The sequence below is a fragment of the Akkermansia sp. UBA7090 genome, from assembly GCF_002493465.1.
Lineage (GTDB): Bacteria > Verrucomicrobiota > Verrucomicrobiia > Verrucomicrobiales > Akkermansiaceae > Akkermansia > Akkermansia muciniphila_A.
This window is the reverse complement of record NZ_DKYW01000007.1, coordinates 54,361-112,031: the sequence shown is the minus strand read 5'-3', so window position 1 is coordinate 112,031 and position 57,671 is coordinate 54,361. Positions and strand designations below refer to the sequence as shown.

Here is a 57,671-nt window from a genome sequence, read left to right as displayed (position 1 = left end):
CCGCCCATATTGAATCCATACCGTGGCTGAATAAGAAGGACCTGCCGGTCTTTGACTGCGCCGCCACCAACGGCAACGGCATCCGTGCCATTTCCCCCGCCGGCCATGTGCTGATGCTGGGCGCCCTCCAGCCCTTCATCTCCGGCGCGTGCTCCAAGACGGTCAACATGCCCGTCTCCGCCGGCGTGCAGGATATTTACGATTCCCTCATCATGTCCCACGAACTGGGCGTGAAGTGCATCGCCATCTTCCGCGCCGGCTCCAAGGCGAATGCCGTTTACGTGGTGGATACCCCGGAAACGCGCATGTTCAAGGCCAACCACGTCTGGGAACAGCTGGTGAATGCCGGCTCAGACGCCATTGACGAAATCATCGCGGAGGCATCCAAGCCGCGCCAGCGCAAGCTGCCCGGCCGCCGCCTGGGCCAGACCGTCAAATTCTCCGTAGGCGGCCAGCTGACGGGCTACCTGACGGTAGGCGTCTATGCGGACGGCACCTGCGGGGAAGTTTTCGGACGCCTGGGACAAGTCGGCTCCTTCGCCTCCGGCATGTTTGAAGCTTACTGCAAGCTCCTCTCCACCGCCCTTCAGTTCGGCGTGCCTCTCAAGGAAGTGGTCAAGGGTTTCCGCAATTACTCCTTCGAGCCCTCCGGGTTCTGCCGCGTGGGGGACGATACGGAGGCGGACACCTGCACAGAAATCCGCTCCTGCGCTTCCGTGGTGGATTTGATTGCCAAGATTCTTGCGTGGCTTTTCCCGGAAAGCAACGGCTACCGCCTGCGGGACGTATTCTCCATCCCCATCGTCAGCCTTCCGGGCCAGGCTCCAGATACGACGGTAAGCGTGCTGCCCCCCCGCATCATCACCGCTCCGGCGCATCCCGCTACTCCGGCCCTGCCGGAAATTCCCGCCGGAAAGGTTCCGGAAGGAACGATGCTCAACGGCGCCTCCCTCTGCCCGCAGTGCCACTCCCTGGCCTATGTCCAGGACGGCAAATGCAAATCCTGCCGCTCCTGCGGATACAAGGACGGCGGCTGCGGGGAATAAACGGTAACCAGATCATTCCAGACTTGCTCTTTCCGGGCGGAATCCGGCTGCTGCCGGGTTCCGCCTGGTGAATTTACGGAAAAGGTATTTTTTCCGGGAGAGACGATTTTCCGGCCTTCCCGGCCCCCGTCCAGCATGAACTTTCCGGAAAAAGCGAACGGAAACCTCCGCGCGGGGAAAAGGAATGATAGGCGTTTGCCTTGAAATCCGGCAGCATTTCATTCATAGTCCGCCGCATGCGCCTGAAGCCACACCTTTATTTTCCATGAAACCCTACTATACTCTGGCTGACCTTCTGGATGAAGGACATCCGTTTGACGCCGGGGAAACCGTTCCCGCCAGACTGGCCGTAATCGGTTTCCCCATTGCCCATTCCAAATCCCCCGCCATGCAGCAGGCCGCGCTGGACGCGGCGGGCATTCGCGCCCGGTATATCCGCATCCAGGCCGCTCCGGAAGAATTCGGAGAAGTGGTGCGGCTTCTCAGGGAAAGGGGATTCACGGGGGCCAACGTGACGGTGCCCCACAAGCAGGCGGCCTGTTCCCTGTGCAACGACACGGACGCCCTTTCCCGCGCCACCGGATCCGTCAATACGCTCGTCTTTCAAAAGGACGGTTCCGTCTCCGGCTTCAATACGGACGGCCCGGGTTTCGCCCGCGCCATCCGGGAAGAATTTTCCGTGGATTTGCGCGATTTGAAAGTGGCCCTTCTGGGCTCCTGCGGCGGAGCCGGGCTTGCCCTGGCCTACACCTGCGCCATGCAGCGCTGTGAACGGCTGACGCTGGCCGGAAGATCGGAAGAAAAGCTTCAGGAGCTTAAAAACAGGCTGAGTTCCTTTTTCATTGACGAACACAGGCTGGAAGGAGCCTCCGACCGACTGGCGGCCCACCAGAACAATACGCCCCGTTTCAATGCCGCCGTGGAGGATGCGGATCTGATCGTCAACGCCACCTCCCTCGGCCTGAAGCCTACGGACCCTTCCCCCGTCCCCCCTGCACTGCTTTCCGCCCACCATCTGGTTTACGATTTACAGACGCATGACGATGCCTTCCAGATGGAAGCCCGCTTTCAGGGCGCCAGAGTTTCCAACGGCCTTTCCATGCTGGTTCACCAGGGGGCCCTCTCCTTTGAACGCTGGTTCGGCATCAAGCCGGATATTTCCGCCATGCGCCGGGCTCTTGAACAAAAGCATGACTGACGCCACCCCCCATTTTAACGTCCATGCTTTCCGGAACGCGCTGGTAGAATGGTTCAGGCGCGAAGGGAAAGACTACCCGTGGAGGCGGACAACGGATCCGTGGCACATCCTGGTTTCCGAGCTGATGCTGCAGCAGACGACCATTCCCACCGTTCTGGGAAGATATGACAGATGGATGCGCCAGTTCCCCACTCCGGCGCATCTGGCCGCCGTGGACGAACAGACGGCCCTGCGCTCCTGGGAAGGACTGGGCTATTACCGCCGCGTGCGTTCCCTCCAGGCCATCGCCAGGGAAATCGTCAACAAGTTCGGAGGACGGTTCCCGGACAACGCGGAAGGGTTGAAACGCCTGCCGGGCATCGGCCCCTATACGTCGGGAGCCCTCCTCTCCTTCGCCTTCAACAAGGCGGCTCCCATTGTAGACGCCAATGTCGCGCGCGTCCTGGCCCGCATTGACAATTATTCCGTTCCCGTGGATTCCACGGAAGGCCAAAAATACCTGTGGAGCCGCGCGGAAAGCCTGGTGGACCCGGAACATGCCCGTGAATTCAATTCAGCCATCATGGAACTGGGGCAAACCTGCTGCAGCATCAGTTCTCCGGACTGCCTGCTGTGCCCCGTGCGCCCCTTCTGCTCCGCGGAACGGCCGGAAACGCTTCCCGTCAAAAATCCCAAGCCGCAAGTCACCCGGGTGGAGCACCACGACATTCTTTACATCCGCGGCAAATCCGTCCTGCTGGCCAAATGCCCGGAAGGCAAGCGCCATGCCGGCATGTACCGCTTCCCCCAGAGGGAGGACGACCACACCCTTTCCCTGCCCCATGTCCTGAAACAGACCTACAGCATTACCCGCTACAGGGTGACCCGCTACATCCACCATGTGACGGATACGCCTCTCCTCAGGGAAGGAGAGGAATTCGTGCCGCTGGACAAAATCCACGGGCTGCCCATGGCATCTCCGGACCGCAAGGCGCTGAACTCCCCCGCCCTGGGCAAACTGCTGGACCATATCAGATGAATGACAGATTAACGCCGGAACTTGTCCTCTCCGCCTACTGCCAGGGGTGTTTTCCCATGGCGGACCCGGAAACGGGAGAAATCTCCTTTTACGAACCGGACCCGCGCGCCCTGATTCCGCTGGACAACCGCTTCCACATCCCTCACGGCCTCAAACGGGCTTTGAATAAAAAACCTTTTGAACTCCGGATGGATACCGCTTTTCCGGAGGTGGTGCATGCCTGCGCCCGGACGGAGCAGCCGGAAGAACAATGGATAGACGGGCAAATTGAAGAAGCATACGGCAAGCTTCACGAGATGGGCTTCGCCCACAGTGTGGAATGTTGGGACGAGGAAGGGCTGCAGGGAGGCCTGTACGGAGTAGCCCTGGGAAAAGCTTTTTTCGGGGAAAGCATGTTCCACCGGAAAACGGACGCCAGCAAGATTGCCCTGGTGGCCCTGGTGCAATACCTGCGGGCGCACCAGTTCCTTTTTCTGGATACCCAGTGGACTACGCCGCATCTGCTGAAATTCGGAACCTATGAAGTGCCGGCGGAAGAATACCGGAAAATGCTGAAGCGAGCGCTGGCAGGATAATAAACCATGTTTTCATTGTCCGGAATAAACAGCCGGAATGGATTCTATGGCGTTTATTCCCAACTATGGAATATCCGGCAGCGCACCGGATTGCAAGAACTGTTGGTAATTTTTCTTCAGCCTTTACCATCAATACTTGAACCATCAAGCCGAACCCTATGCTCGAATATCCAGAAAGCATGGTTCCGGCATAAAAAACGCCGGAATTGAAATTGGCGGCCTCCGGGAAAGGCGAGAACTGTGAAGGTATGTCCACCCGCGCGCATGGAACAATCGGCCCGCAGGTTCAAGCCATATCCGCCAAGGCTATTCCATCCGCTAAAAAGCCCGTGGTTCCGAAGAACCACGGGCTGTCTATTAACCCTTAACAAAAAGGTTTATTCCTGTTCCAGAGCTGCCTGGGCCGCGGCCAGACGGGCGGTCGGGACACGGTAGGGAGAGCAGCTCACGTAAGTCAGGCCCAGCGTGTTGCAGAACTTGACGGAAGCGGGGTCGCCGCCGTGTTCGCCGCAGATGCCCAACTTGATGTCCGGGCGGGTGGAGCGGCCGAGTTCCACGGCAATCTTCATCAGCTTGCCGACGCCGTTCTGGTCAATGGAAGCGAAGACGTTCTTCTTGATGATTTCCAGTTCCTGGTACTGCGGCAGGAAGGAGCCGGAGTCGTCGCGGCTCATGCCCAGGCCCGTCTGGGTCAGGTCATTGGTGCCGAAGGAGAAGAATTGGGCGGTTTCCGCGATTTCGTCAGCCGTAACGGCGGCGCGCGGGATTTCAATCATGGTGCCGACGAGGTAGTCCACTTTGGCGCCTTTTTCCTCAAATACCTGCTGGGCCACCTTGTCAATGATGGCTTTCTGGATGTCCAGCTCCTTCTTGAAGGCCACCAGGGGAACCATGATTTCAGGCACCACGGCAAAGCCTTCTTCCTGGGAGACTTCCACAGCGGCTTCAAAGATGGCGCGGGCCTGCATTTCCGTGATTTCCGGATAGGCGATGCCGAGACGGCAGCCGCGGTGGCCGAGCATCGGGTTGAACTCATGGAGTTCGGACACGCGGCGCATGATGACTTCCACAGGCATGCCGATTTTCTGGGCCAGGTCAAGCTGCTGTTCTTTCGTCTGGGGAAGGAATTCGTGCAGGGGCGGGTCCAGAAGGCGGATGGTGCCCGGCAGACCCTTGAGCGCCTTGAAGATGCCCTTGAAGTCCCCCTTCTGGTAGGGAAGGAGCTTGGAAACGGCGGCTACGCGGTCGCTCTTCTTGGTGGAAAGGATCATTTCACGGACGAAGTCGATCCGGTCCCCTTCAAAGAACATGTGTTCCGTGCGGCAGAGGCCGATGCCGGTGGCACCGAAGGCGATAGCGGTTTCCGTCTGCTTGGGAGAGTCCGCATTGGTGCGCACTTTCATTTTGGTGCAGTCGTCGCACCACTGCATGAGCTTGGCGAAGTTCTGGTAGGTGCGGCTGTCTTCCGGCTTCATGGTCTTGGAGATCAGAACCTGGATGATTTCAGAGGGGGAAGTTTCCACCTTGCCGGCGTATACCAGGCCGCTCGTTCCGTCAATGGAGAGGTAGTCACCTTCGCTGACGGTTACGTCGCCAACGGAAACGGTGCGGTTGTTGTAGTCCACAATGATTTCATCTGCGCCGCAAACGCAGACTTTGCCCATCTGGCGGGCAACGAGGGCGGCATGGGAGGAAACGCCGCCGCGGGCGGTCAGGATGCCTTCAGCGGCAATCATGCCGCGCAGGTCTTCCGGAGAGGTTTCCAGACGGACCAGCAGAACCTTTTCACCTCTGTCCGCGGCTTCCACGCAGCGTTCCGCGTTCAGGTAGATGCGTCCGGTGGCGGCGCCGGGCCCGGCGGGAAGACCGCGGGTCAGCACCTTGGCGCTCTTGATGGCTTCACGGTCAAAGATGGGGGTCAGCAGCTGGTCCACCTGGTCCGCAGGAATGCGGCGCACGGCGGTTTTCCAGTCAATCAGGCCCTGTTCCACCATTTCGCAGGCAATGCGGAAAGCGGCCACGCCGGTGCGCTTCCCGTTGCGGGTCTGGAGCATGTAGACGGTGCGGTCCTGGATGGTGAATTCAAAGTCCTGCATGTCATGGAAGTGGTTTTCCAGCACTTCGCGAATGCGCACCAGTTCATTGAAGGCGGCGGGCATCACTTCATGAAGGGCAGCAACGGGGGCGGGCGTACGCACACCGGCCACGACGTCTTCACCCTGGGCGTTCATCAGGAATTCGCCATAGAATTCGTTTTCGCCGGAGGCGGGGTTGCGGGTGAACGCCACGCCGGAACCGGATTCCTCACCCGTGTTGCCGAAGACCATGGCCTGCACGTTGACGGCGGTGCCCCATTCGGACGGAATGCCGTATTTCTGGCGGTACACGATGGCGCGGTCATTGTTCCAGGAACCGAACACGGCGCCAATGGCTCCCTGAAGCTGTTCCCAGGGGCATTCCGGGAATTCATGGCCGGTGCGTTCCAGCACCAGAGCCTTGAAGCGGGAGACAAGTTCCTTCAGGTCATCGGCGGAAAGCTTGGTGTCTTCCACATCCTCGCTGCCGAAGCGTTCTTTCTTGATGGCGGCGATGGCGGTTTCAAAGGGTTCGTGGTCTTCATCCGGGGTTTTCTGCACACCCAGCACCACGTCGCCGTACATCTGCACGAAGCGGCGGTAGCAGTCCCAGGCGAAGCGGGGATTGTTCGTAGCCTTCACCATGGCTTCCACGGATTTTTCATTCAGGCCGAGGTTCAAAATCGTGTCCATCATGCCGGGCATGGATTCACGGGCGCCGGAACGCACGGCCACCAGCAGGGGCATAGCTTCCGTATCGCCGAACTTGCGTCCCAGGATCTGTTCCATTTTGGCAATGCCTTCCTTGACCTGCGCGTCAAGCTGGGCGGGATAAGTGCAGCCGTGATCGTAGTAGTAAGTGCAAACCTCCGTAGTGATGGTGAATCCGGGAGGGACAGGAAGGCCGATGCGGGCCATTTCCGCAAGGTTGGCGCCCTTGCCGCCCAAAAGATTTTTCATGCTGCCATTGCCGTCGGCGGACCCTCCGCCGAAAGAATAGACGAATTTGTCAGTAGATGCGCTGCACGCGCAGGAGTTGGTGGACATATCGATTATTGTAGTCGAATTAATGATTCTGCCCAAACATCGACCAAAGGAGCCAACAAAAGACCCAATAGCGAGTTAGGGTCGAGTAAGGATGCCTTCGGCCCCTTGCTTTGTCAATCCGAAATTGTACGGAAAACAAAAATATTTTTCAGAGTTTTTGGGGAAAAGAATGCATGCCAAAACCCTGTTTTTCCAACCTGTCCCGTCCGGAACCGCTCTTCCTCCGGGCAACGCCGCTTCCTGTTTTCCGGCGGTCCCGGAATTACCTGGGAATAAAAGCGCAGCGAGTTTCTTTTCATGGTTGCCCGGAAAAGAAAAACGGCCGCTTATCAACCGGATAAGCGGCCGCCGGAAATAATATGCCCTGTTTTTTATGCCTTGCAGAAGGTGTCTTCATCCGCACAGTCAGCCTGAACCCACATGACGGAGGAATCACCGGAAGCTATATGCACGAGGCAATGGTACACGGCTTCCTGGTCCGCATCCAGCCGGGCTGCCATCTGGGCGGCGGTTTCCGGGGCGGTTCCCAGAGCCCCCCTTACCCTGCCCAGCAGAGCCAGGAAGGAACCCGCCGCTTTTTTGCCGGCTTCCACGCCGGGCTGGTGGTAGGCGTTGATGTTGACCAGAGAAGCATAGAAGGAGACGGCGCGCTCAAACAGGGCAATCAGCATGCCGAGCGTTTTGGCGTTCACCTCCGGGATGGAAATGGTGATGGAGGAACGGCCGGATTCCGCCAGCGCCTGGCGGGTGCCGCGCAGGAAGCCCTGGAGGAAGTCTCCGCACGTGGCGCCCGCCTCCACTTCCACCGCATCCGCGGAACATTCGCGCACTTCAATGAAGGTGGCGAAGAAGTTGTTCACGCCATCACGGAGCTGCTGCACATAGGCATGCTGGTCCGTGGACCCCTTGTTGCCGTACACGGAAATTCCCTGGCAGACTTCGTTGCCCTCCAGATCCAGCCGCTTGCCGAGGGATTCCATAATGAGCTGCTGGAGGTATTTGGAGAAGAGCACCAGGGCATCCTTATAAGGGAGAACCACCATATCCTTTTCCCCCTTGCCGCCGGTAGCCTTGTACCAGGCCAGCGCCAGTTTCATGGAGGCGTTGCATTTCACGCAGTCCCGGCGGGTCTTTTCGTCCATCAGGCGCGCGCCTTCCAGCAGGTCATCCACGTTCACGCCCTGAAGCACGGCGGGAACCAGCCCCACCACGGACATGACGGAGGTACGGCCGCCCACCCAGTCTTCCATCGGGAAACGCTTGAGCCAGCCTTCCGCCTCAGCCGTTTTGTCCAGCCGGGAACCCGCTCCCGTGACGGCGACCGCCTGGGGTGCGAATTCCAGCCCGTTCTTCCTGAAGAAATCCTGGGCCACCAGCATGCCGTTGCGGGTTTCCGGCGTGCCGCCGGATTTGGAAATGACGATGACAAGCGTTTCTTCCAGAGGGAGGGATTCCAGCACCCGGTACATGCCGTCCGGGTCCGTGTTGTCCAGAAAGAACATGTCCAGCCCTGCCGCCGGGATGGCATCCGCCACCAGCTCCGGGCCAAGAGCGGAACCGCCGATGCCGATGACGAGGGCGGCGGAATATTGTTCCGCGCGGGGAGGCGTTATTTTGCCGTCCAGAACGTCCCGTCCAAAGGCTTTGACGTCCGCCAGGGGACCATCAATGGCCGCCTTCAATTCCGGCGTGGGAGCCAGGGAGGAGTTGCGCAGCCAGTAGTGCCCCACCATGCGTTTTTCATCAGGATTGGCAATGGCGCCGGATTCCAGCGCCTTCATGTCGGCAAACGCCTTGTCTATCCGCCCCTGCATGGAAGACAGGAACGCGTCGTCCAGCGGAAGTTTGGAAAAATCAAGGGAGATGCCCAGTTCAGGGTAGCGAACGAGTTGTTGTGCGTATAAGCTCATGATGGTCATGGGTTGGAAAAAGAATTACCGGAGTTTTTTCAGGACGCTTTTGGCCTGCACGTCTCCCTGGTCCGCCGCTTTCTGGAACCATTCCCGGGCTTTGGCCATGTCCTTGGGCAGGCCGAAACCGGTCTGATACATCACGCCCAGGTTATATTGCTCCGAGGCATAGCCTTCCGCAGCCGCCCGGCGGCGCGTGCGGGACTGTTCCCTGGCTTCCGCAGCGGTAAGGCCCAGAACCCTTGCCGCGTCCGGCCACGCAACTCCGAATCTGGAAGCGGAAGGGGCATAGCCGGCGGCTCCGGCCTTGCGGTGCATTTCCTCCGCTTTTTTCTTATCCCTCTTCACGCCGTATTTGCCCTGGTCATACAGGAACGCCATGCCCCAGTAGCCACGGGGGCAGCCCAGTTCCGCCGCCTGCTGGAAGCATTCAAAGGCATCTTTATACTTTTTGGAACCCATGGCGAGCACGGCGTCGGAAATGTGGAGTTCCGCCTCCTTCAAGCCGGGAAATTCCGGAATGGCCGCCCATTCCCTTTTCAGTTCCTCCCTGTCCCTTTTGGACTTGGGAGGCATGCCGGACGGACCGGAAAAACGGAAAAGAGGGAAGTAGCCCTCCATGGCGCCCATGTTGCCCAGTCCGGACATGAGGAAAACGCCGGGAGATACCTTCCACATGTGCATGTACTGGATGCGGCCTTCCTGAAGAGATTCCCTGGCCACCCATTCCGGCATGTTCACCGGTTCCCCGAACTGCTCCGTCAGGCCCACCAGAAGGGCCTTATAGGCGGATTTCAGTTTGGTTTCATATTCGGAACCGCGGTGCTTGCTCCGGGAATAGAAGACAACGGCCCTCAAGCCGCCGGAGGGGTCATAGTCAAAGTTCAGGGCAAAGGTCTGGCCGCCTATGGCCTGCCTGGTTTTAAACACGCCGTTGAGTCCGGTGCGTGCGAGAAGGGCATCCGTGGGCGGACCTTCAAGCTGCTTGCTCCGCCTCAGGGTTTTCAGCACCTGATCCTTGTCCATTCCCACCTCCAGCCCCTCATAGAGAGCGGCAAGGAGAGGGGCACACGTGAGAGCGAAGAGTCCAGCAACATAGGCTAGTTTTTTCATAGAAAAAAGTAATTGGACGGCTTTCTATCAAAGCGGAAGCATTTTCAAAAGGATAAAATGCGTCAGCCACAGAGAGGAAAATTTTTCATAAAATATTTATTTCCAATCTATCCACAATCTTTTCAAATAATCCTCCCCGGAGAAATCCGGAGGCATGGGGTCACGGGTCAGGCGGAAACCGGGAACGGCCTGGGCCACCATCCTGCGGAAGTCCTCGTGGCCCAGCTTGCGGCAGTTGCTGGTGCACAGCATCCAGCCGCCCGGTTCCAGACATTCGCGCGCCAGGGCCACCAGCTCCCCGTAGTGGGATTCCACCCGGAACACCTTCCCGCGGTCATCCCGGGAAAATGTGGGAGGGTCCAGGATAATGCCGTGAAAGGTTCGGCCCTGCCTGGCGAACCGTTCCAGCCAGCGGCGCGCGTCCCCCTTGCAAAAATATTGAGCGGAAGGGTCAATGCCGTTCAGGATGAAATTTTCCCTGGCCCAGTCCAGACACGGCTGCGCCAGGTCCAGCGTGGTTGTCTGCGCCCCCCCCAGGGCGGCGTAAACGGAAAAGGCTCCCGTATAGGCAAAGGTATTCAGCACCCTCATGCCCGAAGCGCTTCTTTCCCTTACCCGGCGGCGGTGGTCGCGCTGATCCAGAAAAATTCCCTGGGAATACCCGGCGGCCATGTCTATTTTGAAACGCACTCCCTGCTCCATGACCGTAAATTGCAGGGGAAGGACCGGGCCGGCAATTTGGAAAGGCGCTTCTTTCTGGTTTTGTTCCAGCTTCTTGTGGAATACAGGCATGCCCGTACCCCGAAGTTCGCTTTCCAAGTCCACAGGAATGGAACAGCCGCGCGTGGAAACGAGAATACGGTCCGCCATCTGATCCACAAAGACACCTGGGATTCCATCCCCTGCCCCGTCCATGACCCGGAATATATCCGTATCCGGCGGAATCAATTCCCTGTTGCGTTCCACGCAATGATGATAATTTCTTTCCACGGCAGAGCAAAGAGTAACGGATGAAAAACGTTCCCGCAATGTCAAAGAAGCTGGAACCTCATTTACGCAGGAACAAGAATCTACCAGAGAAAAACGGTCTTCCGGCCGGCCCGGCTTTCTCAAACAGGACGATTATAAAAAATTGCCTGCAAGATAAATCCTGCAGGCAACAATATTTTTAACTGCTGGAAAAACGGTCCTCAAGCTCTTCGGCGGCGAGCCATCAGAGCCATCAGCCCCAGCAGGCTCAGGGATGCCGTAGCCGATTCCGGCACGCTGGCCGTTTCTCCGGAAATAGCCAGAGCATTAAACGTAGGCGTATGGGCTGAACCCGGCGTATTTACCGTCAGAGTGATTTCCCCATTTTCATTGGCGATAACGTTGCTGAGGGTGTATCCCGTAGGAGTCCGGGCCTGAATTGTCTGAGAGTTCGCACCTATGGAAGGAGTCGCGCTGGCGTAGGTATTGGAAGTTACCAGGGAATTCCAAGCGCCGGCGCCTTCAAACGGACACCCGGTAACAAGGGCAATCTGGTAGGAGGCGCCAGCCACCAGACCGGAAATAGTCAGAGAGAGCGCAGATCCTTTAGGGCCGGAGATGAAGGTCTGCCAAGAGTCCCCGAAAGAGACCTTGTTTTCCATGAAAGAATCCAATCCCTGCGTATCAAAAGAAGTTCCTGAGGAAACCCAGTCTCCGGAGGCCGCGGAAGAGGTAGAACTCAGATTCGCGGAAGAGGACGCCGTAGCCAAGGTTGCAACAAAACCGGAACCGGAATCCGTTACAGAAACAGTCTTGGCAGGAGGTTCCGAAAGCAGGGAACTGTTAAAATCAAACAATACAGTAGCGGCGCTCGCGGAAAGAGCGGATACCACAGCCAACATGGAAATAGAGGCGATTTTTCTCATAAGTACAGATAAACAGCAACTGATTTCAGTCAGTAACGGATTGACTATCCGATGAAGAAATTCTGGCATTGAAAATATATTGGAGCATCAACGTATAAATATTTTAAATTGTTTATAATAAATGATTTATTATTTTCGAAACAGATTGCGGAAGTCAAATTCGATGAAATATATTTGAAATATTTTTAATTCATTTTGTTTTTTCAATCCATCTTTTCATCTGTGCCATCTGCGTAAATTCCTTGTTTTTAAAAAAATAATTTGACATCGGATAGTCAATCCGCTCGCAAAAAAAAGAGGCCGGATTTTTCATCCGGCCTCTCACATGTTATTAACTGATCAACAGAAACTTACGTTTAGTCAGCGTACTGTTCGTTAAGAGCTTCCATGATCTCCCTGGAAGCTTCCGGAATGTTGGTGCCCGGGCCGAAGATGGCCACAGCGCCGTGTTCCTTCAGGAAATCATAGTCCTGGGCGGGAATAACGCCGCCGCAGAAGACCAGGATATCCGGACGGCCCTGCTTGGCAAGTTCCTCCACCAGGGCGGGAAGCAGCACCTTGTGGCCGGCGGCCAGAGAGCTCATGCCGATCATGTGCACGTCGTTTTCAATCGCCATTTTGGCAGTTTCCTCCGGCGTCTGGAAGAGCGGACCCACGTCCACGTCAAAGCCGAGGTCGGCATAGGCGGAGGAGACCACCTTGGCGCCGCGATCATGGCCGTCCTGGCCCATTTTAGCGACGAGGATGCGGGGACGACGCCCCGTGCGTTCGGCGAAGTCATCCGTCATCTTGCGGACTTCCTCCACCAGCGGATCTTGACCATAGGATTGAGCGTACACGCCGGTAATGAGTTTGATTGGTGCTTTATGACGCCCGAAGTGTTTTTCCAGGGCGGAGGAGATTTCACCCAGGGAGGCGCGGGCCTTGGCCGCCTTAATGGCAAGGTCAAGGAGATTGCCTTCCCCCGTGCGGGCACATTCGGACAGGGCTTCCAGCGCGGCTTCGCACGCGGCGGAGTCCCGTTCCGCGCGCAGTTTTTGCAGACGGGCGATCTGGGCTTCCCGGACGGTGGTGTTGTCCACTTCCAGAATGTCGATCTGGGCTTCCTGCTCCAGGCGGTATTTGTTGACGCCGATGATGGGTTCCTTTCCGGAGTCAATGGCGGCCTGGCGGCGCGCCGCGGCTTCTTCAATTCGCATCTTGGGCAGCCCGGTTTCAATGGCTTTGGCCATGCCGCCGAGTTTTTCCACTTCCTGAAGGTGGGCCCAGCCCTTTCGGATGAGCTCATTGGTCAGGTATTCCACGTAGTAGGAGCCGCCCCACGGGTCGATCACCTTGCAGATGGAGGTTTCATCCTGAAGCTGGAGCTGGGTGTTGCGGGCGATGCGGGCGGAGAAGTCCGTCGGCAGGGCGATCGCTTCATCCAGGGAGTTCGTGTGGAGGGACTGCGTGTGGCCGCAGGCGGCGGCCAGAGCCTCAATGCAGGTGCGGGTAACGTTGTTGAACGGGTCCTGTTCCGTGAGGGACCAGCCGGAAGTCTGGGAGTGCGTGCGCAGAGCCAGGGACTTCGGATTCTTGGGATTGAACTGCTTGATGAGCTTGGCCCACAGCACGCGGGCAGCGCGCATTTTGGCCACTTCCATGAAGTAGTTCTTGCCCTGGGCCCAGAAGAAGGAGAGGCGCGGAGCAAAGGCGTCAATGTCAATGCCGGCCTTGATACCTGTGCGGACATATTCCAGGCCGTCCGCAAGCGTGTAGGCCATTTCCAGGTCCGCCGTGGCGCCGGCTTCCTGCATGTGGTAGCCGGAGATGGAAATGGAGTTGAACTTGGGCATGTACTTGGAGGTGAACTCAAAGATGTCCGCAATAATCCTCATAGAGGGATCAGGCGGGTAAATGTAGGTGTTGCGCACCATGTATTCCTTGAGAATGTCGTTCTGGATCGTGCCGGAAAGCTGGTCCAGCGTGCAGCCCTGTTCCTGGGCGGCGACGATGTAGAAAGCCAGCACGGGGAGCACGGCGCCGTTCATGGTCATGGAAACGGACATCTTGTCCAGAGGAATGCCCTTGAAGAGGATTTCCATGTCCAGAATGGAGTCCACGGCCACGCCGGCCTTGCCCACGTCACCTACCACGCGGGGGTGGTCGGAGTCATAGCCGCGGTGCGTCGCCAGGTCAAAGGCAATGGAAAGGCCCTTCTGGCCCGCCGCCAGGTTGCGGCGGTAAAAGGCGTTGGATTCCTCAGCCGTGGAGAAGCCGGCATACTGGCGCACCGTCCAGGGGCGAGCCACGTACATGGTGGCATACGGCCCGCGGAGGTTGGGAGCCACACCGGCCGTAAAGTCCAGGTGCAGGCAGTCGTCGTACACGCTTTCCGAATAGGTGGGCGGTACGGGAATTTGTTCATTGGTCATCCAGGTTTCCGTTTCGGAAGCCGGGGTTGCGGCACCAGCCTTGATTTCAGGATAGGAGGCGGATGCAAAATCAGGAATATTGCTCATTGGATGAAATAGGTTGGTGGTTGTTAGAGGCCGATCTTGTTCTGAATAGCTTCAACGGTGTTGTAGCAGTTGGCCTTGACGTGGATGAAGATGTCCACGCCGGCTTCCTTGAACGCTTCCACATGGTCGGCCGGATAACCGGCGAGGGCCACCATCATGTCCGGCCTGATTTCCTTGAGCGCCTTGCAGAAGGCGGGGACGATTTCCGGATAAGTGTCATCCGTGGAGCAGATGACGCATACGGCGCAGCCGCTTTCCGCAGCTGCCCTGGCCGCGTCTTCCGGAGTTTGGAAGCCGGACGGATAAACCACATCCAGACCGCCGGCGCGCAGGAAGTCGCGGGAGAAGTCCGCACGGGCCTTGTGCTGACGAAGCGGCCCCATGTTGGCAAAGAAGACCATCGGCCGGGAACCCTTTTCCTCCACCCAGGCGTCAGCCTTGGCGAGCAGGGATTCAAAACGTTCCGCCAGGCGGCGCTTCGGCAGGGCTTCCATTTCCAGAGGTTCGCCGCACTTGCAGTCAACCCCGGCCACCAGGGCCTTGTTGATGAGACAGGTGGAAAAGCCTTCTCCGGCGGCCTTGCAGGCGGAGTCCACGCTCATTTCCACTTCCGGGAGCTGGATATCCGCATTCTTGCAGCAGCCGTGCCCCTTGTGGGCGGAGCAGCAGGAGCCTTCCGGCGCCTCCAGCTTCTTCTCTGCCAGGTTGACATACTGGTTGACGCCCACGATGGACTGCCGGCGCTGGTCCGCCAGTTCGTAACGTTTGGCGGCGGTGGCGTTCACCTTCTTCTGAATGGTGCCGGCTTTGAGAGCCTTGACGATGCCGCCTTCCTTTTCGATGCTCTGGAAGAACTCCCATATCTTCCGGGAGGTTTCATCCGTCAGGTTTTCCAGGTACCAGGAACCGCCGGCGGGGTCAACAACCTTGTCCAGATTGCATTCGCCCAGCAGAATCAGCGGGCAGTTGCGGGCAATGCGGCGGGAGAATTCGTCCGGCATGCGCACGGCAGCGTCAAAGGGCAGAACGTCAATACTGTCCACGCCGCCCATGATGGCGGAGAACGCCTGGGCGGAACCGCGCAGCAGGTTGACCCAGGGATCCACCTTGGAGAGGGTCCAGAAGGAGGTGCGGGCATGGAGCCTGATCTTGGCAGCTTCCTCGCTTCCTCCACATTCTTTGACGATAATGGCCCAGAGTTCGCGCAAGGCGCGGATTTTGGCGATTTCCAGGAACAGGTTGGCGCCGATGGAGACCGTAAAGCGCATGTGCGCCGCAGTTTCATCCACGGAGAGGCCGCGTTCCTCCATGGCGCGCAGATAGGCCACGGCAGTGGACAGCATGGCGCCCACTTCTTCAAAGGCGGAAGCGCCGGAATCCGCGTAAGGCAGCCCGCTGACGCCGATAGTCTGGAAGCCGGGAGCGTTGGCGACGGCCCATTTGGTCATTACGGCCATCTGGTCATAGTAGGCGCAGATGCCTTTTCCCCCGCAGAGAGATCCCTTCATCACGGCTTTCCCCACCGGGTCATACAGAACGCCGCCCCTGAGATCCGCCGTCTTGACGCCGGCGGCCTTGCAGGTGTTCAGGAACATGGAGAGGGTTCCCAGGCCGCAGGAACCGGGAGTGACATATACGGGAAGCCCGTCCAGCCGGACGCCCTTGAGAGCCGTATCCCAGTCAGCCTGCTTGCGCAGTTTCAGGCCGCATTTGCAGTTGAGCTGGATGTTTACGGCGGTCAGGCCGCGGTCCAGGTCATGCAGAAGCTTGGCGTTGAAGTCCTCCGGAGAGGAAGCGGGAATGCTCTGGGCGATTTCGCAGGGCTTTTCCATATAGCCCAGGGCGCGCGTTCCGCGGCGGTACGGAAATTGCCCGGCAGGCATCACCGGGGAATGTTCATCCCACTTATTATAGATAGGATGCAGGGTAATTCCCTCCACAAGCTTGGTAAAAAGCTTCTTGTCAAAATCAGCCCCTTTCAGGGCAGCGACTGCTGCCTCGCGCCATTCGGCGTATGTGGCTGGTGCGAATTCTCCGAAATCAATTTCCGGAGCCGTTGTTTTATTTCCCTGTTGCATGGCGAAGTCAATGGGTAAGGCCTAATATGTTGGTTTTTAACTACGCGCAAACCAGGCCAAGTTTAAAGCGCAACATTATTTTAGAAAATCAAACTGTAAAGTCCAGCGAGAAAAATACTCCCGCCCGCCCGAGAATGCGAATTTGTTTCATCACGCGAGGCAAACTTGCAAAAACAATGTCAATGGAGTAAATACGGGCATAAGCATGCCCCCTTCCACTACCGTTAAACTTCCTGCCCAGCTGGTCAGGCAGCTTCGAACTTTCCGCCGCCGCCTCAGAACGGTGAAGATGCTGGAAGCCATATGCCTTGCAGGCATTGCCGTCATTCTTTCCTACGCGCTCCTGTACCTTTCCGACAGGTTGTGGGAGACGCCCCCCGCCGTCGGCTGGTTCCTGTTCTTCATTGCCGTGGCCGGTCTGGCGGTGTTTATCCCCTGGTGGAGTTTCCGGTGGGTGTGGCAGAGGCGCACGGAAGCCCAGCTGGCGCGGTTGATTTCCCGGACGGACGCGGCCCTGGGAGACCGCCTCCTGGGCGTCATTGAACTGGATGCCGAAAAGGGCGGCCTCCAATACAGTTCCGAAAAGCTGAAAGAAGCTGCCATGGAGCAGGTAGCCCGCGAAGTGTCCGCCCGGGACCTGGCGGTGAACATCCCCCGGCCCAGCCACAGGAAGCTGTTCGTCCTGCTGGCGGTTCTCGCCGCAGGCACGGCGGCCGTATGCGCGGTAAGCCCGGAAGCGGCAGGGAATGCCCTGAAACGCTGGGTCCACCCGTTCAACCCTCCGGAACGCTACACGTTCACCCAGCTGGACTCCACCCCGGATTCCCTGGTTATTCCCCTGGGAGAGAGCTTCCTGTATGAGATCCGGCTTGCGGAGGGCACCAAAGCCAGTCCGCAGACGGCAGAGTATTTTTTCCGCAACAGGGTAAGCCAGCAAGCGCCTCTTACGGACGGCGCATACAAAATCCATATTCCCCCCATGCAGCAGGCGGACTGCCTGGAGTTTTTTGCAGGGGATGCCGTGCGACGGCTGAAAATCATCCCGAAGAGCCGCCCCTCCCTGCTGGGCGCCGAAGCCGTCGTGGCCTATCCTGCCTATATGGCGCGCGCCAAGGGCCGGGAAGCCATGCGAGCAGGAGTCATTTCCGCCCCGGAAGGCTCTACGCTGACGCTGAAGGTGTCCGCCTCCCAACGCCTGCAGTCTGCGGAGAACGCGCAGGGGCAACCGCTCCGTGTGGAAGGAAACAGCGTTATCATTCCAAATATTCTCTTGGAGAAAGAGCCCAGGGAAATAGAGTTTGGCTGGATGGACAGCGATGGGCTGACGGCTGCCCGGCCCGTGAAGATACGCCTGGAACCCGTTGAGGACAAGCAGCCTTCCATTTACCTGAGAGGCGGAGAAAACGACCGCTATGTGCTGGAGGATAGCAGCATAGAGCTGGAGGTAGAGGCGGCGGACGATTTCGGCCTCCGGGAAATGGGGGTGGAATGGCAGGGTGAGAAATCTTTTTACGACGACGGGAATAAGGATGGGAACGGAGCTTCTGCGCCACAACCGGACGGCGCGGACAAACCGGCGCCCGGACTTCGCGGGGAGAAAATTCTGGCGGCCGGCCAGCCCACGCAGACCGGCCTGAAAGGAACATTCCTGTTCCAGGCCAGAGCGCTGAAGTTATCTCCCCAGCGCGTCGTCGTCCGCGGGTTTACGCAGGATTACAAACCGGGAGGCAAGCGCGTTTATTCGGAACCCATGATTATCTTCGTCCTTTCCAAGTCCGAGCACGCCCAGATGATCCGCAATGAACTGGAACGCATCACCAGCGAGCTGGAAGGCATGATCCGGCGCATGGACGCCATGGCGGACGAGGCAAAACGGCTGAAAGGAATGGAAAGCGGCAAATTGAAAGATGCGGAGTCCCTGGAACGCCTGCACGCCCTGGCCGATGAAGAACAGGCAGGCAGGCGTGAGTTGGGCGACTTGCTTAACCGCTCGGAAAACCTGTTTAAGGAAGCCTCCCGCAATTCCCAGATAGACCCGGCCGGCATGAAGGAATTCATGAAAGGAATTTCCATGCTCAAACCCATTCCTGGAGGGCCCATGAAGAAGGCCCAGAAACAGTTCCGGGATTCCGCCTCCGAGGGCCGCTCCGAGCAGGAAAGCAGGAAAGACCTGAACGACGGGGAGAATTCCCATTCCGAAGCCACGCAGGCGCTGAAAGACGCCATGAACCAGCTCTCCAAGTCCGCGCAGGACATGGAGGCCAGCACCTTCGTGGCACGGCTCAGGCAAGCCGCATCCAAGGAGGATTCCATCGCCCATGCGCTGGCCGGTCAGATCAACGCTATTGCGGGCATGACCATGGAGGAGCTTGACCCGTCCAGCAGGCGGGAAATGGAAACCATCGCCACCCTTCAAAACGCCTCCACACAAGACATAGGCTGGATTCTGGAAGATCTCAGCTATTACAAGTCACGCACCGGGGAACGGATTTACAGCGACCTGTACAACCAGATGAACGCTTTCTCCCTCCGCGAGAAGCTGGACCTGGTGCACGGCAACATTCTGAATGCAATCACGGCCCGCTCCATTGACGAGTCTCGCCTGTACGCCTCCACCCTGCGCCATTGGGCCAAATTGATAGACGACTATAAGAAGAGCCGCCGCGGCAGCGGGGGAGGAGGCGGAGGCGGGGGAGAAGGCCAATCCTCCATTTCCGACGCCGAGTTTGAATTCATGCTGAAAGTCATCCGCATGATCCAGCAGGAACAGGATATCCGCATGCGCACCCGCGCCGCCGAACAGGAATACCGAAAACAACTTACTCCCCCTGCCCCATGAATACCGCCCATTTTTCAGCCATGGTTCTGGCGCTTTCCCTGCCCTGCGCCGCCGATCCAAAACCCGCTCCGGAATATTCCGCCAGGCACAAGGAAACGGCATCCAAACTGGCGGTACAGCAGGACGAGCTCCAGGCGGACACTTCCGACCTCATCTTGGGAGAAACCAATGAGGAGGTAGTGGACCTGCTGAAAAAATGCCGCCATGCCATGAATGACGCCGTGGACCTGCTGGAGGTTTACAATACCGGCGGCCAGACGCTGGCCGCGCAGTCGGATGTGATTGAATTGATTTACCAGGCAGCCAAAGCCAAGATGACCGGAGCCGACGGCCAGCCCAAACCGGGAGGGAGGGCTCTTATGGACATGCTGCGCCAGCTGCTCGGCATGGATAGTGATGCCCAGTCCGCAGAACAGCAGGAAGGTAATGAAAAGGGACAGGGAGGTTCCCAGAGCGGCAGCGGCAACAATCCCGGAAGCAAAGCGGATGGGAAATCCAATATGGCCTCCGCCCAGGATAAAGGCGTTTCCAATCCGGACATGACAGCGGAAACGCGTTCCGTTCCCAAATCCACCGGCATATCCGCAGACGACATGCCTTCCGAATTCCGCAAGGCGCTGGACGCCTATAACAAGACCCTGCAAAAATAAGACGCGCCTTCCCGGACACCCCCGTCACGCATGAACAACAGCTTCCCGTTTCCATGAAAAATTTCCGCCGCCTCCTGACCGTTTTTTTAGCCTGCTGCATGACGGCCGCGCCGCAAAACGCAGCGGCCCAATCCCCCCTGAAAACGTCTTCTTCCGTTCCTCCCCAGGTGGAGCTGATGTACGTGAAGGGGCTGCGCTATCTTCAGAATGCCCAGAAACCGGATGGCACCTATGATGGGACTTACGGGAGGGAACCCGGCATTATCGGCTTTTGCCTCATGTCCGTGCTGGCCCACGGAGACGATCCGAACGCGGGGCCGTACGCCACCATGGTGCGCCGCTGCGTAGATTACATCCTGTCCAAACAGAACAAGGGGTCCGGCTATATTGGGGATTCCATGTACAACCACGGCTTCGCCACTCTCGCCCTGGCGGAAGCGTACGGCATGGTGCGGGACGACCGCATAGGCCCCGCCCTCCGCAAGGCCGTGGCCCTGACACTGACCGCCCAGAAAAAAAACAAATCGGGAGGCTGGCGCTATTCTCCGGATGCCACGGACGCGGACAGCACGGTGACCGGCTGCCAGCTCGTCTCCCTGTTCGCGGCGCGCAACGCGGGTATTCCCGTGCCGGACGCGGCCTTTGAACGCGGCCTCAAGTACATGGCCTCCTGCCGCAACAAGAAAGGCGCCTACGGCTATACCGGCCCGGAGGGCCCCCGCGTTACCCTCACGGCCATCGGTTCCCTGACGCTGTCCCTGGCGCGCCTTAAAACGGACCCGTCCTTCAGGGATTCCCTGGCCTACCTGAAAAAGCACCTGAATTACCGGGATTCCACTCACCCGTTTTATTTTGAATATTACATGTCACAGGCCCTGTTCCATGCGGATCCGGAAGCGTGGAAGGAATGGAATTACAAAAATATGCGCTACCTGGGAGCCTCCCAGGCGCCCAACGGGTCCTGGCTTTCCGACCATTCCGCAGCATATTCCACTTCCGCCGCCCTGCTCTCCCTTGCGCTTAATTATAGATTTTTACCCATCTATGAACAATAGAATCCGCCTTTCCCTGATGCTGGCCCCGGCCTGTCTGCTGGGCGCCTGGGCCAATTCCGTCATCGACGTGGTTACGGACAACAATTACCGCCTCCGCGGGGAAATCGTTTCTTACGGAAAACAGGGAATCGCCATCAAGCACCCGGCCATGCGCCAAAATGCCGTCATTATTCCGTCGGAAATCCGCGCTCTTTACTTTACGGGAACCGCATCTCCGGATCTTCGCGCCAGAGACAAAATTTTCATGGCTACGGGGCACCGGGATATTATCCCGTGCAACATCATTTCCGTCACGCAGGATAAAGTGCAGTACCGGGATATGCTCGGCCATGAACGCTCCGTGCCGCGCAGCCAGGTGGCCGGGTTCCGTCTGAATACTTTGCAGGAAAAGGGTTTCTGGCAGGAACCGCTGGTTTTTGACAACAGCTGGGTTTATTCCGGCAACCGGGAGGAAGACTACCGCACCCAGGCGGGAAGAAGACTGATGAATGCCCTGAAGCCGAAAATCCAGGGGGATAAGTACCAGTACCGGCTGGGCAACAAAGATTACCCCACCTGGATACCCCTGTACAAGAATATCGGCCTGGATCCTTCCTCCTTCATTTTCCGCACCACCATCACCATGAACGGCAACAATGACCGCTCCGGCATTGTCTTCTGTTTCGGCGGGAATGAGAACATTCCTTTCCGGTCCAATTCCGGCAGCAGCCTGAACAGGCTCATGCTCAGCATTTGCCCCGGAAGATGCATTCTGCTCCGGGAACAGAAGTCCGGCATCCTCGTGCTGGGGGAAGCGGCTATTCCGGCCCCCGCCCTGACAGAGGGCGTGGATATTAAATTGACGGCTTCCCGCCAGGAAGGAAATAAACAGGTTTACGAACTGTTGATAGGAGACCTGCCGCCCATACTGACGACAGACCCCAGCCCGCCGGAACAGCCATTGCAGGGAGACGCCTTCGGCCTCCAGATGGAAGGGCACGTCTCCCTGACCATCAGCAAACTGGCCCTTTCCTCCATCACCCTGAGCGCCAAATCCGCGGCCAAAAACGGAAATGCAGAGACAGACCTGGTCCTGACAAAGGAAGAAGACACCATTCCGGGCTCCATCAGCGGTTACGATAGTAAAACCGGAATGTTGACGCTTTCCACGGACAAGGATTATCCGGGAATTCCCCGCGATCTTTCCATCCCGGCCAAGTATCTGGATACCGTCTTTTTTGCGGAACAGAACAGAAAGGACGGTTCCCGACCCACGGCCCGCCACGGTCTCCTGATGAAGGACGGTTCCCGTCTGCACGGAGATATCCTGAGCATGGATTCCCTGAACATCATCCTGCGGCATCCGCAGCTGGGGCAAATTTCCCTGCCGCTGAAAAACATCACCCGCGTGGAATTCCTGAATCCCGCCCGTCCCTCCCGTTCCACTCCCTGATTGATCCCGCCATGAAACAAGCAATGACGCTTTTCCTGTGGGCCTGCGTCCTGCCGGCCGCCTTCCTCCAACCCAACGCACATGCGGAAGGGGTTATTACGCTTAAATCCGGGGAAAAACTGCCGGGCAGCATGGATACGATGAACCGCCCTTATCTGAAGGTCCGTTCCAGCATTCTTTCCAGCCCCGTGGATGTCCATATGAAGGAACTTGACGAGCTGATTTCTTCCCGTCCGCTGGAGATACCGGAACAGTTTTCCATCATCAGGCTGGCCAATGGGGACGAGGTTTACGGCACCCTGAAGGCGCTGGATACGGAAAGCCTTCAACTCCAGACCTCCTGGGGAGGCCTGCTCCAGGTGAACCGCAAATATGTGCGCCACATCGGGTTCGACTCCCAGAAAGCCTACCTGCGCAACGCTACGGAGTCCCTGCAGGGCTGGAAATCCTCCGCCAACAGCATGCTGCCCGAATGCCGCGACGGCTACTGGTTCATGCGCGGCTCCAACAATACGGAACTGCAAACATCCTTCTCCATGCCACCCCGCCTCCATGTGCAGTTCTCCCTTTACCATACCAATACATTCCGGCTTAACCTTGCCCTCTGGCAGGATTCCGGCACCGGAAACAGCATCAACCTGGATCTCACCCTGGAAAAAGCGGAACTTTCCAAGACCAGTTCCGGCCAGTACCAAACGCTCGGCAGGGTGAAAAGAAACACGGAGCGGAACTGGTATGCCGACAAAAGCGTCAAGCGTTCCGATATTCATTTTTATGCCGATACGGAAAAGGGCAATTATTACCTGTACGTCAACGGAGAACAGGCAGCCCGGTGGGAGGAAGTCAAAGAAATGGACACTATCTTTGAAAACGAAAGCGGAGACGATGAAGGGGAAGATGGAAAAAGCGCCGGGAAAAGAGAATTCAAACCGGGAAACACTCTTGCTCTGGCAGGTTATGACAGCCTGAACATGGCTGTATTCCATTTGAATGTATTTGACTGGAATGGAGCCGTTCCCCATCTGGAGGAAGATCAGGACATCATTTCCCGCTACGATCCGGATGCCCCCAGGGATAAAGCCCTGCTGGTGAACGGAGACGTGCTCAGGGGAGCCATTACCCTCCAGGAGGAAGGAGCCATCCGCATCAAGTCTGACCACTATGACGTCACCATTCCCACCGCCAGGGTACGCGTGCTGGACCAAAAAGGCCATGAGGAGAAGAACCTTCCGGAAGACAACTCAGACACCCGCGTTTTCCTGACGGATCAGAGCGTCCTCTCCCTGGCCCTGGAAACTATCCGGAGCGGGTTCATGGAAGGGCGTTCCTCCGCCGTCGGCAAGGTCCGGATTCCGCTTCAATCCGTCAGAAAGGTTCTGTTCAACCTGCAAAACCCGGAATTGCGGAAGCAAAGGGAAACGCCGTTCCGGCGCAAATAAAGGATTTTCCGCCCGGCCGTCTTTTCCGGAGAAAACCGGCCCCGGGAAAATCTGGAGAAGCATCCGTCACTGGCTCTCCATTTCCTCAGCTCGCCGCACGGCGCTTTTCACCGCCTGAATCCAGGCATTGCGGAAGCCGCATTCATCCAGCGCATTCAGAGCGGCAATCGTGGTCCCTCCGGGGGAAGTGACCTCATCCCGGAGTTCCATGGGATGCTTCCCGGTCCGTTCCAGCATCAGGGAGGCCCCACGCATGGTTTCCGCAGCCAGCTCCAAAGCGGTTTTCCTGGGCAATCCCATGGCTACCCCCGCGTCTGCAAGCGCATCCAGAGCCGTAAACATGTAGGCGGGGCCGCAACCGGAAATGGCGGAAACGGCATTCATCCCGAATTCCTCCACCTTGCAGACGGAGCCGCAGCCGGAAAGCAGCATCCGGGCCGCCTCTTCATCTTCATCTTTTACGCCGGTTCCCGTACTGTAGGCGATGACGCCGGCCAGCACCATGCACGGGGTATTGGGCATGGCGCGTATAATGCGCGTTCCGTCGCTGGCGCAGGCTTCCATGTCATTCAGGGAAACGGCGGCAGCGATGGAAATCAGAAGGGGAAGCTCCGCCCCCCGTTCGGAAAGAGAGGAAATGAGCGGAAGAATGCCGCGCGGCTTCACGGCCAGAATCAGGACTTCCACTGCGTCCGCCGCATCCGCCTCCGAGGCCGCTTCATGAACTCCGGGGTATTCCTCCCTCAGAGCCTGCACGTTCTCATGGTGATGATCGTATACCCAAACTTCCTCCGGAGCCGCTGCTCCCGCTTTCAGCACGCCCCGCAGCAGGGCGCCTCCCATTTTTCCGAGTCCGATAATACCTGTTTTCATGGTTGATGATTTTTCTCAGTCAACATATAAGCAATTTATAGAAAATAGAAATGCCAATGAAGCCCCATAGCTATGAACGCGAACGCTTCATTTCCGCATTTGTTCCCTCCGGCTCCCTGTTTTTAACAGCATAAGCTGGCTGGTCATGCGGTTGGGATTTTGAGCACTGAGCCGTTTTGCAGAAACAGCCCTCAATATGGTCGTTGACAAACCCGGTTGCCTGGAAAAACGCATAACAGATCGTCGGACCGAAAAACCTGAATCCCCGCCTTTTCATGTCCCTGCTCATGGCTTCCGACTCCGGAGAAACAGCGGGAATTTGCGCCAGAGCGCTGAAATGGTTAACAACGGGCTGATGATCGGGAAAAAACGACAAGACGTACCGGTAAAAACTGCCGAATTCTTTCTGAACGTCCATAAACAGCTTCGCATTATTGATGGCGCTGTTGATTTTCAAACGGTTTTTGACAATTTCATCAAAGCTCATCAATCGTTCCACATCCTCCGCCGTCATCCGCGCCACTTTCTCCACATCAAAGCCATGGAAGGCTCTCCGGTATCCTTCGCGCTTCCGGAGGACGGTAAGCCAGGATAATCCCGCCTGGGCGCTCTCCAGCACCAGAAACTCAAACAGGGTTTTATCATCGGAAACAGGCCTGCCCCATTCTTCGTCATGGTACTTTATATACAGTTCGTCCGTTCCGGCCCAGCCGCAACGCGCATTGATGATGTCTTCCATACCCGTCCCCGTTAAAATTCCTTTTTCCTGAACAGCCACGCCGCCAGCGTCATGTGAAAGACGAAGTACCCCAGCGTCATCAGGGCCAGGCTTCCGAACAGGGAGAGGGGAATAAGCCGGCCGTTCAGGGCGGAATCCGTCACGGAATAAATCTGGAAATTCGGAAAAATCAGGGAAAAGAGCCTGCTGCCCGCCACTTCCCACCAGGAAAGGCCATCCGTGCCGGACCCCACCCACAGGGAAAGCGCCTGCGTCTGGAACAGCCCCGCCAGATAAACCATGAACGTCAGAAGCGCGCTGATGATGGTGCCGTTCGTCACGCAGGACATTAACAGCGTGAGGGAGGAGAGAACGACAAACTCGCACATCATGACTCCCAGCCCCGTCTGCACGTTCCAGGTAGCTCCCTGGAGGCGGATCCTGTCCAGGTACGGCTGCATTTCCTCCACCGTATAGCGGCCTTTCAGGGAGGCTATCTGCTCCGCCACCACCGTATCCGTCCGCATCCACAGCACCAGCGTCATCACGGCATCCATCAGCAGCACGGCAACCAGGGTCAGAGCCAGCACCCCCAGCACCTTCCCCATCAGATAGTCAATGCGCGGCACCGGTTTGCAAAGAATGGTGTACAGAATACGGTCTTCCGCATCCTTGGGGATAATCAGGGCCGTAGCCGCCACGCAGAAAAAGAGGCCGAACACCCGCATGGCGCCGTAGGCGGAATTTTTCAGCAGCACGAGTTCATTGATTCCCCCGGTTTCCGGCCCCAGCACCGCGCTCAGGCGGAAGGAACTCAGAGCCAGCAGCGCCACGGCGAAGAGCCCCAGAAAAAGGAACACCTTCATGCGCACCAGCTGCGTAAAGGTGGTACCGGCGATTACGGCCATGCGCCCGGGCGAAGGTATATAACCGGAGGTAATCCATGCCATGCAGCTTATCTTGCCGTATTCCGGAGCAAATAAAAGAGCTTTTTATTTCATGTGCTGAACTCCTTCCGCCTTGAAGAAGCGCTTCTCCCGTGTTCTCATGGAGCGCGTATGAGTTTACGATCCCAGCTGGAAGAACTGCTCCCGGAACTTTTGCCTTCCGATCCGGCCCAGGCCATTAAGGGAACTGAACTCATCCGCCTGGTGCGCCTGAGGCTGGGGGAGGAATATTCGGACGCATCCCTGCGCTACCATTTTTCTTTCATGGCTTCCGAGCCTGACTCGGAAATCGCCAAGGTGGAACGCGGCCAGGGCTATTACAGGCGCACGCGGGAAAAGGACGGGCAACGCGCTCCCAGAGGGCTTTTGCCCCTGTTCCTTGGGGAAAACGAACCGGACGCCCTGAACTGCCGCGCCAAGGCGCTGGCCCTGGCCGTGCGCCAGTACGATACCACGGGCCGCGGCGTCTTCGTGTTCAGTACCAGTGAAACCGGAACTTCCTGGATAAAGCCGGATCTGGCCGTCGTGGAATGGCCGGAGGGGGAATGGGAGGAAAACGCTCTCGTTTTTGATAAAAGCGCACTTCAGCGCCGTCGCATGATCGGAGCCCCCATGATGGGCATCCGCAGCATCTGCGTCGCCCGCATGCCCGGCGGAGAAGACGGCAGAAGGGAATTTTTCAGAACGCTGGCTACGTCCCGCTGGGCGCAGTGCGGAGAACTGGTCATCGTGGGGGAACTGCCGGATGATTCCGAATGCGCCGCCCTCCGCGGGCTGGCCGCCGAGTTCGGCGTAGGGGTGCTTTGCCTGGAAATTGCGGACGAACGCCTGGGAGAACTGCCCGGAGCGGAGGAAATTTTCAAAGCCGGAGATGAGGAATGCGCCGCCCTGCTGGCGGAACTCACGCCCGTACGGCTGGCCGCAGGAAGGCAGAAGACGCTGGAGGCGGATACGGGGGAAACCCTGGGCGGGGAATTCGGCGCCCTGTTCGACTGGCTGGCCGCCTGCCTGGAACGCGGCAGCGTGGAAGAATATGAATTCCGCGTCTCCTGTTATTGAATGCGGCGGAGAGATTCTTGACAGAACTTGCGTATTCAATTAAAGATCTTCCCGTTTCCAACCCGCCCTTCCCCCTGACATGGAACAAGAAACCCTGGTTTATCCGCTTGCGAACAATACCGTTCTGCAAGACAAATATACGATATTGAACGTGCTGAACGCCGGCGGCTTCGGCATCACGTACCTGGCTCTGGACAACCCCGGTTCCCGGTATGTCGTCATCAAGGAATGCATGCCGGACGCCTACGCCTGCCGGGATATGGAAACCGGTTTCGTCCGTCCCCGGGACGAACAGGCCGCCGTCAATTTCGCCCAGAGCGTTTCCAATTCCCGGCAGGAGGCTTCCATCCTGTCCCAGCTCAACCATCCCGGCATTGTCCAGGTATTTGACATGTTTGACGCCAACGGCACCTGCTATTACGTCATGGAGAATATTCAGGGACAAACCCTGTTTGACCTGATGACCGCCATGCACGCCGCCGGGCAAACCATGGAACCGGCCCAGGCTACGGATCTTCTGTTCCGCCTGCTGGACATCCTGCACTACCTTCACTCCATGGGAGTGTACCATTGCGACATCAAGCCGAGCAACATTTTCATCCAGCCGGACGGAACGCCCAAGCTCATCGACTTCGGCGCCGTGCGCACCAAGACCCTCCAGCATCAGGGGCTCGTCCAGATCACGCCCGGCTATACCCCGCCGGAATTCTACCCCGGACGCCGGAGCGAAATAGGCCCCTGGTGCGATATGTACGAACTGGGTGCCACGTTCTACGAATTGCTCACGGGCCAGGTTCCCCATCCGGCGGACCAGCGTTCCGTAGTGGACCGCAACCCGAAAGTGACCGGTTACGCGACCCTGCGGAAAACCTATCCCATGAACTTCCTTTCCGGCATTGACAAAGCCCTGTCTCCGGATGAACGCAACCGATTCCATTCCGCCAAGGCATGGAACGACTATATCAACGCCATGGCGGCGGCAGGCACCCTGCAGGCAGGCGGAGTATCGAGGAAGGCCCTTCCCCAGGCCAGGAAAAAATCTTCCGCAGGCACGGCTTTCATCATTATCCTGCTCATTGCGGCGGCGGCCGTTTGGATATGCTGGGAGCAGGGATTGTTCCATTTCTGATTCCTGCCCCTCCGGCCATGGTTGAATACCGCAAGGCGGTTGATGTCTGCTTACACGCAGATATTTTTCCATTTCCGGTTTCTTTTTAACGGCTATGGCGGAAGAGCGGCTTGCGGCCGGAAGAAGGAACAGCAAACCAAAGATAAAATTTTTCCGGCATTTAGTCAGAAATCTGCCTGAATATTAAGGTTTCGGGAGAAAGAAATCATGAAAACAATCAGCATTGAAGACAGAAACCCAATATTGGTGGAACAGCTGGTGAAGGTCTGGAAAGGTTCCGTGAAAGAAACCCACACTTTTTTGTCAGATGAGGAAATAAATCACATTCAGGAGTATGTTCCCCAGGCGTTAAGGGAAGTGCCCCATCTGATGATTATAGAAGATGACCACGGATTTCCATGCGCATTCATGGGAATCAATGAACATAAACTTGAAATGCTGTTTGTTTCTCCGGAAGCGCGCGGCCGCGGACTGGGGAAAAAATTAATTGAAACCGGCATCAGGGAATATTCCGTCAATGAATTGGGAGTTAACGAACAAAATCCCCAGGCGAAAGCGTTTTACGAACATATGGGATTTCATGTCTACAGAAGAGCGGAGACCGATGAACAGGGCAAGCCTTACCCCGTTTTATACATGAGGCTGTCGCCATCCGTTTATCCCGTAAGGGATTGAGCCCCCGTTGCAGTTTGCCTTCAAGGCCGCGCCGCTTCAACGCAACAAGGGCTGAACCGGATGGTTCAGCCCTTGCAGGATAAAGATACGGACGGGAAACCGCGCTTACAGGCTTTCCCCGAAGTCCTGACGGTATTTGGCCGCCAGTTTTTCAGGCCAGTCGCTCTTGGCGCGGAGCTTGCCCATGAAGAAGCGCAGAACGGGCGGTTCCTCCACGAATTCCAGGCCGCCGATCAGATCGCGGTTGTCGTAGAGCCACTTCATGCGGTCCGCTACGTATTTAACCTGGGACAGCGTAAATACGCGGCGCGGGAAGGCCAGGCGGAGCAGTTCCACATCCGCCAGGATGTCCTTGCCGTTTTCGTCACGGACGCTGGAGAGCGTGCCGCGTTCCATGCCGCGCACGCCGGAGGCGATGAAGAAAGCCGCCGCGAGGGCCCCGGCGGGATAGTCCTCCTGCGGGATGTGGGGCAGGAAGCGCCCGGCGTCAATATGGGCGCCCAGGCCGCCAGCGGGGGTCACGCAGGGAATGCCCATGTCCACCATCTGGCCGATGAAATATTCAATGAAGGAGGGGCTCTGGGAAATCACGGTCAAATCCGTCGTTTCATACAGGCCCACGGCCATGGCCTCAATTTCCCGCACGGAAATGCCGCCATAAGTCAGGAAACCTTCAAAGAGAGGAACCAGGTGCTCCATTTTCTTGGCGATGGAGCGGTCGTTCGTGCAGATGCCGCCGCCGCGGGAAGAGGAAACCTTGCGGGCGGAGAAATACACCAGGTCCGCCAGGCCGCACATGGTTTTCAGGATGTCCGCGCAGGATGAATCCTTGAACTCGTCTTCACGCATCTTGATGAAATAGGCGTTTTCCCCGATCAGGGAGGCGTCCAGCACCAGCATGATGCCGAATTCATCGCAAATGCCGCGTATTTCCCGCATGTTGGCAATGGAGAAGGGCTGGCCGCCAATCAGGTTGGTGGAGGCTTCCATGCGCACGAAGGGGATTTTGTCCGCCCCGTGCCGGGCGATGCAGTCCCGCAGTTTGGCGGGGTCCAGATTACCCTTGAAAGGATTGGTGCTGACCGGGTTGACGGCTTCGTCAGCCACCAGTTCCTCAATCTTCCCGCCGTTCAGGTCAATATGGGCGTGCGTGGTGGTGAAATGGTAGTTCATGGGAACCACGTCACCGGGCTTCACGAAGGTGCGGGCGATGATGTTTTCACAGGCGCGCCCCTGGTGGGCGGGCAGCAGGTATTCCTTGCCGAAGACATCCCGGACGGCCTGTTTCAGGCGGTCAAAGCTCTGGGAACCGGCATAGGCGTCATCCGCCCGGAACATGGCGGCGATCTGGTTGTCGCTCATGGCGTTGACGCCGGAATCCGTCAGCATGTCCAGATAGACGTCGTTCGTGCTGAGCTGGAAGGTGTTGAACCCGGCTTCCCGCGCGGCTTCCAGGCGGCGTTCCACGGGGACAAGATGCAGCTTCTGCACCACGCGGACTTTATGCAGTTCCAGGGGAATCTGTTCCCCATTGTAAAATTTGACAACGTTGGATGGTTCTGAATTCATAAAATAAAAGGTAAGCGGGAGTTTAGCAGAATGAATCTTTTCCGCAACATAAAAGGGCAGACGGCTTTTTTGCCTCCCGCCGGAAAGGCAGGAATGACGCTGGAAGAAAAAATGTGGAACTTTCCATAGGGAGCTTTTAGCGTGGCTCCCTATGACAAAATACTGGAAATTGATTCAACAGCGCCTGGGCGTGGATGCGGACGGCATCCCCGGCCCCAAGACGGCGCTGGCCCTGATGGATAAGCTGGACATCCGGCAGCCGGAACATTCCTGGCCCAGCCAGGAGGAAGTGCGCTCCGGAAAATCCGTCTTCGGCCGTGCGGGGGACGAAAGCAACATGACCAGCATCAGGCTGCCCTATGTCATGCGGCTGGCGTGGGAAACAAACACGACCGTTTCCACCATGCGCTGCCACAAGCTGGTGGCGGAACCGCTCGTCCGCATCTTCCAGGCAACTCTGGACCATTACGGTATGGAGAAAATCAGGGAACTGGGGCTGGACCTGTACGGCGGCTGCTTCAACAACCGCTCCATCATCGGCGGAAAGGCCACATCCATGCATGCCTGGGGCATCGCCGTGGACATGGACCCGGACAGAAACGGACTGAACATCCCCGCGCCGAAAGCGGTACTGTCCGGACCGGAGTACGCCGCCTTCTGGCAATTCGTGGAAGCGGAAGGGGCCGTATCCCTGGGACGCGCCCGCGACTACGACTGGATGCACTTCCAGTTCGCAGCTCTTTGACCGGAGCGGACGCAAACGTCCGCCAGCCCTCCTCACAGCGGCGGCGGAGGGCTGGCCAGTCCGCGCCGTTCCCTCCATGCCCCGGAAAAGAGCGTTTTTTCAAAAAAAGGCCGCGCGCTCCAGTTCATGGAACGCGCGGCCCGTTAACGGAAGTTACCTGAAGGAAAGACCCTTCACTTTATCCGTCAGGGCTTTCAGCACGCGCTGGTGCGCGGCGTCCACTTCCGCGGCCGTGAGGGTCTTGGCCGGATCCCTGTACAGGAAGGTGTAAGCAATGGATTTGCGGTCCGCCGGGAGTTTTTCACCGGAGGGGTCCGTGAACACGTCAAAGCAGGAATAGCTGACAAGCAGTTTTTCCCGGGCGGATTCCACGGCCTTGACAATGTCCGCATTGGGCGTGGAGAGGGGCAGTTCCATGGCCGCATCGCGGGAAGAGCCGGGGAATTGGGGCAATTCCGCAGCCTTCACGGGCGCGGTGAGGATTTCCTGCATTTTGCGCAGGTCCAGTTCCGCCACGTACACGGGCTGGCCCAGGCCCAGCTCCCGGCAGCGCGCCAGGGACAGGCGGGCGAAATAGCCGCAGGCTTTCCCGTCCAGCTGCACATCCGCCCCCAGGGCGGCCTGTTCGCGCGGTTTGGCAGGCGTAAGCGTAAAGCGGTGGCCCGGCGCCAGAGCAGCCATCACGGCCAGAAGGTCCTCAAAGGAGGCCTGCTCCGGCCTGGGGTCCGCCCAGGAGCGCGCCGTGCGGTCCCCGGAAACAAGAATGCCCAGGGTATCCGTTTCAATGTCCCTGCCCTTGCCGCCGCCCGTATTGCGGAAGACGCGGCCAAGTTCAAAGAAGCGCAGGCCGGACACGCCCTGGTTGCTGTTGCGCACGGCGGCGGCAATCAGGCCGGGCGTATGGGCGGGACGCAGCACGGAGTGATCCTCGCTGAGCGGTAGGGACACGCGGATGAGGTCTCCGTCCTGAAGGGGGCGCAGGGGCAACGCGTCCTTCACCTGGGCAATGGCGCCGTCCGCGGATTCAGAGGCAATGAGCTTGATGGTCTGGGTTTCATAGAATCCCAGGGCCGCCAGCTTGCGGCGCAGCTCCATCTGGAAATTGTAGGCCGCATCCACCGGGGATTCCGCCACGAAGGGGCCGGAGAAGCGGGACGGTATGCCGTCCAGGCCGAAGACGCGCACGATTTCCTCCAGCAGGTCGCACGGACGCGTGAGATCCAGGCGGTGGGGGGGGATCAGCCAGCATTCGGGAGACTCCGGAACCTGCTTCAGGCCCAGCACCGTCAGGATGCGTGCCCCTTCCTCATGGGAAATGGAACCGCTGGACATCTGATCCAGCGCCTTCCAGGGAAGTTTTACAAAGCCCAGTTCATTAGTCACCGTGGCGCCCTTCCCCTGCTTCAGGGAAGCGGGCACGGAAACGGGGCCGTCCGCCCCCCCGCAGGAAGGCATGGAAGCATGCGCCGGATTAGGAACGGGAGAACCGGCCACATACGTCGGGGAAGCCGTTCCGCCCGCCAGCTGGAGAATCAGTTCCACGGCGCGCACGGAACCGCGCAGGACATTCCAGGCGGAAGTGCCGCGTTCAAAGCGGTAGGAGGAGTCGGAGGACAGGGCCAGCCTGCGGGACGTGGCGCGCACAGAGGTGGGCTTGAACCAGGCGGACTCCAGAATGATATCCGTGGTGGCGTCCGTCACGCCGCTTTCCTCCCCGCCCATCACGCCGCCGATGGCGAGCGCCTTGCCGGATTGGTCCGCGACAACCAGGTCCGTGCAGTTAAGCGTGTATTCCTGGCCGTCCAGAGCCTTGAAAGTTTCCCCTTCATAAGCGGTGCGGGTAACGATGCCGCCCTGCACTTTCGCCGCGTCAAAGGCATGGAGGGGCGTTCCCAGTTCATGCAGGACGAAGTTGGTAATATCCACAATGTTGTTGATGGGGCGCAGACCGACGGCTACCAGGCGTTCCTTCAGCCATTCCGGGCTTTCCTGCACGTTCACGCCGCTGATTTTTACAGCGGTGTAGTACGGGTTCAGCTCCGGCTGGTCCAGCCGCACGAAGTCTCCGGCGGGTTCCAGTTCCACCCCGGCGTCGTCAATGGAAACGGGCTTGTACTCCCGGCCGGAAATAGCGGCCAGTTCATACGCCATGCCGTTGTGGGAAAGCAGGTCCGGCCGGTTGGGCGTCACTTCCACTTCCACCAGGGTATCCGCCTTGACAACCTGGGAAATAGGCGTGCCGGGTTCCAGTTCCTGGGGGAGAATCCAGAGACCGTGCTCCTTGTCGGGAAGCCCCAGCTCGGAGGCGGAACAGAGCATGCCGCGGGACTCCACGCCGCGCAGCTTGCCCACCTTGATTTCAAAGTTGCCGGGAAGCACCGCTCCCGGCAGGGCGCAGGGCACCTTGTCCCCCACTTTGTAATTCTGCGCGCCGCATACGATCTGGTGCAGCGTGCCGTCGCCCACGTCCACCTGGCAGACCTTCAGCCGGTCCGCCTGGGGATGCTGTTCCGCGGCGGCCACGCGGGCCACCACCACGTATGGGGAATCCACGCCCTGCTGGCGGATGTCTTCCACCTCAATGCCGGCAAAAGTCAGCATGTCAGACATTTCATCCACGCTCAGGCCGGACAGGTCAATGTACTGGGAAAGCCAGTTAAGGGAAATCTTCATAACGGGAAAACAGATAAGGATTATTGGAATTGGGCAAGGAAGCGCACATCGTTCTCGATCAGGGCGCGTATATCCCTGATGCCCCAGCGGATCATCGCCAGGCGGTCCAGACCGATGCCGAAGGCAAAGCCGGTCAGCCCCGTGTAGCGGGCCTGTGAGCGGGGGTCCAGCCCCAGTTCACGGTCCACGGCTTCAAAAACATTGGGATCCACCATGCCGCAGCCGGCAATCTCCACCCAGCGGGGGGCCTGGCCGTCCACCTTCAGCTTGACGTCAATTTCAAAACTGGGTTCCGTGAACGGGAAGAAATGGGGGCGGAAGCGCACCTCCGTGCCGGAGCCGAAAAGGGCGCGCAGAAAATATTCCAGCGTTCCTTTCAGGTCGCCCACGGAAACGTCCGTATCCACATACAGGCCTTCAAGCTGATTGAAGGCGGAAAGGTGCGTGGCGTCAATTTCGTCGCGGCGGTAGGCGGAACCGGGAGCGATGACGCGCACGGGAGGCATCTGCTTTTCCATGGAACGGATTTGCACGGAAGACGTGTGCGTACGCAGAAGCTTGCCGGAATCAAAATAAAACGTATCCTTCTCATTGCGCGCCGGATGATCCTCCGGCGTGTTCAGCGCGTCAAAGCAGTGGAACTCGTCCTCAATCTCCGGACCGTCCGCAAGGGCAAAGCCCATGTGGCGCAGAATGCGGACGGCTTCATCCCGCACGATGGTGAGAGGGTGCAGCCCGCCAGACGGCAGGGAGCGGGCCGGCAGCGTCAGGTCCACCCCGGCCACGGCGGCCTTGTCCGCCAGGGCCTGCACTTCCTCCAGCTTGGCGTCCAGGGCTTCCGTAATGGCCTTGCGGGCCTCGTTAAGCAACTGGCCGACGGCGGGTTTTTCCTCCCTGGGAACGTCCTTCATGCCCGTCTGGGCCAGGGTCAATTCCCCTTTTTTGCCGAGGATGGCCACGCGCGCGTCTTCCACGCCGCGCCTGTCAGACGCCTGGGCGATGCGCTCCAGAGCGTCCCGTTGGATGCGTACAATCTCTTCCTTCATAAAATTTGACGGGCAAGAGCTTACCCGCCCCCCCCGCCAGCGTCAAGCCCTTCGGGCCGCAGGGACGTCACTCAAGAGAAAATGGCGGAATACGGAAAAGAGGGAAAGAACAATGAACCCCGCTTCCTAATCACTAATACTTAATCATGAATATCTCCCCAGAAAATTACACGTATCCCGGCCGGGCGGACATGCGGCCGGAAACCATGCCGAGCACGCAGAAAAAGGTATAAACCAGGCAGAACGGCAGGAAGGAGCCTCCCTGATGCAGGAAGGAGGTGAACAGCAGGCTCAACAGGGCGCCCATGGTGAAGCCGATTCCCTGGGACATGCCGGAAAGCCTGATTGATTCGGAAGGCGTCCGGGCCCGTTCCACCATCAGCGCCATTCCGCGGCTGAATACGGTTCCCGTCGCCAGGCCGAACAGAACAGCCATCCAGACGGCCCAGTCCAGCGGAAGATACAGGATGCCCCAGCAGGAAAGGGCCGCCAACGCCATGGCCATCACGATGAGGAGACCCCGGCCGCCCGTAGCCTTTTCCAGCACGTGAGCGGAGAGCGTAGCGGGCAGCTGGGCGAACATGGCCACGGAAAGGATGAAACCGGCGTCCTCATAGCTCATGCCCCGCTGCCGCAGAAAGATGGGAATCCAGGTATAAAAGAAATAGGCAGCCCCAACGCGGCTCAAATAAAAAACGGTAACCTGCCATGCCTTGCCGCTGCGCAGCAGGCTGCGTCCGGATGCCGCCGGATCGTTTTGAAACACATCGTCCGGATGCCTGAGAAAATAAGCGCCCCACACCAGCATCCCCAGCAGGATGGGAATAATCCAGATCCCCAGGCCGAAACGCCAGCCTCCCAGCATATTGGAAAGGGGAACGGACAAGCCGGAAGCCGCAGCGCTGCCCACGCCGATCATGGCGCTGTAAACGCCCATCATGGCGGAAGCGCGGTCGGGAAACTGGTGTTTGATCAGTCCGGGAATGGCCGCTCCGGCAATCCCCATGCCCAGCCCCATCAGAACCATGCCGCCGTATAACCCCGCCACGCCGTCCCAGCTGCGCCACAAAATTCCGGCTACCGCCAGAAGCTGGAACCAGAAAATGATTTTCCACGGCGTCATCCGGCGCGCCACGCGCGGAGAAATGGGAGCCGCCACCCCCAGCACAAAGACGGGCAGCAGGGCGAACAGCCCTGAATTTTCCAGGGAAAGCCCCATATCCCTTTCAATCGTTCCCAGAAGCGGATCGGGAGAATCAAACCCGGTACGCAGATTAAAGCACACGATTAAAAAGGCGGCAAACAACAGCATCTTTCCCCTGATGCCTCCGGAAGTTCCTGCCTTATCCATCCCATGTTATACAGCCTCTCCCCCGCCCCTGTTCAAAAGCGACAGTCTTCCGGCTGTCAGCAGTCCGGAAGATACGGTATGGAGAAAAGACCATCAAGGGGGATCAATCCCCTTGCGGCTTTCCATTCCCCCTGCCATGAAAAAGCGCCGCCGTCCCGGAGAACGGCGGCGCCCGAACACGCTAACCTCTTAAGCTTTCATTTGGAAGGGCGTTTGCCGTACACCAGCGTACGTCTGCCGTCCCAGGAAACGGCCTCAATCCGCGTAGAGCCTTCCGGATAGGGAACCGTGGTGGAGGAATTATCCCTGGAATCCGTCCCCGCCATGGTGATGCGGACCATCTCCCTGTCTTTGTATGTTTCAAAGACGACGGCGTTTTTCCACACGTCATGGGAAATAATGCGACGATTGCCCTGCTCCGTAACGCCCTGGTTATAGACGCCGCGGACAGGCAGGCGGTTCTTGTATGCTTCCGCGCTATTGACGGAAATATAGTAAATGACGGGGCTTTCCGGCTTTTTGTACTTCCTGGCGTAGGCAATCAGGTTCTTGCAGTCGGCCTCCGTGATGGTCATGCGGGCGCAGGTGTAGTCGTCCAGTTCCTGGTCAATGGGTTTGAGCATGCCCGTTTTCCGGAAAAAATCCGTCAGATCCTGCCTGGCGGCGTCGCAGGCGTTCTTCATGAACGCAAGCTGGAGCTCGCCGTCCTTCTTGCCCCTGGTATCCATCTTGATAGCCTTATAAAAGATATCCGGATAAAAGTCGGGATTGCCCTTCCCGGCTATCTTGAAGTACAGCTCCAGCTGCCACAGGGGAGCCAGCTTGACAAAATGGTCGTGCACCATCGGACGGTTATCCCCGCCGGAACGCTTGTCCGGACCGCTCTGGACAAGCCAGTTTTCCCCCTTCAAAATGCCGTTGTTCAAGTAGGCGTTGAAGCGGCCGCCAATCATGTTGCCGTCCCCGCCGTTGATGCGTTCATGCTCCAGGCGCATGCTGGAGGGATTCAGCATGTAATTCACGTAAGCGGAGTAAATGTTATTGGTCACTTCTCCGGTGGATACCCATTTCATGGCGGGGCGCACCTGGTTGACGTGGCCGAACTCATGGGCAATCCCCCAGGCGCTGCCGGGAATCTTGTCCGGATTGCCGACCTCCTTCATGGTGCCGTTATGGAACGCGGCTCCCGTACCGTCCGCATGCATGAACCCGTTCCAGATCACACGGCCGAACATCCGGTTTTTGGGCAGCATCCTGTACTTGTACAGGCCCATGATCCGCTGCTCCATGCCGATAATCCTGTCGTACAGGGCAATGAGCTCCTCCCCCTTGTCCGGGCAGAATTGTTTAAGTTCCTCCACCGGATACACCAGATGCACGCGGTTGCCCACGATGTCCACAACTTCCGTGGGGGAGTTTTCCAGCATCCTCTTCCAGTCGCTGTTTTTGCTGACGCCTCCCACGAAAACTCCATTCACCTTGCCGGACAGAATGGACAAATGCACCTTGGGCGCTTTCTTGTAATTGGATGTGAAATACTCAATGTAGCCAAGCCCCTTGTTCTTCGCCCTGATGATGTTGACCCCCTCTTTCAGCGGATAGGAGCTGTGGCCTCCGTCCCGCCCGAAATTGTGGATAACCAGATTCAGTTTTTCACCTTTGGGATCCCCCATGACCAGCAATACGTCCTCACCCTCTTCAAAAAAGATGCCGGTGGGATTTTCAAATTTGCTGTACTGGCTGGTGCGCAGGCGTTCCGCCAGATCCTTGACCGGTTCATACGGCTCCGCCGTCAGGGCGCGGGCCTTGCGGTCAAATTTCTTCTCCGCCATCTGCTCGGCGAGCCCACGCACAAAGGGATCCTTGATTCTGGCGATGCGGTCGCGCGTGACATTGGGCTTCAACGCAAGCATGTATTCATTGGCGAACACATTGGAATCCAATGCCTTCAACCCCTCCTCCGTAATCGGCGGGCCTCCTGTTTCCTGGGCGGAAAGAACGCCGCCGCCCAACACGCCGCAGAGGGCCAGTAAAAGAATCCCCTTTTTCAACAATGGTGAGAAAATCATTTGTTAAATAATACTGTTCGGTTTCCGGAATTGTTTCAAGGAAAAACGCCCGGCCTCCATGCCCGGGAAAAAGCCCCTTTGTGTGACATGGGACGCCCGGGCCCAGGGAGAAAAACTGTCCATCCCCCTTGACGGGGGCCGTATAATGACGCTCGCAAAACATTTTTCCATATGAATACAGAAACACATCAATTTCAGGCGGAAGTCCGGCAGCTGCTGGACATTGTCATCAACGCCCTTTACAGCGACCGTGAAATCTTTGTCCGCGAGCTTGTTTCCAACGCTTCCGACGCCCTGGAAAAACTGCGTCTGAAGCAGTTGACGGATTCTAATATTTACCAGCCGGACAAGCCCCTGGAAATCACCGTCACCACGGATAAGGAAAACAAAACCATCACCATTGCGGACACCGGCATCGGGATGACGGAAGCGGACCTGGTGGAAAACCTGGGAACCATCGCCCACTCCGGCACCAAAAAATTCATGGAGGCCCTCAAGCAGAAGCAGGAAGGCGGAGCGGACCTGATTGGCCAGTTCGGCGTGGGCTTCTACAGCTCGTTTATGGTAGCGGACCGGGTGGAAGTGTTCACCCATTCCTGTGAGCCGGAAGCCGCCTCCCTGCGCTGGTCTTCCGACGGACGGGAAGGCTACAGCATCGAAACGCTGGCGGAACCGCTGGACCGGGGCACCCGCATCGTCATCCGCCTGAAAGACGAATATGAAGAGTTCTCCCAGGAATACCGCGTGAAGGAGCTCCTGCGCCGCTACTCCAACTTCGTGGGGTTCCCCCTCAACTTCAACGGAGAACACGTCAATACCGTCCAGGCCATCTGGTCCAAGTCCAAATCCGACGTGAAACCGGAGGAATATGATGAATTTTACCAGTTCATTGCCCACACGGATGAAAAGCCCCTGTCCTACATGCACTTCAGCGCGGATGCCCCTATTGCCCTGAATGCCCTGCTTTTCATCCCCAGGCGCAATCCGGAAATGTTCGGATTCGGCCGCGTGGACGCCAACGTGGCCCTGTACTGCAAGCGCGTGCTGATTGACGCCAAGCCGGAAGGCCTGCTGCCGGAATGGCTCCGCTTCCTGAACGGCGTGGTGGACAGCGAGGACCTGCCCCTGAACATTTCCCGCGAAATGCTTCAGGACAACTCCCTGGTGCGCAAAATCAGCGACATCATCACCAAACGCTTCATCAAGCATCTGGAAAAACTGGCGAAGGACGATCAGGAAACCTACAGGGAATTCTACGCGCAATTCTCCCGCTACCTGAAAGAAGGCGTCGTCACCTCCTGGCCGAACAAGGAATCCCTGGGCAAGCTGCTCCGTTTTGAATCCACGGCCACGGAACCGGGGGAAACGACCTCATTTGAAGACTACGTCACCCGCATGAAGGAAGGGCAGACGGCCATTTACGCGCTTACCGGCCCCTCCCGCTCCCATCTGGAAAACAGCCCGTACCTGGAAGCCTTCAAGGCCCGCGGCTATGAAGTGGCCTTCTTCACGGACCACGGGGACGAATTCGTGCTGGACTCCCTGTCCAGCGTGGACGGAAAGCCCGTCACGATGATCGACCGCGCCGACGTGGAACTCCCCGCCCTGGAAGAGGAACAGAAGGACGCCCTGCCCCAGGAGGAAGCCGCGGCCCTGGAAGAATGGCTGAAAGGGCTGTACCCGGACAAATTCTCCAAAGTCACCCTGGGCAAGCGCCTGGTCAGCGGAGCCGCCGTAGCCCTGCAAAGCGGCAATGACATGGGGCCGGAAATGAGGGCGTACATGAAAGCCATGGGGCAGGAAGTGCCGGAAAGCCATCCGCAGCTGGAACTGAACCCCTCCAACCCGCTGGTGAAAAAGCTTTCCGCCCTGCGGACGGAAAACCCGGAACTGGCGCAAATGGTGGCGGACCAGATCGCGAATACCGCCCTGCTCCGCGCCGGCATGCTGGACGATCCCGCCGTGCTGGCCCAGTCCTCCCAGGCCCTGATGGAACAGCTCCTGCTGAAGTAAGGGGCCCGGAGGAAACAGCCTCTTTCCCCAAGCCGCTCCCTGCCCACCCCGCCGGGGGCGGCTTTTTCATTTCTCTTCCCGCCATGAACGCGTTACGCCGCATGCCCCGCCACATTCTGTTCCTGAGGCTGGCCTATCAAGCGGGCATGTGCCTGCTGGCCCTGGTCGCCGTAACGCTGACCGCCATTGACCTGACCACGGAAGCGGCGGAATGGGAAGTCACGGCGGACCGCGTCATCTACTGGATTTTTGTGCTGGATTATGTGATCCGCTTCTCCATCAGCCGGTCCAAATGGCTCTTCGTTAAGGAACACCCCTGGGATTTACTGGCCATTATACCCTTTGACGCCCTGTTCCGCCTGTTCAGGTTCGCCTCGCTGGGGGAAATTTTAAGGCTCGCCAGGTATCTGGACCTGTTTTCCTATGCCATGAGGTTCACCACGCGCATCCGGCGTTTCTTCAACACGAACGGATTCAAGTATATCTGCATCGCCGCCCTGGTCATCATCCTGCTGGGGGCCGTAGGCATCCATCTGGCGGAAGGCATGAGCCTGCCCAACGGCATCTGGTGGTCCTTCGTCACGGCTACCACTGTAGGCTACGGGGATACCTATCCGGTCACCACTTCAGGCAAATTTCTGGCTGTATTCCTGATGCTCACGGGCATCGGATTCGTGGGAACGCTCACCAGCACCATCACGTCCTTCTTTCTGAGTCCCCACGGCGGAGAAGCGCTGCCGTACCGGGAAGAGGAAATTGAAGCCATTAAAAAGAAACTGGACGACCTTTCCTCCATGACGGATGAGGACATAGACACCATGGCGGCTCTGCTGAAAACCCTTCGGGACGCTCCCCATTCCCCTACTGAAGCAGAAAAGAAAACATCACCGCCCGGCTCTTCCAGAACCTGACGACAGGGCTTCCTCAGAGGCGCGAACAAATCTGCGGAATTACAAAAAGTCCCCTATTCCCTCCTTCGTCGCCACAACGCCGCCGTAATCCCCAGCAGGGATAACCCCGCCGCGCCAGGCTCAGGCACCTGGGAACCAAGATGGTTATAATATATGGAAACCATGCCATTGCCATATTCCTCCGCTTCAACGTGTGGATTCTTCCAATTCACCACGTGAAGCACTGACGCAACTGTTGATTTTGTAGTTGTAAACAGCAGGTAACGTCCCGGCTTCAAATCGGCAGAAGCCGTTATATCCCATTTAATTTCCTGCCATTCCATAAGTACCGTATACTGTCCAAAAAAATTAAAAGATAAAACAGCTTCACTCAAATTTCGCTCTCCCAGCTCCGCATGCAAAGTTAAATTAACTAAAGATAAACGAGGGTGATAGCCGGAGGTACCATTATAATGATTCCCCAAATATATAGTATTGCATCCTTTCAAATACCAATCAGAATCATTATTCATTATCGTCCCATCAATATCCTCATAAACAGCCTGATCATCATTCCAGATACTTTTCTCTATGTAAATTTCACTTGCCCGGCAAACTCCTCCTAAAAAACCAAAGTGAAGAAAAACACTTAGAAGAGCCGTTTTCGCCATTTTCCCTAATAAATTTTTGAAATATTGTTCCATGGGCAGAGGTATAACGGATTCCCAATCCGTACACACTTCTTCAAGGATTTAGAACAAAATCCAACATATTCGCCCTTATACTCTGCTGTAATCATTGCCCTAGATATTTTCGTTCTTGTCTGATTTTCATATTTATCCTCATCACATTTCAAGCTTGCATACGGATTGGGAATCCTCTGCTACAACGTTCTTCATGAACATACCGACTTCCTCTTTCCCCTCCGACACGGATCAGACAGGAATCCTCCTCATCCGTTCCCTGGGCATTCCTCCCATGGACGCTTTCCTTCTTCTAAAGGACCTCCTGGACACCAGCCGCGGAAGAGGCGACAGGATAACCCGGGCCAAACGCTGCATACGGCTGGGAGGAGAGGCTCTTGCCGACAGGGAAACAAGCGTGCCGTTTTCCCAGGCTGTCCGCGCCAGCCTGGAAGCAAGGAAACACCGCCGGCCCCGCACCCTGCAGGAAATCCGCTATATGGCTGCCCGGATGATGAAAAAATGCCCGGAATTGGCAAGAAAACAAGTCCGTTCCATCACGCCGGAAGATTGCGAGCGTTATCTCCGCAAAAGCTTTTCCACTCCCCGCCAGCAGCACAAGGGGCGGCTGATCCTGAGCGGCATCCTGAATTTTTCCCTGAAGCGCGGGTGGTGCCGCAGAAACGCAGCCTTTCTGGTTCCTCCCCCCATCCTCAGGGAAAAACGCATCAGGGCCCTTTCCCTGTACGAGGCAAAACGGCTTCTCCACACCGCGGAACAGTTGTTCCACGGGGCATGCCTGCCGGCCTGCGCCCTGATGCTGTACGCGGGCATACGCCCCCACGAAGTCAAAAGGCTGACCTGGAAGCACATCAACCTGAAATCCGGCCTGGTTTCACTGGCGCCCAGCCATACCAAAACAGGCGGGAGCCGCCATGTTTCCATCCTTCCCGTGCTGGGCGCCATCCTCAGCCGGACGTCTTCCGCCGGTTCCCCCTCCCGTCCCGTTTGCCCGCCCAACTGGGAAAAGAAATGGAGGGAAGTAAGGCGCCGGTCCGGCATCCTGAGAAAAAGCGGATGGGTGCAGGACGTGCTGAGGCATACCTACGCCTCCTACCACCTGGCCCATTTCTGCAATCAAAACCTTCTTCAGAAGGAGATGGGGCACTCCTCCCCCTCCCTGCTTTTGGCCCGTTATCTTAACATGGACGGAATCACCTCCGCAACCGGCGCCATGTTCTGGACGCACAGCTTCATTCCTCCCGCTCCGTTAAAGAAAGACTGACAAAAATCCGTCTGGAATTGCGCGGCCAAAGACGGACAATCCCCCTGCGTCATCAAACAGGAGGCGTATTTATTTTGTCTTGAATCCAAAATAAGGCACAGTACAGTAAATGGGTAGCGCTCAACTACGAAAAGACTGTTTTGCCTTGAATCCAAAATAAGGCACAGTACAGTGGCCACTGCGTCCTTCGGGTGGTGCGCAGTGTTTTGCCTTGAATCCAAAATAAGGCACAGTACAGTCTGGCTCCGGAAGACTGACCAAAAACAGAAGTTTTGCCTTGAATCCAAAATAAGGCACAGTACAGTTAAAAAACCCGCGGCCCCCTTGGAAACAGCGTTTTGCCTTGAATCCAAAATAAGGCACAGTACAGTGCCGTCAGAGCGAAGGACACAATCTCCGCAGTTTTGCCTTGAATCCAAAATAAGGCACAGTACAGTAGGCCGTAGCTTCTATGGATGACATGGACAGTTTTGCCTTGAATCCAAAATAAGGCACAGTACAGTATTCTCAACATGGAGGATTACAAGATTACCGTTTTGCCTTGAATCCAAAATAAGGCACAGTACAGTATCTAATCGCTTCAAAACTAGAGCAACCCTGTTTTGCCTTGAATCCAAAATAAGGCACAGTACAGTGATATTCCTTTGATAGCGTCGATGTCCATAGTTTTGCCTTGAATCCAAAATAAGGCACAGTACAGTCAGCAACGAAAAGCTTGACCCTGACTTCTAGTTTTGCCTTGAATCCAAAATAAGGCACAGTACAGTCAAGGATAATACGCTTACATTCAGGACGTTGTTTTGCCTTGAATCCAAAATAAGGCACAGTACAGTTCCCTGATGACGGGTTCCGTGTCGCATGTTGTTTTGCCTTGAATCCAAAATAAGGCACAGTACAGTTGGCACTCATACCGGAAGTCTCAATCGCGGGTTTTGCCTTGAATCCAAAATAAGGCACAGTACAGTAGATACTGTGCCTTATTTTTATGTTCAGTGACTTATAAATAAATGAGGCGTCCGATATTGTTACCAGAAGAGCATCTGCTGAGGCATGGAAACATCCTGCCGGGGACAAGACCTGCCATGAAAAACAAACATCTTATCCCACTGGATATTCGTGACGAAAAGACACCGGACAGAGCCGTCAGGCGGTATCATTTTCTGGATTCTGCGGGAGTGGGTAGCCATTCTTTCCTGAGTAACGCACGCGCGGGCATAGACGCTATACTGAATCATCGTATAGCCGTCTTCTAAAAGAGCCTTACGGAAATATTGATAGTTTTTTTTATCTTCCGGCGTGGTTGTGGGAAGATCAAAGAACACAACTAGCCAGCCCATTTTATAGTTGTCATAAGCCATGGTTCATACGGTCCGGATTGTCCGGCAAGAACTGCTTTGCGGAAACTGCGGCAAACGGCCTCTACCGCCGCTTTCAACGGCAGCTGTTTATCCCGGTACATGACAGAAGCCTGCAAGGTGGCTGTAATATGTTGCCTGAACTCACGGGTGATTTCTCCTGCTCTCTCTTCTGTTTTTCCTTCCCGCAGGCACAAATGAATCCAACGGGCCACATTGGCGTCAAAGGCAGGCCTGAAGGGTTCCATCAGATCATAAGCCAAAGGCGCTGCATGTTCCCGGGATTGATGAAAAATGCCGAAGCAGGGATCCAGCCCCAGCGCAAAGAGATATTGCAATATGCAAGACAACAGAACAGCGTACGCATAGTTGAAGAGGTTATTAACCCCCTCCTCATGACGTCCCCTGCGGAAATCGGAGTTTGCCCATGTATCCGCAAATACGCTCCAGAACAGGCGGGCGCACTCCGCTTCCCTCGCCGTCTTTTCCGTCACGGCCATTCTTTTCAGCTCCGCAATGGCGGGGTGATGCGGATTCCATGCTTGGGCCAGAGCCGTCTGATTCCCACACTTGGCATCCAAAGTCTTTTGCCAAAGGCGGTTCCGCAAACGGGCCGGCATATCCGCCAGATGTCTTAGCAGACCGGTATCCGTAGACCGATCCGCTGGCAGGAGCAGCACGGCAGGCCTGTAGCTTTCACACAGCACAAATCCTATTCTCTTCCTGGCCAGTTCTATCAGCAAATTGCTCGTGAGCGTCGCCTTAAAAGAACTGAGCACAACAGCCCCCACATCCTCCAGCGGAATCGTCCGGGGAGGATTCTCTCCATCCGCGCATCTGAGTTGTCCCTTGTCGCAGCTCAGATGGCATGTATAGGCATCTATGCTTAGAATATGGTATGACATGTAAAATGCCTTATCGTGGAGTTCCCGTATAAGAAGTAGGGTATCTTTTCATCTGGTATTTTTTTAATAAAGAAATGAGATCTACTTCACGCCAATTACATTCATGCGTCTTATTTTTAGGTACAGCGCAATGCGCTCTCTGAAGATCTAATTTTACGCCACCTTTTGAATCCTGTATGGATTCAATTCTCCATACACCTGCATGCTTGGGATCTTTGGACGAGGTTAAATGAATCAACATGCCTTTTTTCAAAATGCGCACCGGCTTGCCGCCGTTCTGTTCTTTCAGGGCCATGATTCGCTTAAACACCTTAATATGTCTGATCACCACCGGCTTGGGATCTAACACCACTCCATAATTGCCATCAATTTCTATGGCTGCCTTAAGAGCCTTCAATTTTGACGGGCCTTCCGGAAACACTCCGACCAATTTGCTTGCTTTTACCTGATTTTTTTCCTTCTTCCCATCTTTCTTTTTGGAAAGAGAAACCATGGCATCCTCCCCGCTTCCATCAACAGAAAGCACTCTCTGCATGGTTTCCTTGAGTAAAGCACCGCCCATGTCTGCAGGGACATGCTGAATGACCCTCTGCTCCATCAATTGTTCACGAATATTTTCTTTAAGAGAGGCGGAAAGATCACGCAACATCATGCGTCCATCATCATTCAGGACATAATGACGCTGATTCGCAACAGGCCTGACTTGAGGTATCAGTTTTTCCGGAATTCGGCGCATGGCAAGAACACGTCTCAGCAAACCATTATGATGAGCGGGTATGATATAGGGAATAAGCCCCAGCACACAGGCATCCAAGGCATGATGCAAATGAGTGAGAGAACGCAGGTTTTCCTTAAGAATCTTGCCGGAGTCCGGGTCGGCAGCTTCCGGGCATAATTCCTTAAAGACCCCAAAAACATCCCACGCCTTGCGAACTTCAGCAGTAACAGCGCCGGGAATCATGTCGATGTGCGCATCCGGCAGAGAGGTTTTAATAGACTTGCATGCCAGTTTCATCAGGTGGGAACTCTGCGTCATCATGCCTTCCGTCATGCCTATTTCCTTCATGGCCTCGTGATTTTGTGATTGATGTTTATGAGACAATCCCCTCACCATCAGTAAGGCTTTGCGCTTCTTTTTGCGCCTGCGGTCATCTTCATGCCCCTTCTTGTCATCCAACTTTTCAACCAATTCCCTGTAATTATTCAGGGAACAAATATGCAGGTTGGGTTTATCCGGCACAGGATTCTCCTGCTCCTGCTCCACAAAGTCGTACCCGGTGCGCTGACCTTTCATCCTGTTGACTCCCGGCCAGGTAAGAACCAGAGAAGAAAGTGCGTTAGACTGCCTGAAAGAATGGGGCACGATATGTTCCAGTTCCAGATTTTCCAGCTCATGCGTGCCATACGTTGCGCCGGTGAACGGGCATGCCCAGTTCATGTCCATGGCAATGCGGCACTTGCGTATCAGGTTGGCAGAAAGCGCTTTCCCCGGCAAATCCCGTTTTAATCTATTGACGGCATCCGTATGGCTTTTCTGGCGCAGAGTTAGTTCTCTCTGAATCTTTTTTGCTGTCATGGCGGAAAACGTCGTCAGCTCCTTGCCAACTTCCACGCAAATGCGGGAGATTCTGTCTTTTTGCCCGTCAGCGAAATCTTGAATCAGATCCTTCAGCAAGCGATCCAGAATCAACATACGGTGACGCACAAGGTGGTTGTTGGTCATCGTATCAAGACGGCGTTCTTTCTGGTGCTGATTCACGGAAGAATCCGTATCAAGGAGGCAATACAGGCAACCGTCATGCGCTTTCAGTTCCCCATCCGGATGCGCTTCCCCCCGGGCAGGACGCGTCGGATCTTCTCCATCAAGAATTTCTTCCACCACTTTTTTCAAGACGGTGCGGGCATACGGCGCACGCCCCGTCGCATATTTGGGTTTTAACGGCGTGGCGGCATAATCCAGATCTGTCTTCTTGGCTTTCTTTCGATTGGCCTGTTGATGGCGTTCTTTCTCTATTTTCTTTTCTAACGCCTCGCCAGATTCCCCACGGGACTTAAGCAAATTCAACAAATAATTCGGGGTAACGGACTTCCCGCGACGCAGACGATTGGCGGCAAGACGGTAAACAGATGGAGAAAGAGTTTCCCCGATGCCGCTTCTTTTCAGAACTTCCACGGCAGGATTCAGGTAAAGAGCCTCTTCGCTGTCAGGATGCAAAGTAAAATAGTTGCTTACATTAGTCTCTGTCTCCTTTCCCAGACGGGAAGAAATAGCCTTCTCCAGAGAGGCTTTGGTCAACTTGCCTTCCTGTCGGGCCTGATTCATCAATTCTCTGCGTATCTCTGCAGAAAGAGGTTCTCCGTCTGCGCGGATATTGCATAAAATCCGGGCCATGCGGTATTCATAAAATTCCGGGCAATTCGCCGTGGGCACCTTGGATAGTTTTTCTGCCCGTTCACGGGCGCTTTGCTCAGAATTGCCTTTCTTCAACTCAGCTTCATACACCTGCGCCCACGTGACAGGGCAGCGGCTGATGATGCGGTTATCAAAACGGGGGATTAACTGCCCGAACAAAAGACTTCCACGATAACGCCGAGCCAATTTTATCCCGTACTGAAGCAACACGCCGCGCTGTTCCGTTGTCAGAGGATGATGCTGCGCAATCAACTCTATGATCTCCGCAGTCAGCCCAGGAATCAGAGGCGCGGAAAGCTCCAATATGCGCCGTACCTCCTTTTCCACGATTAAGCGAGGAAAGGCGGTATTAAGATTTTTATAAGCCGGCGTTGAAACCTCCATCGGAGCATCCGCTTTGCCTTCTTCCAGTTTCAACTCCCGGCAAATGGTTTCCGCCATGGTCGCCGTCCCATGTTTATCCATCAAATCTTGAGCATGCTTCACTCTCTCGGTATCCTCCCCGTTCCCGCCATCTTCTGAAAGGCTGTTAGACCATGAGGCATTATTGTCGTACCCTCTGTTATGAGCATACCAGCGGAGAACATGCCAAAGCTCAATCGGGGCGAGAGTTCGATGCCCTTTTAACGCTTTTGACGCCAAATAAAAGGGAGCGGGGTGCCCGGAAGTTTCTTTCATTTCCGGCGTGATGATTTGCGCCTGAACCAGCAATCTGCCGATACGATCGATGCGAACGCGCCGGGAGCGGATATTGCGTCTCAAACGTCTGTATTCACGCCTTTTAAATGCCTGACAATCATCTTTCGGAAACAGAACCGTACCGCAACCGCAAACAGAGGGATCCGCATCATCATGGGATGCGGAAGCAATGACAGCCCATCCAATGGATGCATAACCAATATCAAACGAAAAAGTGAGAGAACGCGACATCACAAAAAACTGCTTTAATTCATATTATATGCCAATATTGCATTCCATCAAGTATTTTAAAAATTATTCCATTCAGAAAAAAACAGTTGACAAAACATCTGAACATCACTTTAATTCCCAACGGATTCAAGACAAAATTTGAAATGCAAACCGATTTTCCTGACTGCCAGCCAGTCACACCGGTAACAAAAGCATTTTTATCAAACTGCCATGTGTTTCAGCACATGGCAGTTTTTATACCTTCTGAAAGTTCGAAAGACTGACAAAAATCCGTCTGGAATTGCGCGGCCAAAGACGGACAATCCCCTGCGCCGGGAGCATCCGGCGCCCCTCTTTTTCCAACCTTTCCGCCATTTTCCAACCATGCCAGCAACCAGCCCTCCCCGCGCCTGGGCCGAAATCGACCTCGGGGCCATCCGCCATAACCTGAATGTCGTCAAGCAGGCGGCCAAAGGGGAATATTACATGCCCGTCGTGAAGGCAGGCGCCTACGGCCACGGGCTGGAACAGGTTTGCCGCACGCTGGATTCGGAAGGCATCGCTTTCTTCGGGGTGGCCAATGTAGGGGAAGCCCGGCGCATCAGCCAGGCGGGCTGCCGTACCCGCCCTTACATCCTGGGCCCCGCGTTCCCGGAGGAACGGGAGGAAATCGTGCTGAACGGCTGGCGCTCCTTCATTTCCACCATGGAGGAGGCAGAGCATTACAATTCCCTGGCGCGGCTGTACGGAAAGACGCTGCCCATCCACCTTTCCGTGGATACGGGAATGGGCCGCGGCGGATTCCTGCCGGACCAGCTTGAAGAACTGCTTTCCCGCCTGGGAGAACTGGACAGCCTGTATCCGGAAGGCCTGGGAGCACACCTGCCCTGCGCGGACGAGGACCGGGAAATCACGCTCAGGCAAATCGCCCTCTTTGAACGGATGGCCGCCCGCATCCGGGAGAAACTGCCCTTGAAGTATTGCCACCTGGCCAACAGCGCCGCCTCCCTGGATTATGAAATTCCCTCCAACAACATGTGCCGCCCCGGGCTGGTGCTGTACGGGTTTTCCCCCATTGACTCCCCATGGGCCTCTCAATTAAGGCCGGCCATGGCTCTTTTTTCCCGCCTGACGGTGGTGCGCACGCTGCCGGAAGGCCACGGCATTTCCTACGGGGGCACTTATGTGACGGACCATCCCACCAGGGTGGCGACCGTGGGCATAGGCTATGCGGACGGCTACCTGCGTTCCCTGGCCCATAAGGGCGCCCGCGTCATGGTGGACGGGGTTTCCTGCCCCCTTCTCGGGCGCGTGACGATGGACCAGATCATCGTGGACGTCAGCCGGGCGCCGCACGCGGAACCGGGCATGACCGCAGAAATCATGGGGCCGCATATCCCCGTGACGGAACTGGCTGAAAAGGCCGGCACCATTTCCTGGGAAATTTTTACCGGAATAGGCCCCCGGGTTCCCCGCCATTACAATTATTAGACTTTCAACCGGGGAAGAAGTCCGCCATTCCGCGTGGAACCTTCATTCCCTATTGACGGGCATCCGGAAATATCGTTTATTTAACCGATATGATGAAGGTTTCTACCAGAGGACGTTACGCATTGCGCCTGATGATTGATCTCGCCCACCACCGCAACGAAGGCTACGTTTCCCTGAAGGAGATTTCCGCCAGGCAGGACATTACCGTACGTTATCTGGAACAGATTATCGCCATCCTCCTGAAAGCGGGATTTGTCCAGAGCTTCCGGGGAAAGGCGGGAGGATACCGCCTTTCCAGACATCCGCGCGAATACACCACGGAAGAAATCCTGAAACTGACGGAAGGCTCCCTTCTGCCTATTTCCTGCACGGCTCCCCACGAAAATCCGTGCCCGCGGGCGGCAGGATGCGCCACGCTGCCTTTCTGGCGCGGGCTCCAGCAAGTCATTGAGAATTATTTGCGCCGCGTAACGCTGGAAGATCTGGCCGAACAGCAGAAGGAAATCGGCTGCGACTACGGAGCCGGCATTTAAGCAGCGGCCGCGGGCCTGAACATTTCTCCACCTTTTCCCATTCCGGCCCATGTCCCGTTTTTTTTACCCGGAGCTTGACATGGGCTTTTCTTTTCGTTATCTATTTCCTAGTTTTCCGATAGGAATATAAAAACATGAGCAAGAACCATCGATTTGAAACACGCCAGATCCACGTGGGTCAGGAAAGTCCGGACCCGACTACCGATGCGCGCGCCGTACCTATTTACGCCACCACTTCCTATGTCTTCAAAGACTCGGAACAGGCGGCGGCCCGTTTTGCCCTGGCGGAGCCGGGCAATATTTATAACCGCCTGATGAACCCAACCGCAGATGTTTTTGAACAACGCATCGCCTCCCTGGAAGGAGGGGCGGCCGCGCTGGCCGTATCCACCGGGGCCGCCGCAGTTACGTATGCCATCCAGAACATCGCCCGGGCCGGGGACCACATTGTTTCTTCCTCCACCGTATATGGCGGAACGTACAATCTTTTCGCCAATACGCTGGCGGATGCCGGCATAGAAACCACTTTCGTGGACGCGAGGGACGTTCAGAATTTTTCCAGGGCCATCCGGAACAATACCAAGGCCCTGTACGTGGAAAGCCTGGGCAACCCGAATTGCGACATTGTGGATATGAAAGCGCTGGCGGAAGTGGCGCACGCCCACGGCATCCCGCTCATTGTGGACAGCACGTTCGCCACGCCCTTCCTGTTCCGCCCCTTGGAACACGGAGCTGACATCGTGGTGCATTCCGCTACCAAATTCATCGGCGGCCACGGCACGGTGATGGGCGGCGTGATTGTGGACGGCGGCAAATTCGACTGGACGCAGAACGACAAGTTCCCAGGCATCAGCAAGCCCAACCCCAATTACCACGGAGCCGTGTTCGCGGAGGTATGCGGCAATCTGGCCTATATCGTCAAAATCCGGGCCACCCTGCTGCGGGACACGGGAGCCACCATCAGCCCGTTCAATTCCTTCCTGCTTCTCCAGGGGCTGGAAACACTTTCCCTGCGGGTGGAACGCCATGTGCAGAACGCTCTGCGCGTAGCGGACTATCTGGCCGCCCATCCCCAGGTGGAAAAAGTGAACCATCCCTCCCTGCCGGACCATCCGGACCACGACCTTTACAAGAGATACTACCCGAACGGGGGCGGCTCCATTTTCACCTTTGAAATCAAGGGTGGCGCGGAAAAAGCTCGCAAGTTCTGCGAAAGCCTGGAACTATTCTCCCTGCTCGCGAACGTGGCGGACGTCAAGTCCCTGGTGATTCACCCTGCCTCCACCACCCACTCCCAGATGACGGAGGAAGAACTGAAGGCGGGGGGCATTACGCCATCCACTGTGCGGCTCTCCATCGGGACGGAACATATCGACGATATTCTGGAAGATCTGGAACAGGGCTTCCGCGCCATTCTCTAACGATTTGACGGCAGCAACGCTCTTTCCCTACAAGCCATGAAAATTTACAAAAACATTACGGAACTGATCGGCGGCACCCCGTTGCTGGAACTGACCAATTACGAACGCAGGAACGGCCTGAACGCCACCATCCTGGCCAAGCTGGAATACCTGAACCCCGCCGGCAGCGTGAAAGACCGCATTGCCCAGGCCATGATTGACGCGGCGGAAGCCGCCGGAGAGCTGAAGCCGGATTCCGTCATCATTGAGCCCACCAGCGGAAACACGGGCATCGGCCTGGCGGCGGTGGCCGCTTCACGCGGGTACCGGATTATACTGACCATGCCGGAGACGATGAGCGTGGAACGCCGCAACCTCCTGAAAGCCTACGGCGCGGAACTGGTGCTGACGGACGGCGCGCTGGGCATGAAAGGAGCCATCGCCAAGGCGGAGGAACTGGCCGCGGGACTGCCCAACAGCTTTATCCCCGGCCAGTTCGCCAACCCGGCCAACCCGGAAGCTCATTTCCGCACCACAGGCCCGGAAATCTGGAATGATACAGAAGGCAAAGCGGATATTTTTGTGGCGGGCGTGGGTACCGGAGGAACGATCACAGGCGTGGGCAAATACCTTAAATCCCGTAATCCGGACATCCGGGTCGTGGCTGTGGAGCCGTTCTCCTCCCCCGTGCTGACCCAGGGCACGGCCGGCCCCCACAAGATTCAGGGCATTGGCGCGGGATTCGTTCCGGAAACGCTGGACACCTCCGTGTACGATGAAGTCATCACCGTCACCAATGAAGACGCTTTCGCTACAGGGAAAGAGCTGGCGCGCACGGACGGCGTGCTGGCGGGCATTTCCTCCGGCGCCGCTCTATGGGCCGCCACACAGGTGGCGCGGCAGCCGGAGAATGAAGGCAAGACCATCGTCGTCCTGCTGCCGGACACGGGGGACCGCTATCTTTCCACCCCTCTGTTTACGGACTGATTCTTTCCATTCCTTTGTCATGAAAAAATTCAACCTCCATCTCTACCTGGTTACGGATGAACCGTCCAAATGCCGCTACAGCCTTCTGGAAACCGTCCGGAAAGCGGCGGACGGGGGAGTTACCATCGTGCAGTACCGCTCCACCAACCCGGATGCGGGAACCTGTTACCGGGAAGCCCTGCCCATACGGGATTTCCTGGCCTCCCGCGGTATCCCCTTCATTGTCAATAACCGCATTGACCTGGCCCTGGCGCTGGAAGCAGACGGCGTCCACATCGGCCAGAGGGATCTTCCGGTTCCATCCGTCAGAGCCATGATCGGCCCGGATAAAATCCTGGGGCTGTCCGTCTCCAATGAGAACCAGCTCCGCGCCGTGGATGCCGCCCTGGTGGACTACCTGGGCATGGGCCCCGTCTTTCCCACCATTTCCAAGCTGAACGCCCCGCCCGTGCTGGGCGTGGAAGGCTTCTCCGCTCTGGCTTCACAGTCACCGCTGCCCGTTGTCGCCATCGGCGGTCTGGACGCGGAACGGGCCCGGCAGGTGCGCGCCACGGGAACAGCCTCCGGAATTGCCGTTGTCTCCGCCATTTGCGGAGCGGAGAACCCGGAAGCCGCCGCACGGGCTCTGGCCTGACGGGCGGACCGTGGGAAATGCCGGACACCATCATTTTTTAACGCCATGCTTTCATCAACAGACCTTGTTCAAGCCGTTGCCGCCGATCTGGAAAAAATCCGGGAAACGGCCCCGCTGGTTCTTTCCCTGACCAATTCCGTCGTCCAGCCGCTGACGGCTAATCTTCTGCTGGCCATAGGCGCTGTGCCCGCCATGCTCAACGACGCGGAAGAAGCGGCGGACATGCTCCGCAACGGAACAGGCGCCCTGCTGGTCAACCTGGGCACCGTGACGCGCGAACAGGGGGCCGCCATGCAAACAGCGGTGCGGGAAGCCAACCGGCTGAATATCCCCTGGGTGATGGATCCTGTGGCCGTAGGGGCGCTCTCCCTACGCACGCGGCTGGCGAGGCAATTAAAGGAACAGTCTCCCCGCATCATCCGCGGAAACGCTTCTGAAATCATGGCCCTGGCCGGCTATTCCTCCGTCATGAAAGGGCCGGAAAGCACCAGTTCCAGCGCAGACGCCCTGCATGCGGCCAGGGAACTGGCCCTGCACACGGGGGCGGCCGTGCTTGTTACGGGGCGTACGGACTATTCCACGGACGGCCGCCAGGTAATCGCCACGGAAAACGGACACGCCATGATGTCCCGCGTCACGGGCGTGGGCTGTTCCATGGGGGCATTATCCGCCGCCTGCGCCGCCGTTTCCCCCACTCCCCTGCAGGCGGCCGTTTCCACAGCCGTACTCATGGGCATTGCCGGAGAAATGGCCTTTGAACAGAGCCCCGCCCCCGGTTCCTTTGCCGTATCATTGCTGGACAGCCTTTACTCCCTTTCTCCGGAAGACGTTGTCCGTAGAGCGCGCTTTCTTTCCCTTTAACCGTCTCCCTCCCCCCTGGAAGGTTACGCCGCATTCATACGGCCTGATCCTGCCGGCTCCGGAGGAGGCAGGCGCCTCAGCTGAGGCTATCCGGGAGAAAGAAAGCTCCGGGGCCCGCCTCGCTGGAAAACCTGCGCCATGCTTTCAGGCGTTACGCCCACGGAGCAGGAAACAGCATCCCGGGGACCTGCCGGATCCCGCCACAGCCGTTTGCCTATCCCGACCGCCGAGCGCTGGGACTGCAAGCGGATTTAGTGTTGAGAAATACTTGCGGCTCCCTATAATAAAAAGCAATCCATTTCAGCATGGCAAACTCCACTACCACGCAAAAACTCTGCAACTGGTTCATTCAGCAGTCGAACGCCAGGGGGCACGTCCTGACGCCCGTCAAACTGAACCATCTGGTCATTCTGGCGGACTGGTGGCATCTGCACCGGACAGGCGGTTTTCTGATCAATGAACGGGTGGAAGCATGGCCTTCCGGTCCGGTACTCCCTTCCATTTATCATGAATACAAGGATCAGCCGCCCTACTCTTCCATAGAACATCCCAGCCGCCGCCAGCCCCCTTTGGAGGAGGAAACGGACATCATTCCCTTTCTGGAACATATCTGGAACTTCTATGGCAAATATACGGCCCAGCAGCTCGGACGCATCAACACCGCCCCTTCCTCCCCATGGCGGCAGGCCCAGGGCAGGCACGAACAGGCGCACCGCCAGCAAATCACAGAGGAACATGTGCAGGCGTACTTTCAAAGCCTGGCCGGATAATTCCGGAAAAAACAGCCTGCCGCTTCCCTGCACAGCCTTTTTCCAATCAAAACATATCTTTGAGTAAAAAAAAACTTGCAAAAAACGGCCGGTTCCGCTTTAATGCGCCCGCGCTTTCAAAGCGTCCGTTACATAGCCCTATAGTGTAATCGGTAACACAGCGGATTCTGGTTCCGTATTTTGGGGTTCGAGTCCTCATAGGGCTACCACTTCTAATAAAAGAGCCGTTTCTCCGGAGACGGCTCTTTTATTTTCTTTTTATTCCCGCTTCCACCGCCCCTTCCCACAAACCGGACAACAAGGAGACGGTAAAAAATCTGGAAGCAAAAGATGATTCTTTGACAGAACCTGTTTCCTCCCCGTTTATATTGGAAATATGGCACGTCTTTTATTCCTTCTCGGCGGCATTCTGTTCTCCTTCTCCCCTCCGGCAGAAGCGGCAGCCCAATACAGCATTATCCCTGAGCCGTCCAGAACGGAACTCAAGCAAGAAACAGCAACAACTTTACAGCTTCTTTCCGACCGGGAAGCTCCGTCCCTGGGAACGGACGCTTACCGGCTCACGGTCACACCGCAGGGAGCGCACCTCGCTTCCGGAGGCAAGGAGGGCAGAATTTACGGGCTGGCAACCCTCCGCCAGCTCTGGGACCAGTTGGCGGAGCAGCCGGAGGGCATCCCCTGCGGCGTCATTACGGACGAGCCGCGCTACCCCTGGCGCGGCCTCATGGTGGACCCCGCGCGGCATTTCATCCCCGTCAAGGACCTGGAAAAATTCGTGGACCTCATGGCCTACTACAAATTCAACAAGCTGCACCTGCATCTGACGGACAACCAGGGCTGGAGGCTGCCCGTGCCCGGTTACCCCAAATTGAAAAGCGTCGCCTCCAGGCGGGCGGAAAGCTTCGGAGACGGAATCCCCCACGAGGGGATGTACACCAAACAGGAATTGAAAGGCCTGGTGGAGTACTGCGCCAAGCGGGGGATTGAAGTCATCCCTGAAATAGACATGCCGGGCCACAACCAGGCGCTCCATGCCGCCTACCCGGAATTTTTCTGCTTCCCCAAACCGGACATGAACGTGAGGACGACAGCGGGAAACAGCAGGGAACTGGTCTGCCCCCAAAAGCCGGAAGTCTGGGAATTTTATGCCGCCGTTTTCAAGGAACTCAAAGATATTTTCCCGTCCGGCACGGTTCATCTGGGCGGGGATGAGGCCCCTACGGAACTCTGGGGAAAATGCCCTCTGTGCCGGGAAGCCCGGACTAAAGCAGGCATGAAAGACGAACAGGAACAAATGAGAGCCTTTTTTGCGAAAACGACAGCCCTGCTTGCCAAAAACGGACAAAAACCGCAATTCTGGTATGAGGGGAATGCCGGCATTTACCATCCGGGGGAAACGGTTTACGCCTGGCGGCAAAACCAGGCATGCCAGTCTATAGAGAAGGCCAGAAAGGCGGGATTGGACCTGATTATGGCATCCAACGAATACTGTTACCTGGATTTTCCCCAGATTCAGGGGCAGCACAACTGGGGATGGATGAAAACCACCACCCTGCAAAAATGTTATGAACTGGATCCCGCTTTTGGAAAACCGGAGAACGAGGCAGGCCATATCCGGGGCGTTCATGCCCCCATATGGGCGGAACGCCTGCCGGACCTGGACCACTTGCTTTACCGCGCCTATCCGCGCGCCTGCGCCATTGCGGAAGCCGGCTGGTCCCCGATGAACACGCGCTCCTGGGAAAACTTCCGGCGCAAGCTGGCCGACCACCGTCAATTCATCCTCAAACGCTTCAATTATGATATGGAGCGCACCA

Annotated in this window: 43 protein-coding genes, 1 tRNA gene and 1 CRISPR repeat array (1 of these 45 running past the window's edge); of the genes, 25 read left to right on the top strand and 19 right to left on the bottom strand. The window is 57.0% G+C overall.

All coding sequences use genetic code 11. The features are described from left to right. The 4 genes from B3075_RS02170 to aat form a co-directional block, all read left to right on the top strand. Nucleotides 1–1,046, top strand: the end of a protein-coding gene (locus tag B3075_RS02170; RefSeq protein ID WP_288927050.1) for an adenosylcobalamin-dependent ribonucleoside-diphosphate reductase. Its footprint begins 2,497 nt before the window's first position; the window shows 1,046 of its 3,543 coding nt (coding positions 2,498–3,543); the start codon falls outside the window, past its left edge; it ends in the stop codon at nt 1,044–1,046. A 265-nt stretch (nt 1,047–1,311) separates the two neighbouring features. Continuing rightward, complete coding sequence (locus B3075_RS02165) at nt 1,312–2,244, top strand: shikimate dehydrogenase family protein (protein WP_022197385.1); 933 nt, start codon at nt 1,312–1,314, stop codon at nt 2,242–2,244. Beyond that, complete coding sequence (locus B3075_RS02160) at nt 2,237–3,262, top strand: A/G-specific adenine glycosylase (RefSeq protein ID WP_164917478.1); 1,026 nt, start codon at nt 2,237–2,239, stop codon at nt 3,260–3,262. The genes B3075_RS02165 and B3075_RS02160 overlap by 8 nt, the downstream gene beginning before the upstream one ends. Continuing rightward, the gene (aat, locus tag B3075_RS02155; protein WP_102732614.1) at nt 3,259–3,837 is read left to right on the top strand and encodes a leucyl/phenylalanyl-tRNA--protein transferase; all 579 of its coding nucleotides are present in this window, start codon (nt 3,259–3,261) and stop codon (nt 3,835–3,837) included. Before B3075_RS02160 ends, aat begins: the two co-directional genes overlap by 4 nt. A 377-nt stretch (nt 3,838–4,214) precedes the next feature. Here the strand turns inward: aat and ppdK are convergent, their stop codons facing one another. From ppdK to B3075_RS02120, 7 genes are all read right to left on the bottom strand, one after another. Beyond that, nucleotides 4,215–6,959, bottom strand: a complete 2,745-nt coding sequence (gene ppdK / locus B3075_RS02150; protein ID WP_094137005.1) for a pyruvate, phosphate dikinase — start codon at nt 6,957–6,959, stop codon at nt 4,215–4,217. Between the two features lie 371 nt (nt 6,960–7,330). Continuing rightward, the gene (locus tag B3075_RS02145; RefSeq protein ID WP_343125169.1) at nt 7,331–8,878 is read right to left on the bottom strand and encodes a glucose-6-phosphate isomerase; all 1,548 of its coding nucleotides are present in this window, start codon (nt 8,876–8,878) and stop codon (nt 7,331–7,333) included. 15 nt (nt 8,879–8,893) lie between these two features. After that, nucleotides 8,894–9,982, bottom strand: coding sequence for a tetratricopeptide repeat protein (locus B3075_RS02140; protein WP_215833153.1), 1,089 nt, complete (start codon nt 9,980–9,982; stop codon nt 8,894–8,896). Between the two features lie 96 nt (nt 9,983–10,078). Next, nucleotides 10,079–10,972, bottom strand: coding sequence for a class I SAM-dependent methyltransferase (locus B3075_RS02135; RefSeq protein WP_290488645.1), 894 nt, complete (start codon nt 10,970–10,972; stop codon nt 10,079–10,081). A 200-nt stretch (nt 10,973–11,172) separates the two neighbouring features. Beyond that, entirely contained in the window at nt 11,173–11,877 is a 705-nt protein-coding gene (locus tag B3075_RS02130) for a PEP-CTERM sorting domain-containing protein (RefSeq protein WP_290488644.1), read from the bottom strand. Nucleotides 11,878–12,233: 356 nt separating this feature from the next. Next, nucleotides 12,234–14,378 carry a methylmalonyl-CoA mutase gene (gene scpA, locus B3075_RS02125; protein WP_094137001.1) on the bottom strand — a complete coding sequence of 715 codons (2,145 nt, stop codon included), beginning with the start codon at nt 14,376–14,378 and terminating at the stop codon, nt 12,234–12,236. Nucleotides 14,379–14,401: 23 nt separating this feature from the next. Next, on the bottom strand, nt 14,402–16,456 hold the full coding sequence (locus B3075_RS02120) for a methylmalonyl-CoA mutase family protein (protein WP_290488643.1): 2,055 nt from the start codon (nt 16,454–16,456) through the stop codon (nt 14,402–14,404). 205 nt (nt 16,457–16,661) lie between these two features. Here B3075_RS02120 and B3075_RS02115 point away from each other — a divergent pair, with 205 nt between their 5' ends. From B3075_RS02115 to B3075_RS02095, 5 genes are read left to right on the top strand one after another with little or no spacing between them, the layout of a single operon-like run. Continuing rightward, a complete protein-coding gene (locus B3075_RS02115) occupies nt 16,662–19,295 on the top strand; it encodes a hypothetical protein (RefSeq protein WP_290488642.1) in 2,634 nt (877 codons plus the stop codon). Then, on the top strand, nt 19,292–19,945 hold the full coding sequence (locus B3075_RS02110) for a hypothetical protein (protein WP_094136998.1): 654 nt from the start codon (nt 19,292–19,294) through the stop codon (nt 19,943–19,945). Before B3075_RS02115 ends, B3075_RS02110 begins: the two co-directional genes overlap by 4 nt. A gap of 53 nt (nt 19,946–19,998) precedes the next feature. After that, a complete protein-coding gene (locus B3075_RS02105; protein ID WP_290488641.1) occupies nt 19,999–21,000 on the top strand; it encodes a prenyltransferase/squalene oxidase repeat-containing protein in 1,002 nt (333 codons plus the stop codon). Further along, on the top strand, nt 20,990–22,432 hold the full coding sequence (locus tag B3075_RS02100; protein ID WP_290488640.1) for a hypothetical protein: 1,443 nt from the start codon (nt 20,990–20,992) through the stop codon (nt 22,430–22,432). Before B3075_RS02105 ends, B3075_RS02100 begins: the two co-directional genes overlap by 11 nt. Before the next feature lie 11 nt (nt 22,433–22,443). Further along, a complete protein-coding gene (locus B3075_RS02095; RefSeq protein ID WP_290488639.1) occupies nt 22,444–23,871 on the top strand; it encodes a hypothetical protein in 1,428 nt (475 codons plus the stop codon). 66 nt (nt 23,872–23,937) lie between these two features. On the opposite strand, the gene proC is transcribed toward B3075_RS02095, so the two are convergent. The 3 genes from proC to B3075_RS02080 form a co-directional block, all read right to left on the bottom strand. Then, nucleotides 23,938–24,744 (bottom strand): pyrroline-5-carboxylate reductase, encoded by an 807-nt coding sequence (proC, locus tag B3075_RS02090; protein ID WP_290488638.1) that lies wholly within the window; start codon nt 24,742–24,744, stop codon nt 23,938–23,940. Nucleotides 24,745–24,814: 70 nt separating this feature from the next. After that, nucleotides 24,815–25,483, bottom strand: coding sequence for a DNA-3-methyladenine glycosylase I (locus tag B3075_RS02085; RefSeq protein ID WP_290488637.1), 669 nt, complete (start codon nt 25,481–25,483; stop codon nt 24,815–24,817). Nucleotides 25,484–25,494: 11 nt separating this feature from the next. Next, nucleotides 25,495–26,370 carry a hypothetical protein gene (locus tag B3075_RS02080; RefSeq protein WP_290492010.1) on the bottom strand — a complete coding sequence of 292 codons (876 nt, stop codon included), beginning with the start codon at nt 26,368–26,370 and terminating at the stop codon, nt 25,495–25,497. 150 nt (nt 26,371–26,520) lie between these two features. Between B3075_RS02080 and B3075_RS02075 the strand changes: the two genes are divergently transcribed. From B3075_RS02075 to B3075_RS02065, 3 genes are all read left to right on the top strand, one after another. Further along, the gene (locus B3075_RS02075) at nt 26,521–27,468 is read left to right on the top strand and encodes a hypothetical protein (protein WP_290488636.1); all 948 of its coding nucleotides are present in this window, start codon (nt 26,521–26,523) and stop codon (nt 27,466–27,468) included. 79 nt (nt 27,469–27,547) lie between these two features. Further along, nucleotides 27,548–28,597, top strand: coding sequence for a serine/threonine protein kinase (locus tag B3075_RS02070; RefSeq protein ID WP_290488635.1), 1,050 nt, complete (start codon nt 27,548–27,550; stop codon nt 28,595–28,597). Between the two features lie 207 nt (nt 28,598–28,804). Further along, nucleotides 28,805–29,272 (top strand): GNAT family N-acetyltransferase, encoded by a 468-nt coding sequence (locus B3075_RS02065; protein WP_290488634.1) that lies wholly within the window; start codon nt 28,805–28,807, stop codon nt 29,270–29,272. A gap of 105 nt (nt 29,273–29,377) precedes the next feature. Here B3075_RS02065 and B3075_RS02060 read toward each other — a convergent pair whose 3' ends face one another. After that, nucleotides 29,378–30,841, bottom strand: a complete 1,464-nt coding sequence (locus B3075_RS02060; RefSeq protein WP_094135949.1) for a tryptophanase — start codon at nt 30,839–30,841, stop codon at nt 29,378–29,380. A 151-nt stretch (nt 30,842–30,992) separates the two neighbouring features. Between B3075_RS02060 and B3075_RS02055 the strand changes: the two genes are divergently transcribed. Beyond that, a complete protein-coding gene (locus B3075_RS02055; protein WP_290488633.1) occupies nt 30,993–31,586 on the top strand; it encodes a hypothetical protein in 594 nt (197 codons plus the stop codon). Nucleotides 31,587–31,739: 153 nt separating this feature from the next. Here B3075_RS02055 and pheT read toward each other — a convergent pair whose 3' ends face one another. From pheT to B3075_RS02035, 4 genes are all read right to left on the bottom strand, one after another. Next, the gene (gene pheT, locus B3075_RS02050) at nt 31,740–34,259 is read right to left on the bottom strand and encodes a phenylalanine--tRNA ligase subunit beta (protein WP_290492009.1); all 2,520 of its coding nucleotides are present in this window, start codon (nt 34,257–34,259) and stop codon (nt 31,740–31,742) included. Between the two features lie 20 nt (nt 34,260–34,279). Further along, a complete protein-coding gene (gene pheS, locus B3075_RS02045) occupies nt 34,280–35,305 on the bottom strand; it encodes a phenylalanine--tRNA ligase subunit alpha (RefSeq protein WP_022197410.1) in 1,026 nt (341 codons plus the stop codon). A 166-nt stretch (nt 35,306–35,471) separates the two neighbouring features. After that, entirely contained in the window at nt 35,472–36,656 is a 1,185-nt protein-coding gene (locus B3075_RS02040) for a CynX/NimT family MFS transporter (protein WP_290492008.1), read from the bottom strand. 197 nt (nt 36,657–36,853) lie between these two features. Continuing rightward, entirely contained in the window at nt 36,854–38,725 is a 1,872-nt protein-coding gene (locus B3075_RS02035; RefSeq protein WP_290492007.1) for a M60 family metallopeptidase, read from the bottom strand. 171 nt (nt 38,726–38,896) lie between these two features. Between B3075_RS02035 and htpG the strand changes: the two genes are divergently transcribed. Both htpG and B3075_RS02025 read left to right on the top strand, forming a co-directional pair. Next, nucleotides 38,897–40,738 (top strand): molecular chaperone HtpG, encoded by a 1,842-nt coding sequence (htpG, locus tag B3075_RS02030; protein WP_102758440.1) that lies wholly within the window; start codon nt 38,897–38,899, stop codon nt 40,736–40,738. Nucleotides 40,739–40,821: 83 nt separating this feature from the next. After that, entirely contained in the window at nt 40,822–41,649 is an 828-nt protein-coding gene (locus B3075_RS02025) for a potassium channel family protein (protein ID WP_290492006.1), read from the top strand. A gap of 53 nt (nt 41,650–41,702) precedes the next feature. Here B3075_RS02025 and B3075_RS02020 read toward each other — a convergent pair whose 3' ends face one another. Further along, nucleotides 41,703–42,332 carry a PEP-CTERM sorting domain-containing protein gene (locus B3075_RS02020; RefSeq protein ID WP_290488349.1) on the bottom strand — a complete coding sequence of 210 codons (630 nt, stop codon included), beginning with the start codon at nt 42,330–42,332 and terminating at the stop codon, nt 41,703–41,705. Between the two features lie 193 nt (nt 42,333–42,525). On the opposite strand from B3075_RS02020, the gene B3075_RS02015 reads away from it, so the two are divergent. Further along, a complete protein-coding gene (locus tag B3075_RS02015; protein WP_290488348.1) occupies nt 42,526–43,596 on the top strand; it encodes a tyrosine-type recombinase/integrase in 1,071 nt (356 codons plus the stop codon). A 71-nt stretch (nt 43,597–43,667) separates the two neighbouring features. Then, nucleotides 43,668–44,561: direct repeats of the CRISPR family, unit length 36 nt; unit sequence GTTTTGCCTTGAATCCAAAATAAGGCACAGTACAGT. A 60-nt stretch (nt 44,562–44,621) separates the two neighbouring features. Here the strand turns inward: B3075_RS02015 and cas2 are convergent. From cas2 to cas9, 3 genes are read right to left on the bottom strand one after another with little or no spacing between them, the layout of a single operon-like run. Continuing rightward, a complete protein-coding gene (gene cas2 / locus B3075_RS02010) occupies nt 44,622–44,954 on the bottom strand; it encodes a CRISPR-associated endonuclease Cas2 (protein WP_290488990.1) in 333 nt (110 codons plus the stop codon). Then, nucleotides 44,921–45,856: a type II CRISPR-associated endonuclease Cas1 gene (gene cas1 / locus B3075_RS02005; RefSeq protein ID WP_290488989.1), complete on the bottom strand. Its 936-nt coding sequence runs from the start codon at nt 45,854–45,856 to the stop codon at nt 44,921–44,923. The genes cas2 and cas1 overlap by 34 nt, the downstream gene beginning before the upstream one ends. Before the next feature lie 10 nt (nt 45,857–45,866). After that, nucleotides 45,867–49,199 (bottom strand): type II CRISPR RNA-guided endonuclease Cas9, encoded by a 3,333-nt coding sequence (gene cas9, locus B3075_RS02000; protein ID WP_290488987.1) that lies wholly within the window; start codon nt 49,197–49,199, stop codon nt 45,867–45,869. A gap of 363 nt (nt 49,200–49,562) precedes the next feature. Between cas9 and alr the strand changes: the two genes are divergently transcribed. From alr to B3075_RS01955, 9 genes are all read left to right on the top strand, one after another. Further along, nucleotides 49,563–50,669: an alanine racemase gene (gene alr, locus B3075_RS01995; protein WP_102747632.1), complete on the top strand. Its 1,107-nt coding sequence runs from the start codon at nt 49,563–49,565 to the stop codon at nt 50,667–50,669. Between the two features lie 92 nt (nt 50,670–50,761). Beyond that, a complete protein-coding gene (locus tag B3075_RS01990; protein WP_094137189.1) occupies nt 50,762–51,202 on the top strand; it encodes an RrF2 family transcriptional regulator in 441 nt (146 codons plus the stop codon). Between the two features lie 134 nt (nt 51,203–51,336). Then, entirely contained in the window at nt 51,337–52,623 is a 1,287-nt protein-coding gene (locus tag B3075_RS01985) for an O-acetylhomoserine aminocarboxypropyltransferase/cysteine synthase family protein (RefSeq protein ID WP_290488984.1), read from the top strand. Nucleotides 52,624–52,659: 36 nt separating this feature from the next. Then, entirely contained in the window at nt 52,660–53,589 is a 930-nt protein-coding gene (cysK, locus tag B3075_RS01980; protein WP_290488982.1) for a cysteine synthase A, read from the top strand. Nucleotides 53,590–53,608: 19 nt separating this feature from the next. Further along, the gene (gene thiE / locus B3075_RS01975) at nt 53,609–54,223 is read left to right on the top strand and encodes a thiamine phosphate synthase (protein WP_290488980.1); all 615 of its coding nucleotides are present in this window, start codon (nt 53,609–53,611) and stop codon (nt 54,221–54,223) included. Between the two features lie 45 nt (nt 54,224–54,268). Next, entirely contained in the window at nt 54,269–55,084 is an 816-nt protein-coding gene (gene thiM / locus B3075_RS01970; protein WP_290488978.1) for a hydroxyethylthiazole kinase, read from the top strand. A gap of 305 nt (nt 55,085–55,389) precedes the next feature. Beyond that, nucleotides 55,390–55,854, top strand: a complete 465-nt coding sequence (locus B3075_RS01965) for a Panacea domain-containing protein (protein WP_022196939.1) — start codon at nt 55,390–55,392, stop codon at nt 55,852–55,854. Between the two features lie 134 nt (nt 55,855–55,988). Further along, nucleotides 55,989–56,063, top strand: a tRNA-Gln gene (locus B3075_RS01960). A 167-nt stretch (nt 56,064–56,230) separates the two neighbouring features. After that, the coding region (locus B3075_RS01955; protein ID WP_290492005.1) for a beta-N-acetylhexosaminidase at nt 56,231–57,671 on the top strand (1,441 nt) is incomplete at its 3' end.

Bases quoted from the DNA above. Each gene is read 5' to 3' on its own strand.
- B3075_RS01965 (WP_022196939.1), top strand. From the start codon at position 55,390: ATGGCAAACTCCACTACCACGCAAAAACTCTGCAACTGGTTCATTCAG.
- proC (WP_290488638.1), bottom strand. From the start codon at position 24,744: ATGAAAACAGGTATTATCGGACTCGGAAAAATGGGAGGCGCCCTGCTG.
- htpG (WP_102758440.1), top strand. From the start codon at position 38,897: ATGAATACAGAAACACATCAATTTCAGGCGGAAGTCCGGCAGCTGCTG.
- scpA (WP_094137001.1), bottom strand. From the start codon at position 14,378: ATGAGCAATATTCCTGATTTTGCATCCGCCTCCTATCCTGAAATCAAG.
- B3075_RS02100 (WP_290488640.1), top strand. From the start codon at position 20,990: ATGAACAATAGAATCCGCCTTTCCCTGATGCTGGCCCCGGCCTGTCTG.
- B3075_RS01990 (WP_094137189.1), top strand. From the start codon at position 50,762: ATGAAGGTTTCTACCAGAGGACGTTACGCATTGCGCCTGATGATTGAT.
- cas9 (WP_290488987.1), bottom strand. From the start codon at position 49,199: ATGTCGCGTTCTCTCACTTTTTCGTTTGATATTGGTTATGCATCCATT.
- cas2 (WP_290488990.1), bottom strand. From the start codon at position 44,954: ATGGCTTATGACAACTATAAAATGGGCTGGCTAGTTGTGTTCTTTGAT.
- B3075_RS02160 (WP_164917478.1), top strand. From the start codon at position 2,237: ATGACTGACGCCACCCCCCATTTTAACGTCCATGCTTTCCGGAACGCG.
- B3075_RS02055 (WP_290488633.1), top strand. From the start codon at position 30,993: ATGACAAAATACTGGAAATTGATTCAACAGCGCCTGGGCGTGGATGCG.
- B3075_RS02075 (WP_290488636.1), top strand. From the start codon at position 26,521: ATGAGTTTACGATCCCAGCTGGAAGAACTGCTCCCGGAACTTTTGCCT.
- B3075_RS02085 (WP_290488637.1), bottom strand. From the start codon at position 25,483: ATGGAAGACATCATCAATGCGCGTTGCGGCTGGGCCGGAACGGACGAA.
- B3075_RS02060 (WP_094135949.1), bottom strand. From the start codon at position 30,841: ATGAATTCAGAACCATCCAACGTTGTCAAATTTTACAATGGGGAACAG.
- B3075_RS02120 (WP_290488643.1), bottom strand. From the start codon at position 16,456: ATGCAACAGGGAAATAAAACAACGGCTCCGGAAATTGATTTCGGAGAA.
- B3075_RS02015 (WP_290488348.1), top strand. From the start codon at position 42,526: ATGAACATACCGACTTCCTCTTTCCCCTCCGACACGGATCAGACAGGA.
- alr (WP_102747632.1), top strand. From the start codon at position 49,563: ATGCCAGCAACCAGCCCTCCCCGCGCCTGGGCCGAAATCGACCTCGGG.
- B3075_RS02140 (WP_215833153.1), bottom strand. From the start codon at position 9,982: ATGAAAAAACTAGCCTATGTTGCTGGACTCTTCGCTCTCACGTGTGCC.
- B3075_RS02110 (WP_094136998.1), top strand. From the start codon at position 19,292: ATGAATACCGCCCATTTTTCAGCCATGGTTCTGGCGCTTTCCCTGCCC.
- B3075_RS02095 (WP_290488639.1), top strand. From the start codon at position 22,444: ATGAAACAAGCAATGACGCTTTTCCTGTGGGCCTGCGTCCTGCCGGCC.
- pheT (WP_290492009.1), bottom strand. From the start codon at position 34,259: ATGAAGATTTCCCTTAACTGGCTTTCCCAGTACATTGACCTGTCCGGC.
- thiE (WP_290488980.1), top strand. From the start codon at position 53,609: ATGAAAAAATTCAACCTCCATCTCTACCTGGTTACGGATGAACCGTCC.
- B3075_RS02115 (WP_290488642.1), top strand. From the start codon at position 16,662: ATGCCCCCTTCCACTACCGTTAAACTTCCTGCCCAGCTGGTCAGGCAG.
- B3075_RS02080 (WP_290492010.1), bottom strand. From the start codon at position 26,370: ATGGCCGTAATCGCCGGTACCACCTTTACGCAGCTGGTGCGCATGAAG.
- thiM (WP_290488978.1), top strand. From the start codon at position 54,269: ATGCTTTCATCAACAGACCTTGTTCAAGCCGTTGCCGCCGATCTGGAA.
- B3075_RS02035 (WP_290492007.1), bottom strand. From the start codon at position 38,725: ATGATTTTCTCACCATTGTTGAAAAAGGGGATTCTTTTACTGGCCCTC.
- pheS (WP_022197410.1), bottom strand. From the start codon at position 35,305: ATGAAGGAAGAGATTGTACGCATCCAACGGGACGCTCTGGAGCGCATC.
- B3075_RS02165 (WP_022197385.1), top strand. From the start codon at position 1,312: ATGAAACCCTACTATACTCTGGCTGACCTTCTGGATGAAGGACATCCG.
- B3075_RS02040 (WP_290492008.1), bottom strand. From the start codon at position 36,656: ATGGATAAGGCAGGAACTTCCGGAGGCATCAGGGGAAAGATGCTGTTG.
- cas1 (WP_290488989.1), bottom strand. From the start codon at position 45,856: ATGTCATACCATATTCTAAGCATAGATGCCTATACATGCCATCTGAGC.
- ppdK (WP_094137005.1), bottom strand. From the start codon at position 6,959: ATGTCCACCAACTCCTGCGCGTGCAGCGCATCTACTGACAAATTCGTC.
- aat (WP_102732614.1), top strand. From the start codon at position 3,259: ATGAATGACAGATTAACGCCGGAACTTGTCCTCTCCGCCTACTGCCAG.
- B3075_RS02105 (WP_290488641.1), top strand. From the start codon at position 19,999: ATGAAAAATTTCCGCCGCCTCCTGACCGTTTTTTTAGCCTGCTGCATG.
- cysK (WP_290488982.1), top strand. From the start codon at position 52,660: ATGAAAATTTACAAAAACATTACGGAACTGATCGGCGGCACCCCGTTG.
- B3075_RS02130 (WP_290488644.1), bottom strand. From the start codon at position 11,877: ATGAGAAAAATCGCCTCTATTTCCATGTTGGCTGTGGTATCCGCTCTT.
- B3075_RS02020 (WP_290488349.1), bottom strand. From the start codon at position 42,332: ATGGAACAATATTTCAAAAATTTATTAGGGAAAATGGCGAAAACGGCT.
- B3075_RS02145 (WP_343125169.1), bottom strand. From the start codon at position 8,878: ATGACCATCATGAGCTTATACGCACAACAACTCGTTCGCTACCCTGAA.
- B3075_RS02025 (WP_290492006.1), top strand. From the start codon at position 40,822: ATGAACGCGTTACGCCGCATGCCCCGCCACATTCTGTTCCTGAGGCTG.
- B3075_RS01985 (WP_290488984.1), top strand. From the start codon at position 51,337: ATGAGCAAGAACCATCGATTTGAAACACGCCAGATCCACGTGGGTCAG.
- B3075_RS02065 (WP_290488634.1), top strand. From the start codon at position 28,805: ATGAAAACAATCAGCATTGAAGACAGAAACCCAATATTGGTGGAACAG.
- B3075_RS02070 (WP_290488635.1), top strand. From the start codon at position 27,548: ATGGAACAAGAAACCCTGGTTTATCCGCTTGCGAACAATACCGTTCTG.